Origin of the sequence: Roseovarius dicentrarchi, from assembly GCF_003316635.1 — a bacterium.
Classification (GTDB): domain Bacteria; phylum Pseudomonadota; class Alphaproteobacteria; order Rhodobacterales; family Rhodobacteraceae; genus Roseovarius; species Roseovarius dicentrarchi.
The window spans coordinates 168846-226516 of record NZ_QNQP01000005.1 but is presented as its reverse complement, the minus strand read 5'-3'; the positions used below and the strand labels follow the sequence as shown (position 1 = coordinate 226516).

Genomic DNA, 57671 nt, shown 5'->3' with positions numbered 1-57671 from the left:
GTTCCACATCAGTCCGGCATGCTGAGCGGAGGGTGCGGCCGTGTTGTTTCCGGCGCTTGCGAAAGTCGCTGCCGCACAGAGCACAACCGCCAAGAGTGCCACTGTTCCTCTGTGGATCAGGCCCACGACAGTACCTTTCTTTCCAACATTGCTGTGATCGTCCGGGTAGAGGGCATATGAGACCCTGTTCGTCATACTATCCGCCAAAGCGATGCATTTGAATACCACGTATGTTGACGCAGTCACCAGATCGTCCATCACGCAGGCCGCGCCACGGCATTGCGCAGCAGTCAATCACCCCGGCAGGGCGCGCCATGCTGCGGAACGGCAAGCGCGAGGTCAACCAATAAGCGTATCTTCAAGAGAGAACTTTCACGACAGAACGCGCAACCGGTTCGCGCAATCAAATTGCGAACGCGCTGAAAAAAATCTGCGCCGCCGGAACCTAACGGCGCCGCGCCAGTTGTGTGCCCAGAGACAAGAACAGCAACGGAAACAAGGAGTATCAAGATGAAAACCCTTCTGAGCACAACCGCACTCGTGATTGCAATGACAGGCGCCGTCCACGCCGACAACCACGGCACCGCATTCGGTCAGGTCGAGATGCAGCAGAGCGATTTCTACGCATCCAACCTGATCGGCATGCGCATCTATAACGCGGAAAACGCCGTTGCAGCCGACACCACAATCGCCGATGGCGGCGAGGCGGAGTGGGACGATATCGGCGAGATCAACGATATCATCGTGACCCAGGACGGCAATGTCAGCGCGGTTATTCTGGGCGTTGGCGGCTTCCTCGGAATGGGCGAGCGTGACGTTGCGGTCCCGATGAGCGACATCAGCATTGTCCGCGAAGAGGGCGACAGCAATGACCGTTTCCTCGTCGTCTCCACCACCAAGGAAGCGCTGGAGCAGATGCCCGAATTCGACCGCGGCGACGACATGGCAGAGGCGAACACAGCCGAAACCAATATGGTCGCGGACGACACGGCGCAGATGAACAACAACGCCGCCGACCGCGAATTGCTGCCCCGCCCCACGGTCGAACGTGAAGGCTATGCCGAAGTCGAAATGGCCGCAGTGAGCGAGATGACGTCCGAGCAGCTGGAAGGCTCCTACGTCTATGGCGCCAATGATGAAAGCGTCGGCGAGATCGACAGCCTCGTTCTGGGCGAAGACGGCAAGGTGTCCCACGTGGTCATCAATGTCGGCGGTTTCCTTGGCATCGGCGAAAAGCCGGTTGCGGTGACGTTCGAGGAACTACAGATCCTGCAAGAGCAGGACGGTGACGACGTGCGCATCTACATCGACAGCACGCAGGAGCGTCTGGAAGCTCAGCCCGAATACGACATGTAATTTCGGCAGATCAGACCATCTTTGGCCCATCCCTGACGGGGTGGGCCTTTTCTCGTTTCTGCTTTTCAGCGCATGATGGGGATATGAATATGCTTCGCCTCATTACAGCGGCCCTGCTGCACATGGTGATCTTGGCCGCCATGTTCGTTTATGGTGGCCAGCTGTCCGCGCAAGAGGACAGCGGTGCGTGGTATGCAATCGACGCCTCGGTGATGACCCCATCGGGCGGGGATATAGATGTTCAGCGCCGCACACCGCGCGAGACGGTGCGCAATTTCATCCGGCTGACCGAAGATCAGCAGTTTGCCAAGGCGGCGCAGTATCTGCACTTGGGTGATCTGCCAGAGGATAGCCGCAAGGAGGAAGGCGTGCAGCTGGCCCGCAAGCTGGCGATGGTTATTGAACGGCAGCTTTGGATCGATTGGGCGGGTCTATCGGCCCGGCCTGACGCGATGCTGGAAACCGGCACATCCAAAAATGCGCTGGCGGGCAAGCCGCGGCGCGATATCGGGCTGAAAATGGTCGAGGTCGAGGGCCAAGCCTATGAGATCCGGCTGGGCCGGTACAAGGCAGCCGATGCAGACCCTGTTTGGATGTTCACACCGCAAACTGTCCAGAACATTCCCACCCTTTACGAAAAATTCGGTCCCAGCCGGTTTGAAAGGCATATCCCAAGGGAATTGACCATTCGTGTCGGTGGCCTGCGACTGTGGGAGTGGATTCTGCTGCCGATCATGTTGGGCGGTTTGCTGGGCCTTGGCTGGGTGACCAACCGCAGTGTCGGGTGGGCCAGCAGAACCGTGCCCGGCCCCCTGTTGCGCCCGGCGCTGGAGCGGTCGCGAATTCCGCTGGCCTTTGTGGTTGTGGCGATTGCCGCGCAGTTCATGCTTAGCCTTGGGGTGTCGTTTTCGGGGCCGGTGACGACAATCCTGCGCCCGTTCCTGATGATCGTGATCGTGACCGGGCTGGGCATTACCGGGCTCAAGATCGTGGATGCCGTGCTGGACCGTATCACCGTCCGCGTTATCGGCGAAATCGACGATACCCGCAGTCTGGACCAGCGCGAGCTATATACTTCGATCTACGCGATCCGGCGGATCATCGTGCTGCTGATGGTGGGCATCGCCATTATCGTGCTGTTGTCGCGGCTGAACCTGTTTGATTCGCTGGGCATGTCGCTGCTGGCCTCGGCGGGCGTGTTGACCGTCCTGTTGGGGATCGCCGGTCAGGCCGTGCTGGGCAATATCATGGCGTCCTTGCAGATCGCGCTGGCCAAACCCATCCGCATTGGCGACAGCGTCCAGTTCGAGGATAACTGGGCCTATGTCGAAAGCATCTTTTACACTTTTCTGCGCCTGCGCACATGGGACGAGCGGCGCATTATCGTGCCGGTCAAATATTTCGTCTCGCAACCGTTTGAAAACTGGTCGGTGACAGATGCGCGCATCCTGAAAACGATCACCCTGTTTCTGGATCACCGCGCCGATATCGACGAGCTGCGCGAGGTGTTTTGTGATTTGGCCAAAGACGATGAGGACGTAATCGAACACGAACATCTGTTCGCCGCAGTGACCAAACATTCCGAGGCGGGACAGGAAATGTCGTTCTACGCGATGGGCCCCGACCCATCGGCCGCCTGGGCCGCCGAAATGCGCCTGCGCGAGGCTCTGCTGGCCTATATCCGCGACAAACACCCCGATTGGTGGCCGCAGGAGCGTTTGTTGCTGAAGGATCGCACAGAAGGGGGTCAGCAGATCACGTCAGCGAATGACGCGCAGGCGGGCGAATAGCGCAATACTGCGCCGTTCTCCCGCCTTTTTTGGTGACAAAGGCGGCTTATTGCGGCGCACGCATGCCCAAAGCCCGGCCAAGCGCGATCGGCACCATCACCAGCGTCCAGCCGGACACCATGATCCGGATCCCCGCCAGTACGCCCAGCGCCCAAAGCGCGGCAGACGGCAACTGCCACCACAGCAGGATGCCCAAAACCACCGATGCCGCCCCGTCAAACAGGATCCAGCCCCAGCCGGCAACGGGACGCATCTGGAAGGCCAGCACAGCCTTGACGATGCCTTCGGCAAGGAAAAACGCAGCGGCGATGATGGTCAGGGCAAACACGCCTTCGGCGGGGCGCAGCAGCAGGTAGCCCCCTGCGATCAGTCCGAACGCAGCGAAAATCAGGCCCATCGCAATGCCCGTCCAGCGCGGATACCTGAAGGCGCCGATGCCTTGGGCGATGCCCGAAATCACCAGCATCAGACCGACGCAGACAGTCACACCCAGGCTGCTGAGATAGGGAAATGCGATGGCGGCGGCACCCGCCACAATCATCACGATACCGGTGGCGATCAGCAGGTTGCGGCTGCGCCTGATGGTGGATGTCAGCGGGGGTTCTTGGTCAGAATACAGGGTCATTGTCGTCTCCGTTCAGTGGTTCTGCGACAGGCAGTTGACGCATCTGACCATCAAAAGGCGGCTTTGTCATTATCATGGGTCAACAATGGGCGCCCGGATCGGGCGACGCCGCGTAACAACCAGACCGCGCAGAACCAGAGCCTTCAGAAAATCATTTTCGGAAGCCAGGTTGCGAGAACCGGAAAGATCCAGATCAGTGACACGCCAATAACCTGAAGCCCGATGAACGGTACAACGCCGGCATAGATATGCGCCGTTGTAATCTCCTTCGGGGCGGCGCCGCGCAGGTAGAACAGCGAAAACCCGAACGGCGGCGTCAGAAAGCTGGTTTGCAGGTTGATCGCGATCAGAATGCCCAGCCAGATCGGATCATGCCCCATCACAATCAGGGGCGGCACGACCAGCGGCAGCAGGATCACCGATATTTCGACAAAATCCAGAAAGAACCCTAGCACAAAGATGAACAGCATGCTGAAGACCAGCGCGCCGGTGGCCCCGCCGGGCATACCTGTCAGCAGGCTCGCCACACGCTCCTCGCCGCCGAGGCCGATGAACACCAGCGAGAAGATGCCCGCGGCCAGGATGGTGGCAAAGATCATCGAGGTCATGGTCAGCGTCGCATTCACGGCCTCCTGAATGACGCTTTGGCGCAGGGCAGAGCGTAGCGCCAAGGTGATTGCGACCGCGCCGATGATGGCCAGTAGAATATAAAACCCACCCGCAAGATAGGACGCGATTTCCAGATCGCTGCGCTGCAACCGCACCGGAAATGCCCCGGCAAAGATACCCAGCGCGACCAATGCGCCGGTTCCTAAAAGGATCAGCGGTCGGCTGACGCCCAGACGCAGACCGGCCATCAGCAGCGCGCCGACGGCGCCCACCGATGCGGCCTCGGTCGGGGTGGCCACGCCGCCCAGAATGGCGCCCAACACCGCAAAAATCAGCAGGATGGGCGGAATGATCGCGCCGATCACTTCGGACCTGTCCGGCCTTGGCACATCCAGCGCGGCTGGCGGCATATCGCGCGGGCGCAGTGCGCCGCGGATCAGAATATAGATCAGATAAAGGCAGACCAGCAGCAGCCCCGGCACGATCGCTGCGGCGAAAAACTGCCCCACCGACAGCGCCTCGACCGAGAATTTGCCCTGTTCATATTGCGCCTGTTGAAAGGCGTTCGACATGACGTCAGCCAGAATAATCAGCAGCGTAGAGGGTGGAATGATCTGGCCCAGCGTACCGGCGGTGCAGACAATGCCGCTGGCCACGCGCGGATTATACCCCGCCCGCAGCATGGTGGGCAGGGCGATCATGCCCATCGCCACCACGGTTGCCCCGACGATGCCGGTCGATGCCGCCAGCAGCGCCCCGACCAGCACCACCGAAATGCCCAAGCCCCCGCGCAGCTGGCCAAACAGCCGCCCCATCGTATCCAGCAGATCCTCCGCGATGCGGCTTTTCTCCAGCAGCGCGCCCATCAGCACGAATAATGGAATGGCGATCAGCACCTGATTGCTGATCAGGCCAAACACCCGCTGGCCCATCGCCCCCAGCAGCGATATGTCCATGACCCCCAACGCCCAGCCCAGATAGGCAAAGACGATCCCGACGCCCGCAATGCTGAATGACACCGGAAAGCCGGACAGAATGGCCGCCATCAATGCGGCGAACATGATCAGATCTAGATATTGGGTCATTGGGGCGCTTTCGCGGAAAACAGGCGGATCAAAAGCGCGATCGACTGAAGCATGACAAGGACGCAAAACAGCGGGATCAGCGTTTTCAGCAGAAACACCGCCTCGATCCCGCCGACCGAAATCGGCCCCTCAAGGATCTTCCACGAGTTGCGCACCGACGGCCATGACCAGTAAAGCAGCGCCGCCATGGACGGCAGCAGCAGGAACAGATGGCCGAAAATGTCGATCCGGCGCTGGGTGACGGCGCTGAATTTGGCGAAAAACACATCGACCCGCACGTGTTTGTCCACCAGCAGGGTATAGCCCGCGCCCAGCATGAACAGCGTGGCATGAAGATACAGCACGCTTTCCTGCGCGGCGATGGAATTGACGCCAAAGACGTAGCGCCCCAGCACGACGAAAAACTGTATCAACACCATGAACAGCGCCAGCCAGCGCACGATATGCGCGGTCGCGATGTTGATGCTGTCGATCGCTGCTGCGATGCGGTCCATCTGTGCCCCTGCTGTTGTGGCGAAACGGTGCGCGGATATCACCGCGCACCGAGGCCGGGTCAATAGCCGAACAGACCCGCGCGGGCGTTCATCTGGCCGTTATCGGCATAGGTCATATAGCTGCCGACGCTGTCGCGATAGGCGACAAAGCTTTCGGTGATGCGCTTGACCAGCTCGTCGTCATTCTGGCGCAGCTCGTCGATCACCTCGTCGGCGCCCTTGCCCATGGCGGCGATGACGTCGTCGGGAAACATCTTGACCTGAACGCCCTGCTCTTCGACCATCGACTTCAGCGACAGGGCGTGTTTGGTGGTGTATTCGGTCCAGACGGGGTTATACAGGCTCTCGCAGGCAAAGCTGACCGCCTGTTTCAGATCGTCGGGCAGTTCGGCATAGACATCGCCGTTCACGCCGCATTCTTCGGCCGATGACGGCTCGCCCACGCCGGGCCAGTAGTAGTTCTTGGCGACCTGGTAAAAGCCCAGCGCCGAATCCGTCCACGGGCCGATGAATTCGCCCGCGTCCAGTGCGCCGGTTTGCAGCGCCTGAAACATCGCGGGGCCGCTCATCGCCTCGGCGGCAACGCCCAGCTTGGTCATCATTTCGGAGGCAAGGCCGGTGGTGCGGAATTTCATGCCCTTGAGATCTTCGGCCGAGTTGATCTCATTGCGGAACCAGCCGCCCCATTGCGGGCCGGAGTTGCCGCACAGGAACGGCTTGATGCCGAAACGACCGTACATTTCGTCATAGAGTTCCTGACCGCCGCCATGCGCCAGCCAGCCGAATTGCTCGTCCGCGCGCAGGCCGAATGGCTGCGATCCGAACAGCAGGATGCCCTTGGATTTGGAGCCCCAGTAGGCGGGAACCGCGTGATACAGCTCTGCCGTGCCTTCGCTGACGGCGTCGAATACGCCCGGCCCCGGCACCAGTTCGCCCGATGCGTACAGCTTGACCTCGATCCGGCCGCCCGACAGGGTGGTGATCCGGTCCGCCAGGTTTTGCGCGGCAACGCCCGGCCCAGGCAGGTTTTTCGGCCAGGCGGTGACCATTTTCCACTGGCGTTTATCCTGCGCGATCGCAGGCGCGGCCAGCGCGGTGGCCGCAGCGCCCAGGGCGCCGACCTTGATGAACGTGCGTCTTTCCATTCGGGTTCTCCTTGTTGGTTTTGGTCTTGTTGGCTTGGCCCGATTTTTACGCAAATTTCTCCAGATAATCCAGCGATTTGCTGCGCAGCCGTGGCGCTATGCCAGCAGCCCGCGCGCAATGATTGTGCGCTGAATTTCCGACGATCCCTCATAGATACGGAAAATCCGCAGATCGCGCAAATAGCGCTCCAGCGGGAAATCACGGGTGTAGCCGTATCCGCCGTGAATTTGCAGCGCCCGGTCGGCGATACGCCATGCGGCCTCGGACGCATAGAGCTTGGCAAAGGCCGATTCGGACGAATACCGCTGCCCCGAGCCGCGCTTGACCGCTGCCTGCATCGCCAGCGCGCGGGCGGCGGCCAGCTCGGTCGCGCTATCGGCCAGCATCCATTGCAGGCCCTGAAAATCGGCAATCGGATGCCCGCCGACCATGCGTTCCTTGGCGTAGGAGATTGCAGCGTTCTGCGCGGCGGCGGCAATGCCGGTGGCCTGCGCCGCCACTTCGATGCGGCCATTGTCCAGCACCTTCATCGCGGTCTTGAACCCGGTGCCTTCGGCGCCCAGCCGGTTTTCCGCTGGAACGTGGCAGTCAAGCGTGATGCCAAAGACATGCCCGCCCTTCAGGCCCATCGTGCGCTCGTTCGGGGCTATATCGACGCCGTTCGTCTTCTTCGGCTCGACCACAAAGGCGCTGACGCCGCGCGCGCCTGCATCCCGGTCAGTCTTGGCATAGACCACCATGAAATCAGCCGCGCCCGCGTTCGAGATAAAGCATTTCGACCCCTTGATGCGATACCCGTCCTGATCGGCGGTGGCAAAGCTGGACATATCCGCCGGGTTCGATCCGGCCTGCGGTTCGGTCAGCGCAAAGGCGCCCAGCGATTTGCCCGCTGCGGCATCCGGCAAAAATCGCTCTTTCAGGGCGTCATCGGCGCCCAGCAGCAGGGAATCCGTGGCCAGGAAATGCGCTGTCAGCATGGATGCGGTGGACCCGCAGGCGCCTGCAATTGCCTCTACCGCCGCATAAAGCGCGGGGCCGGACAGGCCGATGCCGCCATATTCTTCGGGCAGGTTCATGCCCATCAGACCCATTTCGGCCATCGCCGGCAGATGCACTGTGGCAAAGAGCGAGTCTTCGTCGATCCTTGCGGCCTGCGGGGCCAGCACCTCGGCGGCGAAGCGTTCGATCTGGTCGATTACGGCGCGCTCATCGTCGGACATGGGGTAGCTCATGCAGTGTCTCCTTTGGAAATCAGGGCCAGAATATCGGCGGCGTCACCATTCAGCGCCGGGGCCGCCATGCGGCCGCCGCGCGGCGCGCCACTGAAATGCACCGGCTGTTCGGGAACGCGCAGCTGGCCCAGCACGGGGTGCTGCACGTCTGAGGCCAGCGCGCGCTGCTCCGCCTGCGGCGAGGACCACGCTTGCGCAACAGACTGGATTTCGGCGGCGGGGATGCCATCGGCTGACAGGCGGTTCACGATGTCGGCAACCGAGTGGGTCGCGGCCCACCGCTCGATATGATCGGCCAGCGCAGGCTCGTTCGTGCGGCGCAGCGTGTCGCTGGCAAAGCGGGCATCGCTGGCCAGATCCGGCTGTTCGATCACGTTGCAGAATGTGGCAAACAGCCGGTCATTCAGAACCGCCACGGCGAAATGCCCGTCCTGCGCGCGATAGGTGCCAAACGGCGCCGATAGCGGGTGGCGGTTGCCGGTGCGCGACGGCGCCTCGCCGTTCATCAGGGTGCGGCAGGCCAGCGTCGGCATCATCGAGGTCAGCGCATCGAACAGCCCCACATCCACATGTCGCCCCTTGCCGGTGCGGCTGCGGTCAAACAGCGCCACCATCGTGCCCCATGCCGCGAACAGCCCGCCGGCCACATCCGCGACAGCCTCGCCCACCATGGTGGGCTGGCCACCGGGTTCGCCCGTGGCATCCATAAGGCCGCTCATCGCCTGAAGGATGATGTCATAGGCGGGCTTTTTCGCGTTGGGGCCGGTCTGGCCGAAGCCGGATACCGACACATAGATCAGTTCGGGAAATTCGGCCATCAGCCCGGCGGCGCCCAGCCCCAGCTTGTCCATCACGCCGGGGCGAAAGTTCTCGACCAGAACATCGGTCTCGCGCAAGAGCGCCTTGGCCGTGGCGACGCCTTCGGCGGTTTTCAGATCCAGCACAATGGACCGCTTGCCGCGATTGACCGCCTGAAACAGCAGGCTTTCGCCGTCCTGAAACGGGCCGACATGGCGGTAATCATCGCCGTGGATGGATTCGACCTTGATCACATCGGCGCCCAGATCGGCCATCATCGCGGTGCAATAGGGGCCTGCCAATACGCGGGTGAAATCAAGGACGCGCACACCGGCCAGCGGCTGGGTCGTGCGATCTGCGGTGTCGGTTTGCATATATCGGCCTCCGTTTGGGTTGCGCGCAGCGTAGCGTGGCGCTTGCTATAGGGCGTAATACAATTTAACCATACGCCTATAAATGAAACCTATTGCTATCACCTTGAGCCAGATCGACTATGTGATCGCCACGGCCGAGGCCGGCAGCACTGCTGCGGCCGCGCGCAACTTGGCGGTATCGCAACCGTCCGTGTCGCTGGCCATTGCCAAGGTCGAGGCGCATCTGGGCCGGCCCCTGTTTGCCCGCGCCGCCGGTCTGGGGGTCGAGCCGACGGCGTTCGGGCATCTGAAGCTGGGCGAATTCAGGAAACTGCAAGCGCAGGCGCAGCAGGTTCTGGACGCCGCCGAGGCGCGGCACGAGGTTCTGGACCTGGGCGTATTCTCAACGCTCGGCCCCCGCTATGCGCCGTCGCTGGTGCGCATGTTTCAGCAGGCGCATCCCGGCGCGCAGGTCCGCCTGCACGAGGGGAACCTGGACGCCCTGACCGCATGGCTGGACAGTGGCCGGATCGACGTGGCGCTGATCTATGATTTCGGGCTGCCGTCGTCGGTGCAGGTCACGCCGCTGGCCAATGTGCGCCCTTACGGGCTGGTGCCGGGGCATCACCGGCTGGCGGGCCGCGCGGCTGTGACCATGGCCGAGCTGCTGGCCGATCCGCTGATCCTGATGAACCTGCCGCATAGTCGCGGCTATTTCCTGACGCTGGCGCAGATGCACGGGGTCACGCCGGAAATCGCGTATGAAACCGGCTCGGTTGAAATGCTGCGGTCGATGGTGGCCAACGGGATGGGCGTCGGCCTGCTGGCGACCGAAATTCCGCATGACACCGCTTATGATGGTGGCGCGCTGGCGGCGATTGCATTGTCGGGGGATCTGGCGCCGCACCGGATCGCGCTGGCGCGGTCGCAGCGGCTGAAGCCGGGCGCGCTGGCCGATGCGTTTTGCCGCCACGCGGCCAGCTACTTTGCCGAATAGGGCATCGCGGCCCCCAGCGCCGGCCCAGATTTAAACTGGACATCAACGCGCATCGCCGCAACACTGCGGTATCGCCGGTTCTGAAATTCCGGCGCGAAATCAAGCCTGCGTGCTGGCAAGGCGATCATCGCCCGGTCACCGCAGCCAATCAGGAAAAGGTAGCAATATGGGTCTTTCACGTCGTATTTTTCTGGCAGGCGTTGCCGCGGCATCAATGCTGCACATGACGGCGCTGCCGGGCTATGCCGCGGATCGCGTCTTCTTTGGCATCGCAACGGGTGGCACCGGCGGCACGTATTATCCGCTGGGCGGGATGCTGGCGCAGCTGATCTCGAACACTGCCGAAATCCCTGACACGAAACTGTCGGCCACGGCGGAAACCGGCAACGCATCGGTGGCCAACTCGCAGCTCTTGGGACGCGGCGAGATTGAGTCCGCCTTTGTTGCGGCTGACATTCTGGATGCGGCCTATAAGGGCATCAACCAGTTCGACGGCGAGCCGAACGAGAATATCCGCGCCATCGGCGCGCTCTATCCCGAAACCGTGCAACTGGTCGTGCGCGCCGATTCCGGGATCGAGACGTTCGAGGATCTGAAGGGCAAGACAATTTCGTCGGGCTCGCCGGGCTCGGGCCAGTGGCAGCTGCTGGGCGATCTGATGATCGCGCATGGCATGACGCGCGAGGACGTGTCCGAGGATTATTCGTCCTTCTCGCAGTCGGTGGACAAGATCAAGGACGGCAACCTTGACGCATCGCTGATCACCGCCGGATCGCCCACATCGTCGCTGACCGATCTGGCCAACGGCCACGATATCCGCATCGTTCCGCTGACCGGCCCCGCGATTGCCAAGTTGCAGGAAACGCAGCCCTATTACGCCAATGCCGTACTGGCGGGCGGCACCTACAAGGGCCAGGACAATGACGTTGAAACGCTGGCCGTGCGCGCGATCTGGGCGACCCATGCGGATGTCTCCGACGAGGTTGTCTATGCCGTGACCAAGGCGCTGTATGAAAATACCGAAACGCTGGGCAACGTGCATCCCAAGGGCAAGGAAATCTCGCTCGACAAGGCGCTGGAGAGCGTTTCTGTGCCGCTGCATCCCGGCGCCGAGAAGTATTACGCGGAAAAAGGCATCAAGTAATGCCGCCGCGCGGCATCATCATCGGTGTCCTTGGGGTGGCCATTCTGGCCATCCCAGCCTTGCCCGCCGCGGCCTCGCCTGCGGATTTTCTGTGCCTTAGCGCCCATCCGGGCGGTGCGCCGCTGGCCAGCTACCCGCTGGAACCCGGCGCGAGTTTCGCGCTGGAATTCATCCATTCCGTATCCCGGACGCCCGTGATGGACAGCTACCGCATCGACGCCGGGCAGATCATTCAGACGTCCGAGGTGTTCCTGGCCCATGGTGCGGGCCTGCCGTCGATGTCGGATGAGCTGGACGCGACCGGCTGGCGCCATGAGGATGGCAAATTCATACTGGACCTTGACCGCCCCATCGGCGAAATGATCGTGCGCGTTCAGCCCGCGTACAACAACACCCTTCACACCCCAGTGCAGTCCATCGCGCTTGCATCCCTGGGACATTCTGCCTTACGGATCGCCGCCTGTAACCCATCGGAGTAGTCATGCAAGACAACACGCACACCGCCGCCCCGGATGACCGCGAACTGACGCCGGACGAAATCGAAGCGATGGTGCGCGAGTACGACTCGGAATCGAATTTTCGGGATCTCAAGGGGCTGGTTGCGCGGCTGGTTACAATCGCCTGCGTGGCGCTGTCGATCTTTCATGTCTACACAGCCGGGTTCGGCCTGCTGAACGAGGTGACGCACCGCACCATTCACCTGACATTCGTCATGGGGCTGGTGTTTCTGGTGTTCCCCCGCCGCCGCGCCGAACCGACGCGCCGCCTGTGGATAGACAGCGCCATTTTCGGGGCATTTTACCTATATATCATCTACGATCTGGTGCTGGCCCTGCCGCCCACCGCGCTGACCTATGTGTTTGCCGCCGCGATGCTGCTGCTGACGGTGCTGACGCTGCCGATCAAGGGGCGCGGCCTGCCGGGCAGCAAGGTGGCGCTGCGCGACTGGGTGTTTGCCATTCTGGGGGCGGGTTTCTCGCTTTATCTGGTGGTGTTCTTCCGCGACGTGTTCATCACCAATGTCGGCTCGCCGCGGCCGCAGGAATACATGATGGGCATGATCGCCATCATCATGACGCTGGAGGCGACGCGCCGCACCATGGGGCCGACGCTGGCATTTATCGGCGTGTTCTGCATCATTTATGCGATGCTGGGGCCGTATATGCCCGGCATCATGGGCCATCGCGGCTATAACATCCTGCGCATCATCAACCATCTGTATGTCGGCACCGAAGGCATCTACGGCGTCGCCGTCGGCGTGGTTGCGACCTATGTGTTCCACTTCGTTCTGTTCGGTATTCTGGCGCAGATGAGCGGTCTGGGACAGCTCTTTATCGACCTTGCCACCATCGTCGCTGGCCGCGCATCGGGCGGCAGCGCCAAGGTTTCGGTGGTCTCCTCGGGCTTTTTCGGCATGATCTCCGGCTCGCCCATCGCCAACACGGTCACCACCGGCGCGTTTACCATTCCGCTGATGAAGAAATCGGGCTTCACCCCCCGTTTCGCCGGCGCGGTCGAGGCGTCGGCATCCTGCGGCGGGCAGGTGACGCCGCCGATCATGGGTGCGTCGGCCTTCGTGATGACCGAAATGCTGGGCGTGCCTTATAACGAGATTATCCTGATCGCGATCATTCCGGCGGCATTCCACTATCTTGCCATCATGCTGATGGTCCATCTGGAGGCCAAGCGTCTGGGCCTGTCGGGCCTGTCCGCTGACAAGATCCCGCAGTTCAAGGCGGTGCTGGCCAAATCATGGCACCTGTTCATTCCGCTGACGGTGATGGTGGTGCTGCTGTTGATGCAATACACGCCGTTTCTGGCCGCGTTCTGGGGCATCATCCTGACAATCGTGTTTTCGTATGTGCCGCTGCTGATGCGGGGCCTTGGCGATACGTCGATGGATCTGGACACTGTGCTGACGCCGCCGCGTCTGGTGCGCGGCTTCGAGGATGGCGCGAAATTCGCGCTGGCCATCGGCGCGGCCTGTGCGTGTGTAGGCTTCCTTCTGGGGATCACCACGCTGACCGGGCTGGGCTTCAAATTTTCGGGCGCGGTGGTCACGCTGGCCTATGACCTGGCCGCCTTCATCACGGCGATAGATTTCACCGGCCTTCTGAATGAGAAAAGCATGGCGCTGTTTTTCGGCCTCGTGTTCGTGGCGCTTGCCTGCATCATTATGGGCGCCGGTATCCCGACGACGCCGACCTATATCATCCTTGCGTCCATCGCCGCGCCCGCCTTGGTGGAATTCGATGTGCCGCTGATCGCCACGCACTTCTTTGTGTTCTACTTTGGCGTTCTGGCAGATGTGACGCCGCCCGTGGCGCTGGCTGCCTATGCCGCCGCCGGCCTTGCGCGGTCCGATCCGATGCGCACCGGCACCGCGGCGTTCCGCCTGTCGATGGGCAAGGCATTGGTGCCGTTCATGTTCATCTACGCGCCCAGCCTGCTGTTTGTCGAATTCACTTGGGTTGAATTCGTGGCCGCGCTGATCAGCGGGATCGTCTGCATCATCGCCCTGTCGGCGGCCTATATCGGCCATTTCCGGGCGCCGATGACCGGCTGGGACAAGGTGGGGCTGACGGTCGGGGGGTTGCTGCTGATCTCGACCTCGTGGATTGCCATGGCGCTTGGCGGTGCGTTGGTGGCGCTGATCCTGCTGCGCAACCGTGCCGCAGGAACGCCCGCCGGGGCCGCCGCGTAACAGCCAGCGATATGGCATATGAAAATGGCCGGTCCCATGCGGGGCCGGCTATTTTTCGTGTCAGCATCAGCGTCGCGGGTTTCAGCCCTGCCGGGCCGGCACCGCCTCCAGAAACGCGTCATTCTCGGCAGGGGTTGCCATGGTGACGCGCGCCCAGTTTTCAAACGGCGCCTCCTGCCAGCCCTTGATCAGGATGCCCTTGCCGCGCAGTGCCTGCGCAAATTCCGCCGCCGGGCCGCCGGTATCGAAGAATACGAAATTGGTCTGTGTCGGTGCGCAGGCATATCCCTTGGCGGTCAGCGCGGCGCTGACGCGCGCCCGCTCGGTCATGGCCAGATCGGTGACACGCGCCAGATGGGCGGTGTCGGCCAAAGCCTCTATCGCGCCGCAGGCGGCCATGGCGTTCACGCCAAACGGGTTGCGGGTTTTCATCAGCGCCCGGATCATCGCCGGATCGCTGGCAATGCCGTATCCGGCGCGCGCCCCGGCCAGCCCATATGCCTTGGAGAATGTGCGCAGCACGATATAGGGCAGGTTGGTCGCGGCCAGCAGGCCAAGCGCGTCGAACCGTTCGGAGGCTTCGATGAATTCGACATACGCCTCGTCAAAGCAGATCAGCGTTTGCCGGTCTGAGTGGTCCAGTATGGTGCGAAATTCAGCTTCGGTGATCGCAGGCCCTGCGGGGTTGCTGGGGGACGAGAATATCAGGATGCGGGGCGCGCTGCGCAGCGCCTCGCACAGCCCGTCCACGGGGAACGACCAATCATCGTTGAACGGCACCTTGGTCACGGTCGCGCCAAAGGTCAGCGCGCCGAATTCGTGCAGGCCAAAGCTGGGGCAGATGGTGACGACATGATCGCCGGCGCGGATGATGGCGCGGAACAGCGCGCCAATCAGATCCTCGGACCCGTTGCCGATGATCACGTTATCCGCGTTCTGCCCCAGCGCGCCGGCGATTGATGCGCGCAGGGCAGTGTTCGCGGCATCGGGGTAGCGCGCGACGCCGGCGGCGGCGTCCTGCATCGCCTTGATCGCCTGCGGCGCGGGGCCAAGCGGGCTTTCGTTGCTGTCCAGTTTGGCGATGCAATCAATGCCATAGGTCGCCTTGAACCGGTCCAGCGCAATGCCGGCGTTGTAATCGGGCAGGTCGCGGACCTCGGGGCGGATCAAATCGTGGGGGAGCGGTGCGGGCATGGTGTATCCTTAAGGCTATAGATCGAAAATCTTGCCGGGGTTCATGATGTTGTTGGGGTCAAGCGCGCGTTTGATGCGGCGCATGACGTCCAGCGCCGCGCCATGCTCGGCGGGCAAATACGCCTTCTTGCCCAGCCCGACGCCGTGTTCGCCGGTGCAGGTGCCGCCCATGGCGATGGCCATTTCGACAAGCGCCTTGTTGATTTTCTGCGCCTCGGCCTTCTCGCCCGCGTCGGCGGGGTCATAGAGCAGCACGAGGTGAAAATTGCCGTCGCCCACATGCCCGACCAAGGGCGCCTGAATCGAGGTTTCGGCGATCACCTCCAGGATGGCGCTGATGCAGGCGGGCAGTTGCGACACCGGCACGCAAACATCGGTGGAGATGCCCTTGATCCCCGGCCGCAGGGCGCGCGAGGCATAGAGCGCATCGTGACGGATGCGCCACAGCCGCGCGGCGGCTTCGGCATCGCTGGCCAGTTCGAACCGGCGCGCGGTATCGGCCAGATCCCTGAGCGCGGCCATGTCGTTGGCCACCGCAGCGTCCGAGCCTGTCAGTTCGATCCAGAGCGTCGGCAGCTCGGGCAGGTCCGATTTGCAATAGCTGTTGATCGCCTGCATTTGCAAGCTGTCGGCCAGTTCGATCCGGTTCAGGCAGAGGCCGCATTGCAGGGCCATGACCACGGTTTGCGTCGCGTCCTCGATCGAATCGAAGCTGCACATCGCGGTTTGCGATGCTTCGGGGATACCGAACAGGCGCAATGTCAGCTCGGTAATGATGCCCAGCGTCCCTTCGGAGCCGACCATCAGCCGGGTCAGGTCATAGCCCGCCGACGATTTGCGCGCGCGCCCGCCTGTTTGGATCACCTCGCCGTCCGGCATCACCACGGTCAGCCCCAGCACCAGATCGCGCATCGACCCATAGCGCACCGTTGTCGTGCCGGACGCCCGCGTTGCCGCCATTCCGCCCAGCGATGCATGGGCGCCCAGATCGACGGGGAAAAACAGCCCCGTTGCGCGCAGATGTTCGTTCAGCGCCTGCCGGGTGACGCCGCATTGCACGGTGCAATCCATATCCTCCGGCTGGACTGACAGGATCGCGTCCATGCCGGACATATCAATGCTGATCCCGCCATGCGGCGCGTGGATCTGCCCCTCCAGCGACGATCCGGCGCCGAAGGGGATGACCGGCACGCCATGCGCGTTGCAGGCGCGCAGAACATCCGACACCTCGGCAGTGGATTGCACCATGACGACGGCATCGGGCCATTGCGGGACAAGGTGGCTTTCGCCGCTGCCGTGATGTTCGCGCGCCGCGTCCGAGGTCATCAGCCGATCTGCAAATTGCGCGCGCAAAACATCAAGAAGGCGGGGCAGGGTGTCTGTCATATCGGATCGTTTCTATACGTTTAACGTGAGTGCAGGCCGCCTGATCGGGCGGCCTGCATGTGTTCATTTTGCCATGGTTCAGGCGTTGAACCACCAGCGTTCGCCGCAGCGGTTGCCGTCCAGATCCCAGTCGCCCGACACCTCGTCGGGGATGCCGATCTTGGATGATTTGGCATCCAGGAAATCGGCCCAGACGGGCGCGATCATGCCGCCCTCGGCTGACAGGATCGCCTGGCATTCGTAATACAGCTCGCGCCGCTTGGCGTCGTCCTTCTCCGAGCGGGCGGCGACCAGCGCGGTGTTGAACGCCTCGTTATCCCAGTTGGTGGCGTTGTAGCCGCCCAGCGATTCGCGGGAATAGGCAAGGCTCAGCATCAGATCCTCGTTCGCGCGGCCCGACCAGCGCGAGGCAAAGAACGGCTTTTTGCCCCAGATATTGGTCCAATAGCCGTCTTCGGGCTCGCGCGCGACATTGATGGTCACGCCCGCCGCCGCGGCGTGTTCGCTGAACAGCTGGGCGGCATCCACCGCACCGGTAAAGGGCGTGTTGGACGCGTGGAGCGTGGTTGTCAGACCCTCGGCGCCTGCCTCTTTCAGCAGGGCGCGCGCCTGATCGGGATCATAGCTGTGCTGCTCCAGATCGGGGTTGTGATAGCGGTAGGCCTGCGAAATCGGCTGGTCATTGGCGATGGAGCCGTAGCCGTTCAGCACCTTGTCCACCATATCCTGACGGTCGATCGCCAGCTTCATCGCCTTGCGCACGCGCACGTCCGAAAACAGCGGGTCAGTGGTGAACATGCTGAAGCAGTAATGCACCTTGCCCTGGGTCTGGACCAGATCAATGCCGGGCATGATCGCCATCAGATTGGCGGTGGTCGGATCGACCGAGTTCATCACGTCGATCTCGCCGGTTTGCAGCGCGGTGGTGCGGGCGTTCACATCGCGGATCGCCAGCATTTCGATGGAATCGAAATGTCCGCGCCCTTCTTTCCAGTAGTTGGGGTTCTTGCGCACGACCGATTTGATGCCCGGCTCGTAGGTTTCCAGAATATAGGCGCCGGTGCCGATACCGGCATCGAAATTCATGTCGCCCGCAGGCACCATGACCATCGTGGTCAGGGCCAGAACGGGAGGGAAGCCTGCGTTCGGCTCGTTCAGGGTAATCTTGACCTCGTCGGGCGCGGTGGCCTCGACATCCTTGATCACCGCGACCAGCGATTTGGTCTGGCTGATCGTATCCTCGCCCCGGTGCAGGTTGATCGAGAACACCACGTCATCGGCATCGAACGGCTTGCCATTGTGGAATTCCACGCCCTGACGCAGCTTGAAGGTCCAGACGGTCAGATCGTCATTGGAGTCCCACGATGTTGCCAGTTCGGGCACCAGAACGCCGCCGGCGCCGATCTCGATCAGGTTGTTGCGGATCTGCCATTGCAGGTTCTGCATGAACTTCGTCTCGTTCACCTGCGGATCCAGCGTTTCGCCGGAATCAAAGCTGCCAATACCCAGGCGCAGCGTGCCGCCCGCGCTGGGCGTGGCCGCGCGCAGCGGCTGGCCGGAAAGGCCCAGAAGGGCCGCGCCGCCAAATGCGCTGGCGCCCAGCAAAAGGCTGCGTCTGCTTGTCGAAAATGCCATGAATAGTCCCCTGTGATCTGCGGTCCGTTTTTCTGTGCCGCGCTTGGAAGTGCTGTGTGCGCTTGCCATTATGTCTATTGTTATTATGATAAGTGACGACCTTAACGCGTGACAAATCAGAATTGCAGTAACACTCTTTAGCGCCTCTAAATCAAGCCATCCTGTAGAGACATTATAGGCAAGCTATGCAACTGACCCTGCCACCCCTGCGCGCGCTACAGGCGTTCGAAAGCTTCGGGCGCCTTGGCTCCGTGACCGCCGCGGCCAAGGAACTGGGCGTGACGCCTGGCGCGATCAGCCAGCAGATCAAGATCCTGGAAAATCAGTTGAAGATGCCGCTTATCATGAAGGACGGGCGCCGTGCGTCCCTGTCCCCGGCGGCGCGATCCTATCACGAGCTGGTATCGGCAGGCTTTGGCAAGCTGCATCAGGCGCAGCATCTTTTGTCGCAGCATGTGGCGGATCTGGATGTGCAGATATCGGGCCTGCCCACGCTGCTGCTGAAATGGCTGAACCCGCGTTTGCACCGGTTCGAGACGGCGCAGGGCGCCGCGTCAATCCGTCTGGAGGCCACGCATGTAGAGCCTGATCCCCAGTTTCTGAACCACATGTTCCGCCTGACCTATGGCGCCGCGTCCGAGGCGTTTCCGCATGTGCGCGCGCTGTTTCACGACGTCTGCTTTCCCGTCTGCTCGCCCGATTTTCTGGCCAGGAACCCGGCGGCGTCGGACCCGGCCACATTGGGCACGGTCCCGTGGATCGACATTGACTGGGGGCCGGGCTTTGCCAGTGTGCCGCGGCTGGGCGACTGGATGACGGCGCAGGATTTGCCGCCGCTCCGCACGAAACCGGTGTCGGTGCATTCGCTGTCCAGCCTGGCGCTGGAGGCGGCGGCGGCGGGGCAGGGCGTTGCGCTGGCGCAGGCGTCCTTTGCATCGATGGACCTCAAGCTGGGGCGGCTGGTCCGGCTGTCCGAGCAATCCGTAAAGATGCCGGAGCCCTACTTTATCTGCTGGGCGCCCCTGCTTCTGGAGAACGAGGTGTCGCGCAATTTCCTGAACTGGATCCTGACCGAAGCGCGCAACCTTTAGGCCAGCGTATCTAAACAGTCGATAAGTAAAACAACGTTTTTTCCTGGGCAAAGTCGCGTATGATGCCCCAAACTCAGCCAACAGAAATGTCAGTTAGGAAGCCGGATGTTCTTGAAAAATGCATGGTACGTCGCCGCATGGAGCGACGAGATCGTAGGCGAATTGCAGCAGGTCAAAGTGCTGGGCGAAAAGATCTGCATGTTCCGCAACTCGGAGGGCGAAGTCATCGCGATGGAGGATGCCTGCCCCCACCGCAAACTGCCCCTCAGCAAGGGCCGGATCAAGGATGACAATGTCGAATGCGGCTATCATGGCCTGACCTTCGATTGCGCCGGGCAATGCGTCTGGGCGCCGGGCGGCGGGCGTATTCCATCGGCCGCGCGCGTGCGCCCCTATCCGGTGCATGAAAAATACGGGCTGGTCTGGATCTGGATGGGCAACGCCGCCATCGCCGACCCCGAGGATATCATCGACATTCCCAATTTCGACAATCCCGAATGGGGTATCAACCGCGGCAAGGCGATGGAGCTGAACTGCAACTATCTGCTGATGTGCGACAACCTGCTGGATCCGACGCATGTGGCATGGGTCCACGAATCGTCCTTTGCCGCCGCGGCGACCAAGGACACGCCGCTGCGCGTGACCAAGACCGATACCGGCGTGATCGTGCATCGCTGGATGATGGACCACGAACCGGCGCCCTTCTACAAAAAGGTCATCGAATTCGAGGGCAACTGCGACCGGCTTCAGCATTACGAGGTGCGCTATCCCAGCCACGCGCTGATCCGGGCGGTGTTCACGCCTGCCGGAACTGGCGGCGTTGACGGGACGCTGGATGAGAAAACGTTCGTCATGGACAGCTATAACTTCATGACGCCGACCACCGAAACCGAAACGCGCTATTACTGGTTCCAGCTGCGCAACATCCGCCCCGACGACGAAGAGCTGTCCAAGATAATGAGCGAAGACGTGCGCAGCGCCTTTGAAGAGGATCGCGCGGTTCTGAACGAGGTTCAGATCGGCATGGACACCAAAACCTCGCCGCATATCGACCTGCATATCGACGCGGGCCAGCTGCGATTCCGTCGCCAGCTGGAGGCGATGATCGCAGAAGAGGCGATGGTTGACGCAAAGATGAGCCAATAGGATGGCGGGCGGCTTTCGCAAGTTTCGCGTTGCCGACAAGGTGCGCGAAAGCGATATCATCACCTCGTTCTATCTGGTGCCCGAGGACGGCGCGCCCGTCTGGGACGCCAAGCCGGGGCAATACCTGACCCTGCGCCTGCCGGGCGGTGGCGCGCCGGTGCTGAAAACCTATTCAGTATCCTGCGACGCGCGCGAGACGCGCCACCACCGCATCACGGTCAAGCGGGAGGCCGGCATTGACGGCAACCCCGATGGCGCCGGATCGTCGTGGCTGCATGACCGGGTCGGGGCGGGCGACGTGATCGACGTCGCCGCGCCGCGCGGCACCTTCGTTCTGGACGAGGACAGCCGCCGCCCCGTGCTGCTGCTGTCGGGCGGTGTCGGGCTGACGCCGCTGGTGTCGATGCTGCATGCGCTCGCCGGCTCGGGGCGGGACGTGTATTTCCTGCACGCCTGCGAAAACGGGCAGGTCCACGCCCTGCGCGACGAAGTGCGCGCCTGCGCGGGCGACCGGGTCAAACCGCTGTTTGTCTATCGCAGCCCCACCGACGCGGATCGCAAGGCCGGCCATTTCGACGCCGAAGGCATGATCGACAAGGCGTTCCTGCAAAAACATCTGCCGATCGACGATTACGAGGCGTATATCTGCGGCCCGACGCCTTTCATGGCGGCGATGTACCGGCTGCTTCAGGATCTGGGCGTGCCCAAGGGCCAGATCGCGTATGAATTCTTTGGCAAGGCATCGTCGCTGGATGCTGCTGTCGCCGAAGCGCCTGCGCCCAAACTGGCAGCATCGCGCGCGGCGCCCACGCTTCAGGCGCTGACGTTCCTGACCGATCCCGATGCGTGGGCCTCGGGCGAAACCGCCGTCGAGGTTGTGCCAGAAGATGCGCCCGCGCCGCTGGCCGCGCAGGATGGCAGTGTGACGTTCCGCAAATCGGGCCGGTCGGCGCAGTGGGACGGATCGGCCGCATCACTGCTGGAATGTGCCGAGGATGCCGGCCTGAATCCCGAATTCAGCTGCCGCGCGGGGATCTGCAACACCTGCAAATGCGGGCTGATTTCGGGCGAGGTCGAGTATTTCGAAGACCCGCTGATCCCGCCGGAGCAGGGCCAGGTTCTGATCTGCTGCGCGCGCCCCAAGGGGCCGGTGGTGCTGGATATCTAAAGGACTTCGCGTTCCACCCGGCGCATTGGACCAAGTAAAACGCGCGCAACAGCTCAAGGTTGCGCGCGTTTTGCGTAGCGCCTCAGGGCTGGCCTGTTTGCTGCAAAAGCGCGTCCAGCCTCGCGTCGGAAATTTCGGGGCAGATGACGCAGAAATGATCGCCGGGCGCGACAATCGCGCCGGCACGCAGGATGGCCAGTATGCCGTCCTTGGCAGCAAACAGCGTGTCCGGCGCAGCGGCCAGATCATGCAGGTTGCGCAGCCGCGCGACAGGCTGGCCCGCCGTGATCGGCGCGCCGATCTGAACCATCGGTTCGATCAGGCCATGGCTTTGCGCGGTGATGGTATCGGCCTCTGCACCCAGATCCAGAAACCGCGTTTTCGGCGGGGTGTCCGCGCCCAGCCGCTGCGCGGCGGCGGCGTTCAAGACGCCGCTATGGGCCAGAATGCGCAGGACGCCATGCCAGCCGGCCTCAAGCGCGCGCAGCGATACCTTGCCCTCGCCGCCCAGCTCGCATGATATCATCGCGCAGCCGGCAGCGTGCGCCGATCCGTCGAAATCGCCGGGCGTGTCGCTGGGCGGCACAACCATGGTGTTCGCCAGCCCCATCACGGTCGCCAGATCGCGGGTCTGGGCGTTGCGCGCCGGGTCATTGGACAGGCACAAATAGGCGCAATCCAGATAATCGCTGCCGCTGCCGCCCGAATGCAGATCGACGGCAACATCCGCCAGCGGCATCAGCTGCGTGGCGACGAAGCCTGCAATCTCGCGCGTCGGCCCGCCATAGGCCTGCCCCGGAAAGGACCGGTTCAGGTTGCCGCCATCCAAGGGCGACGTGCGGCTGATCGCCTGCACGGCGGGCATGTTCAGCGCGGGCGCCAAAATCAGCCGGCCGGCCAGATCGTCTGGCTCCAGCATCTCGAAAAGGCGGCGCACGATGATCTGCCCCTCGTATTCGTCACCGTGGTTGCCCGCGCAGACCAGCGCCGTCGGCCCGTCCCCGCCCCGGATCACGCCCAGGGGCGATTGAATCGTGGAAAACGCAAAGCGGTTGTCCGAATGCGCCAGCCCGAAATTGCCGCCGCGTTTGCCCGTGGTTTCCAGATCAAGGCCCGAGGACACGGTTCCGAAGTTCAAAGCCATGGTCAGTCCTTTGCAGCCAGAATATCGCCACGCTCTTGCAGCAGGTCGGTCAGCCAATCGGGGTCCATTTCCGGGACCGAGGACAGCAGCAATTCGGTGTAGGGCTTGTGCGGCGGGGAGAAGATTTCGTCCTTTGTCCCCTGCTCGACAATCACGCCGTGCTGCATCACCACAACCTTGTCCGCGATGGACCGCACCGTGGCCAGATCGTGGGTGATGAACATGTAGGTCAGGTTCATTTCGCGTTGCAAACGGTCCAGCAGGCGCAGGATACCCTCGGCGACCAGCTGATCAAGGGCCGATGTCACCTCGTCGCAGATGATGAATTCCGGCTCGGCGGCCAAGGCGCGCGCGATGCAGATCCGCTGTTTCTGCCCGCCCGACAGCTCGGACGGAAGGCGGTCGATGAATTCATCGGGGTTCAGCTCGATCAGGGTCAACAGCTCGCGAATGCGGTCCTCCTTGGCCTTGCCCTTCAGGCCCAGAAAGAACTCCAACGGCCGGCCCAGCGTCTCGCGGATGCGGTGCTTGGGGTTCAGGGCGGTGTCGGCCATCTGGTGGATCATCTGCACATGGCGTTGCAGATCGGGCGTGCGCTCCCTGCTCGATTTGGGCAGGGGGGTGCCGTCGAATTTGATCTGGCCCGTGGACGGGGGCAGCAGGCCCATGATCACCCGCGCCAGCGTGGATTTGCCCGAGCCGCTTTCGCCCACGATGGCAACGGTGCTGCCGCGCGGGATGGTCAGGTCAATCTTGTCCAGTACTTTGATCGGGCCGTAGGCCGCTGTGATATCGGTGATCTCAACCAAGGGGCCGGTGCCTTCGGGCTGGGCCTGCGGCGCCTCGCGGCGAAATTCGCGCACCGCCCAGAGGGATTTGGTATAGTCCTCTTGCGGATCGGACAGCATTTGCCGGGCGGGGGCCTCTTCCACCTCGTCGCCGCGCAGCAGCACCTTGATGCGGTCGGCCATTTGGGCAACCACGGCCAGATCGTGCGTGATATAGATCGCCGCCGTGTTGTATTCGCGCACGATGTCGCGGATCGCGGCCAGCACCTCGATCTGGGTGGTGACGTCCAGCGCTGTCGTCGGCTCGTCAAAGATGATCAGGTCGGGGCGGCAGGACATCGCCATTGCCGTCATTGCGCGTTGCAGTTGCCCGCCCGACACCTGATGCGGATAGCGAAAGCCGATCTGATCGGGGTTGGGCAGGCGGATCTTGCGATACAGTTCCACCGCGTCTCGCTGCGCTTCGTCGCGGCCCATGACGCCGTGCTTGACCGGGCCTTCGCAATACTGGTCGATCAGCTTGTAGGCCGGATTGAACGCTGCGGCCGCCGATTGCGCGACATAGGCGATGCGCGCGCCGCGCAGCTTGCGCAGGGTGTTATGGGACGCGCCGACCATTTCCTGACCGTCGAACTTGATCGACCCGCCGCTGATGCGGCAGCCGCCCTTGGTATAGCCCATCGCGGCAAGGCCCAGTGTCGATTTGCCGGCGCCCGATTCGCCGATCAGGCCCAGGATTTCGCCGCGGTTCAGGCGCAGATTCACACCGTTGATGATGGGTTTCCAGCGCCGCTCGGATCGGCCTTCGATCCGGATATCGGTCATGTCCAGCAGAAGATCGGTCATGCGTTACTCCTTGAGGCCCGAGGACATGTGCAGCACCCAATCGACGATCAGGTTCACACCGATGGTCAGCAGCGCGATCGCGCCCGCAGGCAGCAGCGGCGCCAGACCGAATGTGGCGGCCTGCCAAGATGAGAAATTGGCAAACCCGATCAGCTTGGCGCTTTCGCGCACCATTCCGCCCCAGTCGGCGGTGGGCGGCTGGATGCCCAGCCCGAGGAAGGACAGCGCCGAGATGAAGAGGAACACAAAGCAAAAGCGCAGGCCAAATTCGGCGATCATCGGCGCGGCGGCGTTCGGCAGCACCTCCTTGCGGATCAGCCACAGCAGGCCCTCGCCGCGCATGCGCGCCACCTCGATATAATCCATGGTCAGGATGCCCTGCGCCACCGCGCGCGACAGGCGGAACACCCGCGTGCTGTCCAGCACCGCGATCACCAGCACCAGCGACAGAACCGACGTGCCGGTGATGGTCAGGATCAGCAGCGCAAAGATCAGCGGCGGGATCGCCATCAGCACATCCACCACGCGCGCGGCGATCGCATCGAACCAGCCGCCCAGCGTCGCCGCCAGCAGGCCGAAGGTTGCGCCCAGCAAGAAGGCCAGCGCCGTGGTCAGCAGCGCGATGCCGACAGTGTTGCGCGCGCCGTAGATCAGCCGCGACAGCACATCGCGCCCCAGCGCATCGGTGCCCAGGTAATGCGGCGCGCTCCACGGATGGTACTGCACGCCGACCGATGCCCGTTCGGTGAAGGGCGCGAATAGCGGCGCGCCGATGGCCAGCACCGCGTAGATCACGACGATGGCAATGCCGATCCATGCGGAGACGGGCGCGTCGCGCAGGTTGTTCATAAAATTCTGCATGGCACTACCTGGGATGCATGAGGCGGGGGTTGGCGATGATCGACAGGATATCCGCCAGCAAATTCAGAATGATATAGGTCGCCGCAAAGATCAGGCAGGCGGCCTGTACCACGGTCACGTCACGGTTCGACACCGCATCGACCAGAATTTGGCCAAGGCCGGGATAGACAAACACCACCTCGACCAGAACCACCCCGACGATCAGATAGGCAAGGTTCAGCGCGATCACGTTGATGATGGGTGCCAGCGCGTTGGGCAGCGCATGGACCGCGATCACGCGCCACCGCTTCATCCCCTTGAGGTGCGCCATCTCGATGTAGGGCAGCGCCAGCAGGTTCAGAATGGCCGCGCGCGTCATCCGCATCATATAGGCCAGCACGATCAGCGTCAGCGTCATCGCAGGCAGGAACGTGCGATACAGCCGCTCGCCCACCCCGTCGCCGACATCCACATTCGCAAGGCTGGGAAACCAGCCCAGAGCGACCGAAAAGATCAGGATCAGGATGTAGGCGATGAAAAACTCGGGAAATGAAATCGCCGCCAGGGTCGAGCTGGACAGCATCCGGTCAAAGACCGACCCGTTGTAAAGCGCGGCCAGCATGCCCGAGACAACGGCAATCGGCACGGCGATGGCAGCGGCATAACCGGCCAGAAAGAACGTGTTCGCGGCGCGCTGGCCGATCAGCTCGCCAATGGGGCGCTGGTTGGCCAGCGAAATGCCGAAATCGCCGGTCACCGCGCCGCCCAGCCATGACAGATACCGCTCGTGCAGCGGGCGGTTCAGATCATATTTTTCGCGAAAGGCGTTCAGGCTCTCTTCGGTGGCGGCCTGGCCCAGAACCTCGGTTGCGATGTCGCCGGGCAGCAATTCGACCGCGCCGAAGATGATGATCGTCACGATGAACAGGGTCAGGACGCCAACCATCAGTCGTTTCAGGATAATAGAGAGAATTGCGTTCATTTATACCACTATTGTCCACGTTTGGCGTTATATGTCTAGACTTATGGCCAGCACACTCTGATGCGTATAGTTTTGCAAGGGTAGAAAGTCTGGATGATTGTTTAGATATGCTAACGACTGCCGGACAGCGGCAGCCTTGGTTTGGATTTAAATATAGACTACAAGACTTTAAACACAGTCTTAATAACGGTGCGACCATGAAAGCCACCTATAAAGATGTCAAATCTGACATTATGTCCAAGATCACCAAAGGCGATTGGGCGCCCGGCAGTCTGGTCCCGAACGAAATTGAGCTGGCCGCGATCTATGGCTGCGCCCGCGCCACGGTGAACCGCGCCATGCGCGAGCTGGCTGACGACGGCATCATCGAGCGGCGCCGCAAGGCCGGAACGCGCGTGCGGTCCAGCCCCATCAGGCAGGCGCGTTTCGACATTCCGCTGGTCCGCCGCGAGATTGAGGACAAGGGCGCCGAATACCGGTATTCCCTGGCCGGACGGGCGGTGGAGCCTGCCCCCGACTGGCTGCGCGCGCGGCTGAATCTGGGGACGGGCAGCAAGGTTCTGCATCTGATCTGCATGCATTACGCCGATGGCGACCCCTATCAGCACGAGGACCGCTGGATCAATCTGGGGATGCTTCCGCAGGCAGAGGACGCTGATTTTACGCAAACCGGCCCGAATGAATGGCTGGTGGCGACGGTGCCGTTCTCGGACGCTGAAATCAGCTTTTCCGCCGGGCTGGCGGATGCCAAGCTGGCCGATTATCTGGCCAGCAAGGAGGGCGATCCGGTGTTCACCATCGAGCGGTCAACATGGTGGGAGGGGCAGGCGATCACCTATGTCAAGCTCTGCTTTCGCCCCGGCCACCGGATGACGACCCGTTACTAAAGTGTTCAGGGCAGTGCGGCGCCCCTGATCGGGGCGCCGCCTTGTCTTACAGGATGCCGGGCAGGTTCAGCCCGTTTTCACGCGCGCAATCCTTGGCGATGTCATAGCCCGCGTCGGCGTGGCGCATGACGCCGGTGGCCGGATCGTTCCACAACACGCGCGCGATGCGGCGGTCTGCATCCTCGCTGCCGTCACAGCAGATGACCATGCCGGAATGCTGGCTGAAGCCCATGCCAACGCCGCCGCCATGGTGCAGCGACACCCAGGTCGCGCCCGAGGCCGTGTTCAGCAGCGCATTCAACAGCGGCCAGTCCGACACGGCATCCGAGCCGTCCAGCATCGCCTCCGTCTCGCGGTTGGGCGATGCGACCGATCCGGAATCCAGGTGGTCGCGGCCAATCACGATGGGCGCGCTCAGCTCGCCATTGCGCACCATTTCGTTGAAGGCAAGGCCCAGCTTGTGCCGCACGCCCAGACCGACCCAGCAGATGCGCGCGGGCAGGCCCTGAAATTCGATCCGCTCGCGGGCCATGTCCAGCCAGTTGTGCAGATGCGTATCCTCGGACAGGATTTCCTTCACCTTGGCGTCGGTCTTGTAGATATCCTCGGGATCGCCTGACAGGGCCGCCCAGCGGAACGGGCCGATGCCACGGCAGAACAGCGGGCGAATATAGGCGGGCACAAATCCGGGGAAGGCAAAGGCATTCTCCAGCCCTTCCTCCAGCGCGACCTGGCGGATGTTGTTGCCGTAATCCAGCGTCGGCACGCCCGCGTTCCAGAAATCCACCATCGCGGCGACGTGGGTTTTCATCGACGCGCGCGCGGCCTTTTCGACGGCTTTCGGATCGCTCTCGCGCTTTTCGCGCCACTGCGCCATGGTCCAGCCCTGCGGCAGGTAGCCGTTGATCGGATCATGCGCCGATGTCTGGTCCGTGACCATATCGGGGCGAATGCCGCGGCGGACCAGTTCGGGGAAGACATCAGCGGCGTTGCCCAGCAGGCCGACCGATTTCGCCTCGCCCGCCTTGGTCCAGCGGTCGATCATTTCCAGCGCCTCGTCCAGCGTATCGGCGCGCTCGTCCACGTAGCGGGTGCGCAGGCGGAAATCGATGCTGTCGGGATTGCACTCGACCGCCAGGCAGCAGGCGCCGGCCATGACAGCGGCCAGCGGCTGCGCGCCGCCCATGCCGCCCAGACCGCCGGTCAGGATCCATTTGCCGGTCAGGTCGCCATCGTAATGCTGGCGGCCGGCCTCGACGAATGTCTCATAGGTGCCCTGCACGATGCCCTGAGATCCGATGTAGATCCACGATCCGGCCGTCATCTGGCCGTACATCGCCAGACCCTTCTTATCCAGCTCGTTGAAGTGGTCCCATGTGGCCCAATGCGGCACCAGGTTGGAGTTGGCGATCAGCACGCGGGGCGCGTCCTTGTGGGTCTGGAACACGCCGACAGGCTTGCCCGATTGCACCAGAAGGGTCTGGTCCTCTTCCAGATCCTTGAGGCTGGCGACGATGGTGTCGAAATCTTCCCAGGTGCGTGCCGCGCGGCCGATGCCGCCGTAGACGACCAGCTCGTGCGGGTTTTCGGCCACATCGGGATGCAGGTTGTTCATCAGCATCCGCATCGGCGCCTCGGTCATCCAGCTTTTGGCGGTGATGTCGCTGCCGGTTGCGGGATAGATATCGCGTGTATTCTTGCGCGGATCGCTCATTTGGTGCCTCCTGAGGCTGGTTTGAGGGTTTCGGCCAGATCGGCCAGTTTGGTCAGAATGTCGGTCAGATGCGGACGCAGGCGTGCGGCCTTCGCCTCGTCATAGGGCCACGGCGCGGCCTCCTCGGTGAGGTACGTGGACTGGGCCAGCTCCATCTGGATGGCGTGGATGTTATCGGCGGGCTGGCCATAATGGCGCGTGGTCCAGCCACCCTTGAAGCGGCCATTCAGCACGCTGGTATAGCCCTCGGCGGCGGCGCAGATGGCGTGCGTTGCCGCCTCGATCGCCGGATCGCAGGTGGTGCCCAGGTTGGTGCCGGTGTTGAAATCCGGCAACGTGCCGTCAAAGAGGAACGGAATGTTCGAGCGGATCGAGTGGCAGTCGTACAGGATGGCGATGCCGTGAATGCCCTTCACCCGCTCCAGCTCGGCCCTCAGGGCGGCGTGGTAGGGCGCGTGATAGGCGGTGCGCCGCGCCTCGATCGCGGCCTCATCGGGCGCTTTGTCCCAGATGTCATGCCCGTCGAAATCGGTCAGCGGCACCAGCCCGGTGGTGTTCTGCCCCGGATAGAGCGACGCGCCGGACGGATCGCGGTTGGCGTCGATCACGTAGCGGTGGAACGTGGCGCGCACGGTGGTCGCGCCGGGCAGCACGCCCTCATAGAGCGTGTGAATATGCCAGTCTGTATCGTCCAGACCGCGCCCCCGCGCGTTCAGATCGGCCATGATATCGTCCGGCACAAACGTGCCGGTATGGGGCAGGCCCAGAACGATGGGGCTGTCGCCGCGGTGCAGCTCGACCGGGGTCATGTGCGCAGCTCCGGCATGGGGACGCCGGCGGCGTCGGTGATTGTGCCGCGTTCGATCAGCGTCGCGGCCAGTTCCAGATCGGGGGCCATATAGCGGTCATCCTCCAGCGTTTTGACATCCTCGCGCACCCGCGCGACAACCTTTTGCAACGGACCGCTGGTGGCCAGCGGCGCGCGGAAATCAATGCCTTGCGCGGCGCACAGCAGCTCGACCCCCAGAATGCGGTTGAGGTTCTCCAGCATTTGCCCAAGGCGCCGGGCGCCGTGGGCGGCCATGCTGACGTGATCCTCCTGATTGGCGGAGGTGGGCGTGCTGTCGGTGACGCAGGGATTTGCCAGATGCTTGTTCTCGCTCATCAACGCGGCGGTCGTGACCTCGGCGATCATGTAGCCGGAGTTGAGGCCCGGCGCGGGCGTCAGGAACGGCGGCAGATTGAAGCTGAGCACCGGATCGACGATCAGCGCAACGCGGCGCTGGGCAATGGCGCCAATTTCGGCGATGGCCAGCGCGATCATATCGGCGGCAAAGCCGACCGGTTCGGCGTGGAAATTGCCGCCCGACACGATCATATCGGCGCCCACCAGAACCAGCGGGTTGTCCGTCGCGGCATTCGCCTCGATCTCCAGCGTGCGGGCGGCCATGCGCAGCACGTCCATCGCGGCGCCCGTCACCTGCGGCTGGCAGCGGATGCAATAGGGGTCCTGCACGCGCGCATCGCCGTCAACGTGGCTTTCGCGGATTTCCGAGCCGTCCAGCAGCGCGCGCATGGTCTGGCCCGCCTCGATCTGGCCCGCGTGGCCGCGCAATTCGTGAATTTCCGGCTGAAGCGGCGCGGTCGAGCCCATGATCGCATCGGTCGACAGCGCCGATGTAACCAGCGCGGAATGCGCCCCGCGCCACGCGCCGAAAAGGCCCGCCAGCGCAAACGCGGTGGAAAACTGCGTGCCGTTGATCAGCGCCAGCCCCTCTTTCGGGCCCAGCTCGACCGGGGTCAGCCCGGCAGCGGCCAGCGCCTCGGCGCCCGGCATCACCTTGCCGCCAAATTCCGCCTCGCCATGGCCCATCATGGCGGCGGCCATATGCGCCAGCGGCGCCAGATCGCCGGACGCGCCGACCGACCCTTGGGCCGGGATGACGGGCGTGACGCCCTTCTCCAGCATCGCCTCGATCAGATCGACCAGCTCAAGCCGCACGCCAGACGCGCCGCGCCCGAGGCTGAGCAATTTCAACGCCATCAACAGCCGCGCATGGCGACGCGGGATCGCCGGGCCAACGCCGCAGCAATGCGACAGGATCAGATTGCGTTGCAGTGTAGCGGTGTCTTCGGAGGCAATCTTGACACTGGCCAGTTTGCCAAACCCGGTGTTCACGCCATAAACCGCATCGGTTCCGGCCACCGCCTGCGCGATGCGGGCATGGGCGCGTTCAATATCGGGGCGGCACGCGGGATCAAGGCGCACGGACGCCTCATCCCAATAGACTTGCGCAAGGTGGTCCAGCGTCACGGCGCCGGGGGTCAGGGTCAATGTGGTCACGCGGATGTGCCTCCGATAATGCGGCTGTGAAGCGGGTTGAAGCCGATGCGATAGGACAGCTCGGCAGGGTGTTTGATATCCCATACCGCCAGATCCGCGCGCATCCCGGCGGCGATCTGGCCGCAATCGGTCAGGCCAAGGGCGGCGGCGCCGTGGCGCGTGATACCGGCCAGCGCCTCTTCGGGGGTCATGCGGAACAGGGTGCAGGCCATGTTCATCGTCAGCAGCAGCGATGTCATCGGGGATGAGCCGGGGTTGCAATCGCTGGCCAGCGCCATCGGCACGCCATGTTTGCGCAAGGCATCAATGGGCGGCGCCTGCGTTTCGCGCAGCGTGTAGAACGCGCCGGGCAGCACGACGGCGACGGTGCCGGCCTCGGCCATGGCCTTGACGCCGTCCTCATCCAGATATTCGATGTGATCGGCGGACATCGCGCCATAGGACGCGGCCAGTTTGGCGCCGCCAAGGTTGGACAGTTGCTCGGCGTGCAGCTTGATCGGCAGGCCCAGCTCCTGCGCCACGTCGAACACGCGGGCGATCTGATCCGGCAGAAACGCGATCCCTTCGCAGAAGCCATCAACTGCATCAACCAGCCCTTCGGCATGGGCCGCGCGTAGGGCCGGGATGCACACATCGTCAATATAGGCGTCGGCGCGATCCTTGTAGTCGGCAGGCACCGCATGCGCGCCAAGGAAGCTGGTCACGACCCGGACGGGCCGGTGCTGTTCCAGCGCGCGGGCGGCGCGCAGCATGCGCAGCTCGGTTTCGGTATCCAGACCGTAGCCGGATTTGACCTCCAGCACCGTGACGCCTTCGGCCAGCAGCGCATCGACGCGGGGCAGGGCGCTGGCAATCAGCGCGTCCAGATCCGCCTCGCGGGTGGCTGTGACGGTGGAGACGATGCCGCCGCCGGCGCGCGCCACCTCCTCATAGCTGGCGCCGTTCAGGCGCATCTCGAATTCAACGGCGCGGTCGCCGCCATGCACGATATGGGTGTGACAATCGACCAGCCCCGGAGTGACCAGCCGCCCATTCAGGCCGTGGCGCGCCAGATCCGCGTAATCTGCCGGCAGGTCGGCCTTTGGCCCGATCCATGCGATTCGGCCCGCTTCGGTGACAATCGCCGCATCCTGGATCAATCCGTATGGGGTGTCGCCGGGGGTCATCGTCGCGGCAGTCAAATCAACGTAGAGCTTGGTTTCATCTGTCATAATCGGCCCCCGGTGGGTTAGGTTTCACTTTTCTAGAGTGTATGAATGTGCTATATGTCTATACATAAGAATTCGAAAGGGCGTCAAATGATTTTCGCAAAGCAGGCCATGCTGGACACCGGATGGGCGCAGAATGTCCGTCTGAACGTAGAGGCGGGGGAGATTACCCATATCGCGGCGGACCAGTCCCCGCAGGCGGGCGATGCGCGCGTCGACACGTTGCTGCCCGCGCTGGCCAACCTGCACAGCCACAGCTTTCAGCGGGCGATGGCGGGGATGACCGAATACCGCATGGCCGGCAAGGACAGCTTCTGGACGTGGCGCGACCTGATGTACCGCTTTACCGCGCATCTGACGCCCGAGCATATCGAGGCGATTGCCGCCTTCGTATTCCTGGAAATGCAGGAGGCCGGATATGCCAGCGTCGGCGAATTTCACTACATCCACCACCAGCCCGGCGGCGCACCCTATGATGATCTGGGCGAGCTGTCGGCGCGCATCGCCGCCGCCGCCGCGACCACGGGTATCGGCCTGACGCATCTGCCGGTGCTTTATACCTATGGCGGTGCGGGTCAGGCGCCGCTTCAGCAGGGGCAGGCGCGGTTCGGCAATTCGGTGGACCGGTTCAACGATCTGGTGGCGCGGGCGCGCGGCGCCGTGGACAACCTGCCCGCCGATTGCCGGGTGGGCATCGCGCCCCATTCGCTGCGCGCAACCTCGCCCGAGGATCTGGCGCAGGTGTTGGGCGCCCATACAGGCGGCCCCATCCACATTCACATCGCCGAACAGCCCAAGGAGGTCGCCGACATCTCCGACTGGCTGGGTGCGCGGCCGGTCGAATGGTTGCTGAAAAACGCCGATGTCACGCCCGACTGGTGCCTGATCCACGCCACCCACATGACCGAAGCCGAAACGCGCGACATGGCCGCATCCGGCGCGGTTGCCGGGCTGTGCCCGGTGACCGAGGCAAACCTGGGTGACGGCCCGTTCAACGGCCCCACCTATCTGGAGGCCGGCGGCGCATTCGGTGTCGGGTCAGACTCCAACGTGCTGATTTCCCTGACCGAAGAGCTGCGGACGCTGGAATATTCCCAGCGCCTGCGCGATCTGGCCCGCAACGTGATGGTCGTCGGCGAAGGGTCGGTCGGTGCCGCCGTTTATAACGGCGCCGCGCGCGGCGGCGCGCAGGCGCTGGGCCGCAAATCGGGCCGCATCGCCGTGGGCCAGTTGGCCGATCTGGTTGCGGTGGACAGCAGCGACCCGGCGCTGATCGCGCTTCAGCCGCACCAGATACTGGACGGGCTGGTGTTTGCGGCCAAGGACAAGGTCGTCACCGATGTCTGGTCCGCCGGGCGCCATGCGGTTGTCGATGGTCGCCACGTCCAGCGCGACCAGATCGTGAATGGCTACCGCGCCGCGATGCAAAGCCTGATGTCGTCGCTTTGATCCAGATATCGGATGGCGATGTCCAGAACGGCATCGCCATCCGACAGCGTGATTTCGGCAGGGTTCGTCAGAAACACCGTATCGGCTGGCGCCAGAACCTGCGCGCCAATCGACGGCTGGCCTGCCAGCACATGAACGGCGGTGATGCCGCTTGCGGGCGGGGTCACCGGGTGCGCGCCGGGCCGGTCGCGCAAGGTGACGTTGCCATCACATAGCGCGGGGTCAAACATCAGGTTCAGATCGGTCAGCGGGCCGGCCTCCAGACGCGCGAACACTTCCAGCGCACCGTCAAAGCGGACGGGCTGCCACAGCGCGGCATGCAACGTGCCGCCCGAATGCTCCAGCGCCATGTCGCCGCCGGACACGACGGTCAGGATGCGCTCCAGCCCGGCAAAGTTGGAAAACGCGCCATCCTGCCTCACGTCCGCACGGCTGAGGCGCCACGCCGTATGATCGCCGCGCTGTGCGGTTGCGATGTTGCGGGTGATGCCGCCGCCGTTCTTCCAGGGAACATCAACCAGATCCGTGCCGCGCAAAATGTCCATAAGTTCCGCTCCCTTGTCGTTTGATCGCAACGTGCATCGCGGCCGCGTTGTGCTTTGATTGATCCCGCGTGTCGGTGGCCGATTATGCGACAAGCGCCCAAGGTTGCAAGCGGCGATCACCCGTTCATGAGCGGTCCATCCGAGGGCCGTCCCTCATCGGCTTGCCTGCGGCGATCTGCCGCCTGAACCAATCCGCGCTTGCCGCGTTGGGGTAGTCCCGGCGCGGGCTTTGATGTGGCCGCGCCGCGCCGTGCCAAAAGGGGGACCGTCCGGCGGCTGATTGTGGTCCGGGTTTTGGGCACATAACGTACCACCGATGCCAGCGCCGTGCAGGATTTGAATAAAGGATACCGAACATGATTAACAAAGTAGACGTGGCGATTATCGGCGCTGGAACGGCCGGGCTGGCCGCCTTGCGCGACGTGCGCCGTGAAACCGACGATTTTGTCATGATCAACAAACCGCCCTACGGCACGACCTGCGCGCGCGTCGGGTGCATGCCGTCCAAAACGCTGATCGCGGCGGCGAACGCATTTCACGCGCGTACGTTGCTGGATACGTTCGGCATTCGGGGCGCAGATCATCTGAAGGCCGATATACCTGCCATCATGGAACGCGTCCGCGAGCTGCGGGATCATTTTGTCGATGGCGTGCTGGACGCGACCGACGATCTGGACGCGCGTAACATTGCGGGGCATGCACGGCTTGACGGGCCGAACCGCGTGACCGTGGACGGCCATACAATCGAGGCGCGCCAGATCATTCTGGCGCCCGGCTCCAGCCCCATCGTGCCAAAGCCCTGGCAGGCGTTCAGCGATCATATTCTGACCACCGATACGCTGTTTGAAGAGCGTGACCTGCCCGCACGTATCGGCGTGATCGGGCTGGGCGCGATCGGCGTTGAAATGGCGCAGGCGCTGGCGCGGCTGGGTCTGGAGGTTCACGGATTTGACGGGGCCGACCACATGGCCGGTATTTCGGACGAAAAGGTGGCCGAATCGCTGCGCGCGTCCCTTTCGCAGGAATTTGCCGTGCATCTGGGCGTGGAGGTCGACCTTGCCGCGGCCGATGACGGTGTGCAGATCAAATGGGGCGATGACAGCGTCGTGGTGGACAAGGTGCTGGTGGCGGTTGGCCGGCGCCAGAACGTGCAGGATCTGGGGCTTGAGACGCTGGGCGTGCCGCTGGATGACAAGGGCCTGCCGGAGGTTGACCCGCAGACCATGCGGATCGGCCAGACGCCCGTTCTGCTGGCCGGTGACGCCAACGCAATCCGCCCGATTTTGCATGAATCGTCCGATGAGGGGCATATTGCGGGCCTGAACGCGGTGACGGACAAGCCTGTGCGACTTGACCGGCGCACCCCGATGACCGTGACATTCTGCGAACCGCAGGTGGCATCGGTGGGCAAGCGCGCCAGTGAGCTGGATTTTGACGAATGCCTTGTCGGCGAGATTGATTTCAGCACGCAAGGGCGCGCGCGGGTCATGCAGGAAAACTACGGCCTGATGCGCATTTACGCGTCGCGCGATGGTGGTCGTCTGCTGGGCGCCGAAATGGCCGCCCCCGCGGCCGAGCATATGGCGCAGCTGCTGGCGCTGGCGATTCACAAGGATCATACCGTGCATGATCTGCTGGGAATGCCCTTCTACCACCCCACGCTGGAGGAAGGGCTGCGCAGCGCGCTGCGCCAGATTGCCCGCGAATTGCCGCCATGCAGCATATCCGATCTGGCCGGGTGCGGCTCGATGGAGGTTGAAGCGCTGGATTGACGCAGGGCGCGCCGGGCGCCTTTGGCGCTGGGGAGGGCCGGCCTGATCGTGGTCGGGCTGGCCTCTTTGAAAAGGGTGGTCCATAGTCGGGACGTGGCAGACTGGAGCGGCAAAAGAGCGCCGATTATCACAGTGCCCGATATTCCCCATGCGAAGGAGCAGCGTCATGGCGACCCGGTTTCATATCATTGCAGCATCTGCAGGCGCGCTTGCGCTTGTCGCTGGCGGCGCGGTTTTGTGGATGGCGACGCCCCCGGCGCTTGAGGATAAAGCCCCCGGCTTTACCGGGCAGGCCGACATCGCGCTGATCGAGCGGGGCAGCTACATCGCCCGGCTGGGCGATTGCGTGGCTTGCCACACCGAAGAGGGCGGCGCCGAGATGGCCGGTGGTCGCGCGCTGGAAACGCCGTTCGGCATCATGCGCGCAACCAACATCACGCCCGATCCGAAAACCGGGATTGGCGACTGGACCTACGCCGAATTCGACCGCGCCATGCGCAAGGGCATCTCCCGCGAGGGGCGTCATCTGTACCCGGCGATGCCCTACCCGTCATATGCCAAAATGACCGATGACGATATGTCCGCGCTTTGGGCCTATATGAATCAGGGCGTCGAGCCAGTTGAAAAGGCGAACATGTCCAACGACATCGGCTTTCCCTTCAATCAGCGGTGGGGCATCGGGCTGTGGAATACCGTATTTCTGGACGACACGCAGTTCACGCCCGACCCCGAACAAAGCGACGAATGGAACCGGGGCGCCTATCTGGTGCAGGGGCTGGGCCATTGCGGCGCCTGCCACACGCCGCGCGGCGTCGGCTTTCAGGAAGTGACGATGGATGAAAAGGGCAGCAAGGGCGCCCGCTTCCTTGCCGGCTCCAAGGTCGAGGAGTGGAACGCGATCAACATCCGCAACCTGTGGACGCCCGACCACATGGTGCAATTGCTGAAAACCGGGCAGAATAACGTGTCGTCCGCCGTGGGCGCGATGGCGGACGTGATTCAACATTCGACCCAATATTTCACGGATGAGGACCTGCACGCGATGGCGGTCTATATGGACGGGTTGCCCACGGATGACGTGCGCCCCGCCATGCCGCCGCTGGTCCCCAGCACCGAACCCGCCGAGGTGCCCGAGGCGCTGTTCACCACCGCAGGCGGGCTGGGTTACGCGCAGTTCTGCGCCGATTGTCACCGCAATGACGGGCAGGGCGTGCCGGGCGTTTTCCCGCCCCTGTCGGGCAACCATGTGCTGTCGGCGCAGGATCCGGCGACGCTGACGCATATCACGCTGACCGGCTGGCAATCCGTGGTGACCGAGGCGCGCCCGCGCAGCTTCCACATGCCAAGTTTCGCCAAGCTGACCGATGCCGAGCTGGCCGAAATCCTGACCTTCATGCGCGAAAGCTGGGGCGAATCCGCCCCTGCCGTGACCGAAAAGCAGGTTGCGCAGGCCCGCCGCAAGCTGGACCCCGCGATCGACAGCTCCACCTTCGAGACGCCGCGCATCGCGACACTGCTGGACGAGCCGAACGCCGATCAGCTGGTTCTGGGGATGCGGCTGAATGCGCAGACGCGCGATCTGCTGCCCGATCATGTCGGCAACGACATGAATTGCGCGTCCTGCCACCTGAATGCCGGCACCGTCGCCGAAGGGTCGCCTTATACCGGCGTCATCTCGTTCTTTCCGTCCCCGCAGGGTCGCGCGGGCCGCGAGGTCACGATGGAGGATCGCATCAACGGCTGTTTCCGCCGCTCGATGAACGGCGCGCCGCTGGACGACGATTCCAAGGAAATGGCGGCGATGCTGGCCTATTTCGAATGGATGCGGAACGAACATGAGTCCGGCGACGATGTGCCCGGACGCGGCATCGGATCGGTGGACACCAGCCTGACCCCCGACCCGGTGCGCGGCAAGGAAATCTATGCCGAGCAATGCGCCGTCTGCCACGGCGATGACGGGCAGGGCATCCGCGACGGTGCCGGTCAGGTGATCTATCCCGCGCTTTGGGGGGACCGGTCGTTCAACATCGGCGCAGGCATGGCGCGGACCTACAAGGCCGCGACATTCGTCAAGCAGAACATGCCCATCGCGCTGCACAGCACCTTCCCGCTGGGCCAAGGCGGGCTGACGGATCAGGACGCGGTGGACGTGGCAGAGTATTTCACCCACATGCCGCGCCCCGATTTCCCGGACAAGGTCAACGATTGGCCCAACGGCAACAAGCCGAAGGATGCGCGATACTGAACGCCCCTGTTCCGCGCCGCGCGCCCTGCTGCGATGCAGGGCGCGCAGTCACTCTTGCGCCGCAGTCATCCTTGCGCCGCGGTCAGTTTTGGCCGCGCCTTGGCTATCGCCGCGCGCAGGGCGCTGGAAAATTCGCCCTCGTCGAACCGCATCAGCGCCGAATGCGCGGCGCACAGCGCCCGTGTGCCCGACCAGTCGGTTGCAATCCGCTCGGCCCAGTCGCAGAACCGCGCGCCGGCATCGGGCGTGTCGTGCAGCGCATCCTTCAGCGTCGGGTGAAGCGCGATCTGCGGCACGGGCAGGACATCGCGCACGATCTCGGGCAGCGGCAGCACGTTGAACGTATCATCCACATGCAGCGCCCCGCTGGCGGGGTGATAGACCAGCAGCGATCCGGCGTGGATATCCTCGTTATCGCTGATGTAGTCGATGCCGTCCGGCATGGAAAAGGCCAGCTCGGGATAGCGCGCGGCGACGGCGTCGCTTTCTACCCTGTCTGTTGCCCATGCCACCTCTGGCACGACTTCGGCGTGGCGGGATGATCCATAGAAGGTGGCTGACGGGAAATCCTGCGCCATCTGCGCGCAATGCAGCGTGTGGAAGGGATGCACATTCAGCACCGCCTCGACCGCGCGGCCCTGATCGGTCAGCGCCATGACACGCTCGCGAATGTCGCCTGTCAACGTGTAGCTGCCGAGAAAGGCAAACCTCCCGTTGTCCAGCCGGACCAGCGAACATTGGGTGCCGACATTCAGGATGCCCTTAAGCCGCAAATCGCCCCTGATATTCCAGAACGTGTCGCTTATTTCGATGATCTCTTCGGCCATTGGTTCAGATCCTTTGAGGTTGCCGCGCTGTATAGTTGCACACTAACGTTGCCGACGCCGCGCCCGTTCCAGCGACGCTACCCTGCCATCCTGCGCAGGGTTTCGTCGCGTTTGATCAGGTGGTGCCAGCCGATTGCCATGGCGATATGCCCCAGCACCAGCAGCGCCAGGATCCAGCCCATTTCGCCGTGCCATTCGGCGACGGATTTCAGCCACGCAACGTCGGCCTCGCGCGGCGGAAATATCTGAAGGCCCAGATAGCTGAATCCGCGCTTGTCGCCCGAGGCCGCGACCAGCCGGACGGTAGGCACCACCACCATCAAGACATACATCGCCAGATGCCCCGCGGCGGCGGCGCGCCCGATCAGGCCGGAATGCACCGGCCGCCGCCGCCGGATATTGGCCAGCCCCCAGACCCCCCGTATCAGCACCAGCAGGAACAGCGTGGTTCCCAGAGCGTAATGATAGCTCCAGAAGAAATCGCGCACGGGATGATCGCGCGGCAGCGCCCAATGCAGCGCGGCAGACAGGAATTGCGCGGCAAATAGAATTGCCATGCCCCAGTGCAAGATGCGGCTGAGCGTCCCGTACCGGTCCGGGGTGTCTGTTATGGTCATAAGGGATACTCCTTCCGGGTTATGCGTTGGTTGCAAAAGGTCGTGGGGCATGGCGCGGTGTCACGGGTAATGAACCCCGCCCTCGGCGCGCATGACCTCGCGCTGATCCTCGGGGAGGGGGATGAAATCCGCCTCGTCGCCCGGCACGGTTTCGAACTGGCCGCGCGCCCATTCTTCCTTGGCCTGCTCGATGCGCTCGGGGCGCGACGACACGAAGTTCCACCAGATATAGCGCGGCCCCTCCATCGGCGCGCCGCCGAACAGCATGAAACGGGCGTGATCGCCGGTGCCATCGGACAGCGCCTTGACGGTGATTTCGTCCCCCGGTCGCAGCACCAGCAGCTCGCCGGGTTTGAACGTGTCGCCGGCCACGTCGATATTTCCCTTGATGGTGTAAATCGCGCGTTCTTCGGTGTTTGCGGCAATCGGCGCGCGGGCGCCGGGGGCCAGTGTAACATCGGCATAAAGCGTATCGGACGCGGTCCTGAGCGGTGAGGAGGCGCCAAAGGCCGAGCCTGCGATCAGCCGGGCGGTCAGGCCCTCGGCCTCGACAGTGGGCAGATCCGTCTTGCCGTGATGCATGAATTCGGCATCGGATTCCTCCTCATTCTCGGGCAGGGCCATCCAGGTTTGCAGGCCGAACAGGCGCTGGCCGGTTTTCAGCCGTTCCGGCGCGGTGCGTTCGGAATGGACAATGCCCTTGCCCGCCTTCATCCAGTTCACCGCGCCCGGCTCGATCGCCATATCGGTGCCGAGGGAATCGCGGTGATGAATTTGCCCCTCGAAAAGATAGGTCAGCGTGGCAAGGTTGATATGCGGATGGGGCCGCACGTCGATCCCTTCATTCGTCAGGAATTCGGCCGGTCCCATCTGGTCGAAGAAAATGAACGGACCGACCATCTGGCGTTTCTTGGATGGCAGCGCGCGGCGCACTTCCATTTCGCCAAGGTCGACGGCGCGGGGCACGATCAGGGTTTCGATGGCGTCCACGGTGGCGCGGTCACCGGGGATGGGATCGGGGCAGGGGCTCCAGCTCATGGTGTTTGTCCTCTCTGGTTGGTGCGGGACATGCGGATGTCCGCAGGTCCGTTGATTTGGCGGCGCGCGGCGCGCGCCGCCGCTTTTGTCATGCGGCGTTCAGATGCTTGCGCAGCCACGCGGCCTCTTCGGCGATGATACCATGACCGGCGCCGGGAATGACAACCGTGTCAACCGCCGCGCCCATCGCGCCCAGCACCCGGTCGCTTTCGCGCACGCGCGCCAGCGGGATGTGCGGGTCACGCTCGTGGCAGCCCAGCAGCACCGGCACGCCGTCCAGCCGGCCGTCATAGTCGAACCGTTTGGCAGGGCGCCCGTACAGATCATCCTGCGGCGCGCCGCTGGCCTCGGCGGTGCCGACCAGCCCGCCCGACAGGGCGGCGACGGCGCGGAAGGGCCGCGCAAACCGCGCCGCCGCCTCGACGGCCAGGCACGCGCCCTGGCTGAAGCCGGCCAGCACGGTCCGTTCGGGGCCGAAACCTTCGGATGCCAGATCGCCCAACAACGCCTCGACGACGCTCAGCCCGCTGCCCAGCCCCGGCTCGTTCGCGCTGAGCGGGGCGAGGAACGAATCCGGCCACCACGAACGGCCCGCCGCCTGCGGTGCCAGCACCGCGAGGTCCGGCAGGGCCAGATGCTCGGCCAGGCCGATCATGTCCTCGGGCGCGCCGCCGCGCCCGTGCAGCATGATGACAGCCAGCCGCGCGCGGCTGAGCGGGGCGCCGGCGATGGCCAGCCGCTGCCTGGCATGCGGACCATTGCCGCCGGTGCGCGGTGCGATCCCGGCGCTCATGACGGCACCCGGATCTGCGGCAATACCTGCTCGATACGGGTTCGGTGCGCCTCGTATTTCTCGGGCAGTTTCAGCGCCTCGCCCAGATGCGCCGGATCCTCGTCCACCGCAAAGCCCGGTGGATCGGTCGCGATCTCGAACAGGATGCCGCCGGGGGTGTGGAAGTAGATCGCGTCGAAATACTGCCGGTCGATCACTGGCGTCACCTGCATGCCGATGGCGGCCAGCCGCTTGCGCCACTCCAGCTGTTCGCCCGCGTCCCGCGCACGGAATGCGACGTGGTGAATGGTCCCGGCACCGGGCCGCCCGATCGAGGGCGCGTCCGAGGTCATCAGATCCACGGCCGAGCCACGCTCGGGATCGTTGGAGCGATAGCGCAGCCGCGTCTCCGTCCCGCCGGTGCCGCCGGTTGCGGTGTCCTCGCTCGCCTCGCGGGCATATCCCATCGCCTCAAGCACGCTGGCGGTTGGGGCCGGGTCGCTTAGCCACAGCGTGACCGAATGGAACCCCTCGTCGCGCGCGCCGCCCTCGATCAACTCGATGCGCAAGCCATCGGGATCGCGCAGCGCGATGGCGCGCTCGCCGAACCGTTCGAACGGGCCTTCGAAATCGACGGCGGCTTCGGCCAGCGCCATCATGCGCGCGTCCAGATCCGGCACCGCGTAGGCAACGGCCGATGCCATCCCGGCGCCCGCGCGTCCCGGCCCTGCATCGACAAACGGAAAGAACGTCATGATCGAACCGGGCGCCGCATCCGCGTCACCGTAATAGAGGTGATAGGTGCCCGGATCGTCGAAATTCACCGTGCGCTTGACCAGACGCTGGCCCAGCATGCCGACCCAGAAATCGAGGTTGGATTGCGGCGGGCCGGAAATGGCCGTGACGTGATGAAGGCCGGGAATCGCGCCGGAATTGGACGTTGCCATGATGTATTCTCCTACCTGGGCCGGTTTCGGCATTGGATGGGGGCCGCCGCGCCGTAATCGGCGCGGCGGATGTTGCTTGACCTAGCGGGCGGCCAGTGCGTCCTGATAGCTCACCACCGGCGACCAGTCGGGGCTGACAGCGGGCAGCGCCTCGGGCGCGTGATCGGCAAAGCTGTCCGCCGCATAAACGACATTGCCGCCTGTCACGGTCAGCACGGATTCAAGCGACAGGATATCCTCCTCGGGGATGGTGAAATAATCGCCCGACAGGATCGCGAAATCGGCATACATGCCTTCCGCGATCTTGCCCTTCACGTCCTCTTCCTGCGAGAACCACGCGCTGCCCGAGGTGAAGAGGCTCAGCGCCTCCTCGCGGGTCAGCTTGTTGGCATCATCCCAAAGTTGCAGACCGCCAACAGTCTTGCCCGTGACCAGCCAGTAGAGAGATGGCCAGGGGTTGTAGCTGCTGACGCGGGTGCCGTCCGTGCCGGCGCCGACGGGGATGCCCATATCCAGCATTTGGCGCACGGGGGGCGCAGCCTTGGCCGCGTCGGCGCCGTAGCGGTCGACGAAGTATTCCCCGGCAAAGGCCATGCGGTCCTGAATGGCGATGCCGCCGCCCAGCGCCTTGATGCGCTCCAGCTCGGTCTCGCGGACGGTTTCGGCGTGGTCAATGGCCCAGCGGGGGGCGAATTTGCCCTGCTCCTCGGCCACCTGCTCGAACACGTCCATGATCAGCGCGATGCTGTCGCCATAGGTCGCGTGCTGGCGCAGGGGCCAGCCGGCCTCGACCAGCATCGTCGTGACCTCGTGCAGGTCGCCGCGCGGATCCTGACCGTTCGCCTCGCGCTCGGCCAGATCGGGGGCGGGGGCCATGAAGTTTTCCCAATCGCCGACGCTGTGGACCAGAAATTCGCCCGCGCCGTCCAGCTCGTAGCCATGCTCCAGATGCACGTCTTCGTTCACGCCAACCTCGTTATTTGCGATCCATTCGGCGAAATCCTCGGCCTCCTTGCCGCCCTGCTGCGCGAACAGATAGTAGTTCATCCGCAGGGGCAGCCCGTCATTGGTGGCGATGTTTTTCGAGCCGGTGTAATTCTCGGGGAAGACATGCCCGCCGCCCCCGGCATCGACCGACGATGTCAGGCCAAGACGGTTCAACTCGCGGTAATACTGCTTGGTCGAGTTGACCATATCCTCTTCGGACAGCTGCGGCAGCGCGCCGATGGTCTTGTAAAGGATCGAGGGGTTCGGCTCGGCGTGCAGGATCGCGCCGCCGCCGTCCAGAAATTCGATGCGGCTGCCGTCGGCCGTCGCGGTCTCGGGCGTGTACCCCAGCGCCTCGACACCGGCCTGATTGAGGAAGCCTTGGCTATAAAGGAACAGGACAAAAACCGGCGTATCGGGGGCGGCCTCGTTCAGCTCCTCGACGGTGGGCATGCGGTTTTCCTCGAACTGGTAGGGGGACCAGCCGCCGATCACGCGGACCCATTCGCCGTCCGGCACGCGGGCAGCTTCGGTGCGGATCAGGTCCAGCGCGGCGGCCAGCGTCGGGATACCGTCCCAGCGCGTTTCCAGATTGTAGAACCGACCGCCGCGGATCTGGTGGGAATGCGAATCGTTCAGGCCGGGAATGACCGTGCGGCCAGCCGCGTCGATAACTTGGGTATCATCGCCGCGATACGCCTCGATATCGGCGTCGCTGCCGATGTGCGCGAATGTTCCATCGCGCACGGCAAAGGCGGTGACACCCGATTGCGCGGCGCCGCCGGTAAAGACTGTGCCTGCGTTCATCACGATCAGGTCGGCAGCCTGCTGGTCCTGCGCCAGGGCAGGCGCGCTGGCGATCAGGGCGCTCAGGGCCACGCTGCGCAGGGCGGTATTCTTGAAATTCAGCATCGTATCCTCCTGTTCCGGGGGTGTTTGGTGGCCGCGCCGAATGCGCGACCACCTTCGTCATGCAGATAGCTGCCGGGGCTTATTCAGCCGATTTGGCCGCTTCCTGTGCGCGGTTGAAGCTTTCGGTGACGGCGTGGTAGCCGGGCGACACTTCGCCATAGAGCTTGCCCCACTCGGCGGCGTCGGGGCGGTTCCAGGTGCGGTGCGTTTCGCTGAGGATGGTGTTTGTGGTGACCGGCACGATGCCTTGGGCGGCCATGCGGGTCATTGCCGCGTCAGACGCCATTTTGCTCACGTCGCCCGAGGCATCCATCACGACGAATACGTCATAACCTTCGGCATTGGCCTGAAGCGCGGGGAACGCGACGCAAACGCTGGTCCAGACGCCGGCGATGACCAGCGTCTTGCGGCCTGTCGCCTCGACAGCGGCAACAAAATCGGCGTTGTCCCACGAGCTGACCTCGCCTTTGCGCGCGACATATTGCGCGCTGGGCATCGCTGCGGGCAGCTCGTCCATGATCGGCCCGTTGGAGCCGTCAGGCTCGGACGCGGTGTAGATGATCGGGATGTTTGCCTGCTCGGCGATCTTGGCCAGGGCCACGGTGTTGCGGCGCAGCTCTTCGATGCTGATGTCGTTGACGGTCTGGAACAGGCCCGTCTGGTGATCCAGCAGCAGCAGGACCGCATCATTGGGATCGAACAGCGCGTTGTTCGCCGCCTCGGTCGGTGTTCTGGACAGCCCGTCCAGATGCAGGGTCGCGCTGGCCTCTTGCGCGTTGGCCGCTGTTGTGAACGCGGCTGGCTGAAGCAGCATCGCGGCGCCTGCGGTCAGCGCGAGGAAGGTTTTTCTAAGGGTCGTCATGGCAATTCTCCTTGGAGAGGGTGGATGAAATCGCCCCAGGCGGCCCGAAATAAAACCGGGTGCATGAGGCTGGGCTTGCGTGCTGATGAACATAGAACAGGGGTTCATATGCCGGAACAGGCATAATGTTGCATTTACTATTGCGACTGATGCAATAATCGGCGCGTTGGGGTGGATCTGTGACAGCCGGTCGCGGGCTGGCAAAATCAAAGCCGCAGACCATGAAAATGGCCTGCGGCTGAATGGTATCCGGCATGATGTTTCGGCTGACGGTGACCGTCTGGCCGCCCGCGCGCTGCCGGGGGTCAGGCAGACCGGGCGCCGTCGGCGCCGCGGGCAGGTGCATCATCCGCCTCTGCGCGTGGGCAGGTTCACCCGATCGGTTCCATATCCTGACGTTTGAGCGCGGTTTTCACGCCCTCATTCGCCTCCATCATAGCGCGGTGCTGCTTGAGCGCGGGATAGTCGTCAATCGACAGCGGCGTCTGTTCAATCCAACGCGACAGCACATAGAGGAACGTGTCCGCGAAGGACCGTTTGCCCAGATACCAGTCCCCGTCGCTTTGGCCAAGCGTGTCGTCAAGGCGGCGGTAATGTCCGGCCAGCGTCTCGTATGTCTTGCGCTTGACCTGCTCCACCGCGTCATCCGTTTCGGCAAAATTCTGCGGGCCGAAATGGCCGCCATATGTCGCATGCACTTCGGACGTCATGTAAGACAGCGCCTCGGCCTCCTTGCGGCCCAGTTCGGTGTCGCGGCCAAACCCGCCGCTGCCATGCGCGGCGCCCAGCCATTCAAGAATTGCGGCGGCTTCGGTCAGGACGGTGCCATCGTCAAACTGAAGCGACGGCACCTTGCCCTTGGGGTTGATCGCCAGATAGGCGTCTTTTTTGTGGTCGCCGTAGGGTATCGTCTTGACATCAACCGGCGCGCCCAGCCACGCCACGGCAATATTGGGCGAGAGCGAGCAGGTGTCGGGCATCGTATAAAGCGTCGTCATAATCAAAGCTCCTTGTCTGATAATCATTGCGCCGCGGGCCATGAGGCGCGTGCGGCGCCAAATTCCGTGCAAGGGACCAGCCGCTTGCCTCATGTCAACCTTCCTGCAGGCGAAAGGTTCCTGACGCGGGTGCGGGATGCGGCCCGGCGGTGTGGACGCATCGCGGGGGGCTGCCGTGGGGGCGGAATTATGGATCTGTTGACCTTGGGCAATTAGCGCTTGATTGGAATTTTCTTTCGGCGGATCATTTTTCGCGGACATGGTTTGTGCGGGCGCGGGGGTCTGCGTGCGGCAAATCCGGTAGGTAACAGCACTGATTATCATTCCCCATCACGTCCGGCTGGAGCTTAGATGACCGAGAAAACAGCGCGCGTGCTTGTGGTGGAGGACATCACCGAAACGGCCACCCGTCTGGCGCAGGCGATCAGGATGACACCCGGTCTTGAACTGGCCGGCAGCGCGGCAACACTGGCGCAGGGGCTGTCGATGCTGGCCCGCGAGCGGCCCGATTTCCTGCTGACGGATCTGGGGCTTCCCGATGGCAGCGGGGTCGAGTTGATCCGCGCGGCCGCCACGGCGGACTGGATTTGCGAAAGCATGGTTTTCAGCGTTTTCGGCGACGAGGCGCGCGTTGTCGAGGCGATCCGCGCGGGCGCCAAGGGCTACATCCTCAAATCGTCAAATCTGGAATATATCGGCAGTTCGGTCCGCAGCGTGCTTGCCGGCGGCTCGCCCATATCGCCCAAGATCGCGCGCCACCTTCTGGGGCTTGTCGCGCTGGCCGGGCAATCCGAGGATGTCAGCGGCATCCTTGAGCTGACGGACCGCGAAACCGAAGTTCTGCGTCTGCTGGCCAAGGGGTACAAGCGCCAGGAGGTGGGCGAGCGGCTGGGCATTTCCGTCGGCACGGTCGGAACGCATGTGAACCGCATCTATCGCAAATTGCAGGTTGAATCGAACACGCAGGCGATTGCCCGCGCCGGGCGGATCGGCCTGCTTTGACGGCAGCTCTGGCAACATTACGGCAAAGCGCGGCATTGCGGTTTCTGGCAAGCGCGGTTCTGGTATCGCTTCTGGCGGCGCTGATCGGCACGATCGGCCCGTTACCGGATCTGGAGGGCGTCGTGCGGCATGACACCGCCCAGCGGTGCCGGGCGGGCACGAATGACTGCACCACCGTCACGTTGCCGGACCGGCTCAGCCGTGGGGACGGTCCGGTGGAGTACCGGCTGGAGGTGGCGCGCGGCACGCTGGAGGGCGACCTGAAGGCGGTCTTGATCCAGCGCATGTCTGACAGCTATGCGCTGCGGATCGGGAACACGCCGCTGTCGCCGCCGCTTGACCCCGGCAGGCAGGGCTGGTCGCGGCCCGTGCTGGCGCTGGTGCCGGGGCCGGTGCTGACGGATGCTGACATGCAGACGCTTGTCATTACCCTTTCGGCGCTGCCGCCGCGCGAAATCCGGCTGGCGCCCGTGTTGATCGGGGCGCATGATACGCTGCTGTTTCGCAGCAATCTGGTGATGATCCTGCGTATCGGTATGCAGCGGATCGCCTTTGGCCTGTGCATTTTCGGTGTCATCGCCTTTGTCGGGCTGGATATGCGCCCCGAGACGCGCACCGGCACCTACCGGTATCTGGCGGCGGCATGTGCCGCGGCGGCCATTGTGCTGCTGGGCGGCGTGTTTATCGTGCCATTCCTTCCGCTGATGACATGGATCGCCGTGTGGACCACGGCGGCGCATCTTGCGATTTTCGCGTTCTGCCGGTTTCTGGCGTTGCATGTCGGGCGCCGGCCGTCGGGGCTTGAGGCGGCATGGCTTGCCGCGATCATACTGGGCGCGGGCCTGCTGTTTGTCCTGCCCGCCGAAATCTGGCGGCTGTGCCAGCTTGCCATTTCGATGGTGGATCTGGTGTTTCTGACCCTTGCCACGGCCGGGCTGATGGCGCCCCCGCGCCGCGACCGCAACAGCGAGGATTACGTGATGCTGCTGCCCATGGCGACCGGGTCGGCGCTGCTGGCGCTGTACTGGCTGGAGCTGGTCGGCGTGACCCCGGTCAGAACGATCGAGACGATTCAGTTTGCCCCCATCGCGTTCATGTGCGTCGCCTTTACGCATGTGGTGGGTCAGGCGGTGATCGGCCAACGGCTGAGCGACCGCTTTGCCGCCCGGCTGAGCAGCGAGGTCACCCTGCGCTCCGGCGAGCTGATCCGCACCCACGAAACCATCCGCAAGATGGAGCGCGAGCGCGCCATCGAGGCCGAAAGGCAGCGCATCATTCTGGATCTGCATGACGGGCTGGGCGGGCAGTTGATAAACATGCAGGCCTATCTGGAAAACAGCGACATACAGGACGAAACGCTGGAAAATGCGATTGCCAGCGCCATGGCCGACCTTGCCATCATCATGGACAGCATCGATGCAGAGGACGATGTCACCACGCTGCTCGGCTCTTTGCGCAACCGGATCGAGCCGATGCTGACGCGCAACAACCTCAGGTTTGACTGGCGCATCGAAGAGCCGCCGGCGGGGCTGACGGCCAGCCCGGCGCACAGCGTCATGCTGCTGCGTATCGTGCAGGAAGCGTTGACCAATATCGTCAAGCACGCGCAGGCCGATACGATCATCATGGAATGCACCCGCGATCATATCGCCATCACCGATAACGGCAACGGCATGGCGGATGGTCAGCGCGCCGGGGGGCGCGGCCTGTCCAACATCCGCAGCCGCGCGGCCACGATAAACGCCGCCCTGGACATCACCACCGGGCCGGCCGGCACACGGATCAGCCTGCGCTGGGATCCGCCGCAGCCGGGCAGCGGCATTGCGGATATACAGCCTGATGCGTGAATAAAATGGTTGTAATCACGCCAATCGGGCAACAAAGTTGCTCAAGGCTATTTGAAAGACAGGTTTATGACACTCGAAGACGCGGCGGCCCATTCACCCCCCTCCTGGTTTGTCGCGCCGGGTGAGATGGACACGCTTGCGTGGATCTCTTTGGGGTTCCTTGCCCTGGCATTATACGGGATCATCACGCTTTACGCCGCGTTCGACCGCTGGGCCGAACATCGGTCAAGGGGAACGCCGCTGGCCAAGACCATCCCGACGTTGCTGACCATCGCGCTGCTTTACGAGGTGTTTCCGATTGCGCATTTCAGCCTTCTGTTGCCGCTCAGCGCGATTTTGCTGGCGTTGATGGCCGATTGGTCGCGGTTTCATTCGCTGGGCGCGGTGCCGGTTGACCAGACTGCGGGCGATCAGGACGTGCCGGCCGATCAGGACCACACGGCGCCAGTAAAGGATAGCCCGAATGTTTGAGCTTCTTTTCACGTCCTTTCCGGTCATCATCCGCTACTTTCAGCTGAAACGCCGGGGCGAGGCGATGAGCGTCTGGAACATGCGCACTGCCGTTTTTCTATGGGCCGGCATGGCGTTTTTCCTGTTTACGCTGATTTTTTACTTCCACCCGAAATCCTATTCCGGCCTGCTGCCGTTCCGCACCGTTTCGGTCGTGGCCCAGACCAACGGGCCGGTGACGGAACTGGCCGTTCAGAACGGGCAGCGGGTCGCCCCCGGTGATCTGCTGTTCCGGATCGAGGATGACAGCCAGACTGCCGCATTGAAACAGGCCGAAGCCCAATATGCCCGCATCGCCGCCGCCGAGGCGAAATCGGCCGATATGCTCAAGGTGGCCGAGGCCAACCTGCGCGAGGCGGTCGCATCACTCGATCTGCTCAAGGTGGATCTGGAGAATGCGCAGACACTGGCGGGCCGCAATGTCGGCACCCAGGATGCCGTGCGCAAGCTGGAAGCGTCGGTCAGCGTGGCCGAGGCCGGGCTGGCCGCCGCGCAGGCGCAGGTGGATCAGGCGCAAACGGACATCGAGCAGACGCTGCCCGCCGAACGCAAAACCGCCGAGGCCGCCGTGCAAAGCGCGCAGGTCGCGCTGGACAGGACCGAGGTACGCTCGTTCACCGGCGGGGTCGTCACACAACTGGCGATGAGCGTCGGCAGCCCCGCGTCACAGCTGATCCTCAGCCCGGCGATGGTCATCATCCCCGACCGCCCGGCGGATATACCGCTGAGGATCACGGCGGGTTTTTCCCAGGTGGCGCGGGCCACCATCTACGAAGGGATGCCTGCGGAAATTGCCTGTGACAGCAATATCGGAATGTCGTTCCATAACGCGATCCTGCCTGCCAAAGTCGCCTTTGTTCAGCCCGCCATCGCCATCGGCCAGATCGTTCCGGGGGGCCGCCTGCTGGAGCCTAACCAGGGTTTGGCGCGGGGGTCGATGGTGGTTTTCTTTGAGTTGAACCACCCCGAACATCAGCAAATCATGCTGGACGGAAGCGGGTGCATCATCCAGACCTATACCGACAACCTGGAGGGTATTTCGGGCCACATCATCGCGGCAACCGGCGTGGTAAAGGCGGTGGGCCTGCGCCTGAAAGTCTGGGGCGCCTTGATATCGGGGATCGGTCTGGCCGGTGGCGGCAGTCACTGAACCGCCGGAAAATAATCCGGCGGAGAGATTTGAACCGCGTCTGCGATGTCATCCTCGGGCGTCAAAAGCACGACTTCGGGCACAACATTCCGCTGCGATGTCAGGGGGCCGGATGCAATTTGCCGGATCGCCATGCGCGCTTGCAAAACCGGATCGTCAAATGACGCGGCGGTGACGCTGCCATTGATCAGGGCGCGTATGACCGTGTGGCTGACATAGGTTGCAACCAGTTTGGGCCGGGGCGCGGCAGGGCGCGTTGCCAGGAGGCCAATCGCGGCCTCGATCGCGGGGGCGCTGCCGATCAGGTAATCCGCCTGCGGATAGCGCGCCAGCGCGGTTTCCACCTGCTCAAGCTGCGGTTTGATCCCTGTATCGGCCACAAACACCTGGGCAATGCTGACCGAACTTTCGGCCAGTGCGCCGCGCAGCCCCGCCTCCAGCGGGCCGGTCCATCCGGCCTCATCAGGGCCGGTGATGAAAATGGCGGTTCTGGCGGCGGATCCGGCGGGGTGCAGCCGGCTGAGGTGATCGCCGATAACGCGGCCCATATCGCGCCAGTCAACGCCGGTGCGACCGCTCAGCGCATTGCTGTGCAGGGCATTCACCAGCCCGAACACCGGCACCTTTGGCGCCACTTGCGCAATGGCGCCAATCAATTCGGAATGGTCCGAGGTGACGGCGCCGATCAGGATCGCATCGGCGCCTTCGGACAGGCAGGCGTTCAGCTGCGCCACCTGCGCTGCGCGCGCCTCGTAACCGCCGGCCTCGAAAAACAACAGCCGGGCGCCCTGAAGCTGCGCCTCCTGCTCCAGCCCGTAGCCGACGCTTAGCCAGTAGTCATCCTTGAAATGCGGCACCAATACGCAATAGAGCGGCGTTGCCGCCCCCGCCGCGAGCGGCAGAAAACCCGCCAGAAATATACCTGTAGCCGCGATTGTGCCGGCGCAGGCGGCCACGTATTGTCTGAAAATGCGGCGCGCAAGATTTGACAAAAGGCTGATCCAGATACTCTCTGCCATGGCGGCGTTGGCCATCATGGTGGGCGTGGCCGCTATCGGGGTCAACCGCTATCTGGTGCGCGCCCAGGATGATCTGGTGGGCAACAACCTCCCGGCGATCGAGCTGGCCAGCCGCATCGGCGTGGCGGTCGAAGTGGTCGACACGCTGGAGGAAGCGTTCGCGCAGGCCGACACGCTGGCGGCGCTGGATCAGGTCGCCGCCGCGCTGTTGCGGACCGTGAGCAGCATCGAAGAGGGCACGCTGGCGCTGGAGCGGATGGACCCGTCGCTTGCGCCCGGCGCAGAGCCCACGCAGGCCGGCAGCATCGTCGCGCGCATGGGTGCCAATGCCAGACAGGAATTGGCGCTGGCCGCGCGCATCGCCGCGCAGGCGCGCGATCTGGCCGATGCCGGCGCGCGTCTGGATGGTCTGGTCGAGGCGCAGACAGATCTGGCCCGGCTGCGCATTACGGCCAGCATTGCGGGCCTGTACCTGGATCCCGGTGCGGATCCCCGGCCGGCGCTGGATGCGCTGGCGGACCGGCATTTTTTCGCGTTCGAGCGGCTGACCGAACTGGCCCGCATGGTGGACGCCGTGCGCGTCCGGTTTCGGCAGGTGCCGGATCTGGCGGCGCTGGACGCGCTGCAATCCGCCCGGACAGAGCTATCATCGCGCCTGACGCAGGTCCAGCGGCGCGTCGCCTTCATGCCGTCGCCGCAGGCGCAGCGCGCGGCAGGCGCGCAGATGCAGCGCCAACAGCAGGCGCTGGCCGCTGGCGGCCTGTTGGCCTTGCAAGAGGACCGCATCGCCCTGAACGGCGCCATAGCCGAGGACCGCGCGCATCTGCGCGCAAGCATCGCCGCACTGTCGGCGCGGGGCCGCCACGCGCGCGAGGCGGTTCAGGCCGCCGGGCTGGCCCGGATTGCCGCTGTCAGGCAACGCTCCGAATTGATGATTTTCGCGCTGTTCAGCGTTGTGACGGTGGCCGTCATTGCCGGGGCAATGCTGTGGTTTTATGCGCGCGCGCAGCTTGTCCGGCGGCTGGGCAACGTGTCGCGCCGCATCGTTGCCGTGGCGCGCGGCGAGTATGGCGCGCCGATTGCGATCAGCGGCCATGACGAAATCGGGCGCATGGAAAAGGCGCTGAACATTCTGCGCCGCCGCGCCAAGGATGCCGCCCGGATGCGCGACAGTCTGGAACAGGCGGTGATTGCCCGCACCGGCGATGTGGTGGCGGAAATGCAGGCCTCGGATGCGGCACGCGCGCAGGCCGAAGCCGCCGACCAGAGCAAGACCGAATTCCTGGCCCGCATGAGCCACGAGATACGCACACCGCTGAACGGCATCATCGGCATGCTGGACCTGCTGGCCGCAGAGGAGCAAAGCCCCGGCAGCGAAAGCCGTATCCGCACCGCGCTGGCCTCGGCGCGGGAATTGCTGACCATCACGAACGACATTCTGGACTATGCCGGCAGCGAAGATCGCGCAAATCGCGGCAATCCGGTGCATTTCTGGCTGCGCGAGCTGGTCGGCCAGATGGGGCACCAACTGCAATCGCTGGCCGCGCAAAAGGGGCTGGAGGCGGTGGTTGATCTGGCCGAATCTGCGCCGCCGGCCTTGTACGGCGATGTGGTGAAAATCCGCCAGATCGTCGGCAATCTGATTTCGAACGCAGTAAAATACACAAGGCGGGGCCGCGTCATGCTGGGGGTGGACCACGCGATTGACCCGCAAACCGGCCAGCCTGTTGTCAGCTTTACGGTGACCGATACCGGCATCGGCATGACCAGCGATGCGATTGCGCACGCCTTTGATGCCTATACGCGGGCGGCGTCGGTCAAGCGTGCGGGGATCGAGGGGCTGGGGCTGGGGCTGGCCATTTCGCGCAACCTGACCGATGCGCTGGGCGGCGCGCTGACCGTCGAAAGCAAGGCGGGCGTGGGCAGCCGGTTTACCCTGACGGTGCCGCTGATGGTGGGCGATCCGGCGATTGCCGCGCCGGAGGATGCGCATGTGCCAGAGGCGGCGCCGGGCCGCAAGGTTCTGGTGATTGACGATCACGCTGTGAACCTGATGGTCGCGCGCGGTTATCTGGAGCGGCTGGGCTGCGACGTTACCGAAGCGGCAACAGGCGCCGCCGGGCTGGACGCATGCGACAGCGCGCAATTCGATCTGGTGCTGATCGACCTTGATCTGCCGGACATGCGCGGCGCGGATGTGGCAGCGCAGCTGGGCCGCCGGGCAGACGCGCCTCTGCTGGTGGCGCTGACGGCCCATTCGATAGACGACACGCCGGAAAATCAGGCGCGGCTGGGCGTGGCGCGGGTGCTGTCGAAACCGGTATCGCCGCGTGCATTGGCGCAGGTGCTTGGCAGCAGCGGCGCGCAGTCGCGCCCGCCCGATTATCCGCAGGTTCTGGACAGTCTGAGCGAGGATATGCGCGATCTGGGTCCGCAGACCACGGCGCTGATCGTGCAGGCGTTTCTGGATGATCTGGCCGAAACGCTTGACCTTGTTCTAACGGGCGCGCCCGCCGCGCAGCGCAAGGCGGCGCACAAGCTGAAGGGGGCCGCGTCCAATTTCAGGCTGGACGCATTATGCGCCGCGTTGGCCCGTGTGGAGCAGGCAGGGGAGGACGCCGATCCGTCGGCGCTGCGCGCTGTGCAGGACGCGGCAAGAGAGGCGGAAAGACTGCTGCACGCCGCCGCGTCCGAGGCCGGACTTCAGACCGATTCAGGGTCCACGAAATGATAGCCCTGGCCATGTTCGGTCAAAATCCACTCTGGATTTGCCGCATCCTTTTCCAGCTTCTTGCGCAGGCGCCCCACAACCACGTCAATCATCCGGTCGCTTGAGCGCAGCGGCTCGCGGCCCATCAACTGGGCCAGCCGGGCGCGGCTGAGCGTCTGGCCGGGGTGATCGGCGAGGGCCGACATGACGTCAAATTCCTGCGTTGTCAGCGCCTCTGTCCGCGCGGCCGAAATCAGCCTGCGGCGGATCCTGTCAAAGCACCACGGCCCGAAATTGACGACCGGCGCCGCGCCCTGCGGCGCCTGCCCGATATCGGCAATGCGGGCCAGCAGGTTTTTCACCCGCGCCGCCAGTTCGCGTTTGTCAAAGGGTTTGGTCACGTAATCATCCGCGCCCATTTCCAGCCCGACAATCTTGTCGATCAGGTCATCGCGGGCAGTCAACAGGATGATACCGACGCGCGATACGGCGCGCTGCTCGCGCGTGATGGTCAGCCCGTCCTTGCCGTCAAGATTGATGTCGATCAGCAACAGCTCCGGCGGGTCCTGACTGATGATCGTGTCCATCTCGCCGGCATCTGCCGCCTCGCTGACCCGGTGGCCCTGTTCGCGCAGATAGGTCGCAAGGCGCACGCGCGTCGTGCGGTCGTCTTCGACAATCAGGATATGCTGGGCCATGAGGGCAGGTTACATTTCTTTACATCTTCGAACAAGCCAAATTGTCCGAGATCAAAGTAAGGTGAGGTCAGAGCCGGTAAACGATGATCAAAGATACACCCAAGGAGGTTTTCCATGTCATTCCAAAAGCCATCCCGCCGCGCATTTTTGCAAGGCACCGCTGCCGCAATCGGCGCAACCGGGGCCATGAGCAAAACCGCTCAGGCGTTTATCGACCCCAACTCGTACCGGGAACGTATTTTCCACGCGTCTCACTTCGGCTCGTTCCATGCGATCGTGCGGGACGGCGAAATGATCGAAGTGGATACCGCCGAAGCGGTGGACAAGCGTCCGACATCCATGATGCAGCTGGGCATCATGGACCGGACCTACGACAAGTCCCGCATCAACTATCCCATGGTGCGCAAATCCTATCTGGAAGGCTGGGAGACAGGCGACATCAAGCCCGAGCTGCGCGGCAAGGAAGAATACGTCAAGGTCGACTGGGACACCGTCTGGAGCCTGGCGGCCAAGGCGCTGCTGGACACTGCCGTCAACCACGGCAACGAGGCGATCTTCAGCTCCTCCTATGGTGGCTGGTCGAACGCGGGCAGCTTCCGCCCCAACGTTCTTCAGGGCCGTTTGATCAACCTGATCGGCGGCTGCACCAACACCGCCGGGGACTGGTCTGCCGGCGCCAGCCAGGTCTCGCTGCCCCATATCATCGGTGATATGGAAGTCTATTCACCCCAGTCCGCGTGGGAGACGATCCGCGACGAATGCGAAGTGTTCGTTCTGGTCGGCTGCGATCCGGTCAAGAACAACCGGATTGAATTCACCGTGGCAGACCACGACATGTCGTCGCGCTGGGAAATGATCCGCGACGCGGGCGTGAAATTCATCTCGATCAACCCGCAGAAAACCGCCTCGGACGCGGTTCTGGGCGCCGAGTGGGTGCGCATTGTTCCCAACACCGACGTTGCGCTGTTCTGCGCCATGGCCAACCACGTGCTGGCCGAAGGCTTGGAAGACCGCGCTTACATGGACAAATACACTGTCGGCGCCGACAAGTGGATCGCCTACGTCAAGGGCGAGGATGACGGCACCCCGAAGACACCCGAATGGGCGTCCGAGATCACCGGCATCGACGCGGCCAAGATCCGCGAAATGGCCGAATTGTTCGCCAAATCGAACACCAACATTGCCGGCGCATGGTCGCTGCAACGCGCCCAGCACGGCGAGATGACCCACTGGGCCATCATCAACTTTGCCGCGCTGACAGGCAAGATCGGCAAGCCGGGCAGCGGCGTCGGCTTCTCCTGGCACTATGGTGGCGGCGGTATGCCGCAATCGGGCAAGGCAACGCCGGTGGGCATGTCGCAGGGCCGTAACTTTGTCAAAACCGTGTGCCCCGCCAGCCGCATCACCGACATGCTGGAAAACCCCGGCAAGCAGGTGTTCTACAACGGCAACACGCACACCTATCCCGACGTCAAGGTTGTCTTCAACTCCGGCAACAACTTCATGTCGCACCAGCAGGACACAAACCGCCTGATCCGTGCGCTGGAGAAGGTCGAAACCATCATCAGCGTCGATGTGTGGTGGACAGCCGCAACGCGCTGGGCCGATATCGTGATGCCCGCGGCCTCGACGCTGGAGCAGGACGACATCAGTGTCGGCGGCACCTATTCCAACGACAAGATCTACGCGATGAAGAAGGTGATCGAGCCGCTCGGCGACAGCCTGCCCGATTACGAGATCTTCGAAGGTCTTGCCGACAAGCTGGATCTGTGGATGCCGTTCACCGAAGGCGAGGAAAAGATGTACCACATCCGCCTTGCCTATGAGGCGACAGATGCGGCCAAGCATACCTCGTTCGAGGATTTCTGGGAAAAGGGCTATGCCCGCCAGGAGGTGCCGGAGGCCGCGCACAAGTGGACGCGCCACAGCGAATTCTACAACGACCCCGAAGGCTCCCCGTTGCACACCACTTCCGGCAAGATCGAGATGTTCTGCGAAGACTTCGCCAAGCTCGACATCGAAGACATGCCCGGCATGCCGATGTGGATGGAAAAGCAC

Annotated in this window: 48 protein-coding genes (2 of these 48 cut by a window edge); 19 read left to right on the top strand and 29 right to left on the bottom strand. The window is 63.6% G+C overall.

Annotation, left to right across the window (positions count from 1 at the left end):
* On the bottom strand, nt 1–258 hold the 5' portion of the coding sequence (locus DQ230_RS05745; RefSeq protein WP_113911535.1) for a hypothetical protein. 549 nt of this gene lie to the left of the window's left edge; 258 of the gene's 807 nt are visible here — the first part of the coding sequence; it begins with the start codon at nt 256–258; its stop codon lies off the left edge, out of view.
* A gap of 252 nt (nt 259–510) precedes the next feature.
* On the opposite strand from DQ230_RS05745, the gene DQ230_RS05740 reads away from it, so the two are divergent.
* Both DQ230_RS05740 and DQ230_RS05735 read left to right on the top strand, forming a co-directional pair.
* A complete protein-coding gene (locus DQ230_RS05740) occupies nt 511–1356 on the top strand; it encodes a PRC-barrel domain-containing protein (RefSeq protein ID WP_113911534.1) in 846 nt (281 codons plus the stop codon).
* Between the two features lie 83 nt (nt 1357–1439).
* Nucleotides 1440–3146, top strand: a complete 1707-nt coding sequence (locus DQ230_RS05735) for a mechanosensitive ion channel family protein (RefSeq protein WP_113911533.1) — start codon at nt 1440–1442, stop codon at nt 3144–3146.
* A 46-nt stretch (nt 3147–3192) separates the two neighbouring features.
* Here DQ230_RS05735 and DQ230_RS05730 read toward each other — a convergent pair whose 3' ends face one another.
* The 6 genes from DQ230_RS05730 to DQ230_RS05705 all read right to left on the bottom strand — a co-directional run bounded on the left by DQ230_RS05730 (nt 3193) and on the right by DQ230_RS05705 (nt 9509).
* On the bottom strand, nt 3193–3771 hold the full coding sequence (locus DQ230_RS05730; protein ID WP_113911531.1) for an HdeD family acid-resistance protein: 579 nt from the start codon (nt 3769–3771) through the stop codon (nt 3193–3195).
* A gap of 143 nt (nt 3772–3914) precedes the next feature.
* Nucleotides 3915–5465: a TRAP transporter large permease gene (locus tag DQ230_RS05725; RefSeq protein WP_113911529.1), complete on the bottom strand. Its 1551-nt coding sequence runs from the start codon at nt 5463–5465 to the stop codon at nt 3915–3917.
* The gene (locus DQ230_RS05720) at nt 5462–5959 is read right to left on the bottom strand and encodes a TRAP transporter small permease subunit (RefSeq protein ID WP_113911528.1); all 498 of its coding nucleotides are present in this window, start codon (nt 5957–5959) and stop codon (nt 5462–5464) included. Before DQ230_RS05720 ends, DQ230_RS05725 begins: the two co-directional genes overlap by 4 nt.
* A 59-nt stretch (nt 5960–6018) precedes the next feature.
* A complete protein-coding gene (locus tag DQ230_RS05715; protein ID WP_113911527.1) occupies nt 6019–7104 on the bottom strand; it encodes a TRAP transporter substrate-binding protein in 1086 nt (361 codons plus the stop codon).
* Nucleotides 7105–7200: 96 nt separating this feature from the next.
* Nucleotides 7201–8337, bottom strand: a complete 1137-nt coding sequence (locus tag DQ230_RS05710) for an acyl-CoA dehydrogenase family protein (RefSeq protein ID WP_113911526.1) — start codon at nt 8335–8337, stop codon at nt 7201–7203.
* Complete coding sequence (locus DQ230_RS05705) at nt 8334–9509, bottom strand: CaiB/BaiF CoA transferase family protein (RefSeq protein WP_113911525.1); 1176 nt, start codon at nt 9507–9509, stop codon at nt 8334–8336. Before DQ230_RS05705 ends, DQ230_RS05710 begins: the two co-directional genes overlap by 4 nt.
* Nucleotides 9510–9591: 82 nt before the next feature.
* Between DQ230_RS05705 and DQ230_RS05700 the strand changes: the two genes are divergently transcribed.
* From DQ230_RS05700 to DQ230_RS05685, 4 genes are all read left to right on the top strand, one after another.
* Nucleotides 9592–10485 carry a LysR substrate-binding domain-containing protein gene (locus DQ230_RS05700; protein WP_113911524.1) on the top strand — a complete coding sequence of 298 codons (894 nt, stop codon included), beginning with the start codon at nt 9592–9594 and terminating at the stop codon, nt 10483–10485.
* Nucleotides 10486–10651: 166 nt separating this feature from the next.
* Nucleotides 10652–11629, top strand: a complete 978-nt coding sequence (locus tag DQ230_RS05695) for a TAXI family TRAP transporter solute-binding subunit (RefSeq protein ID WP_113911523.1) — start codon at nt 10652–10654, stop codon at nt 11627–11629.
* Nucleotides 11629–12108, top strand: coding sequence for a DUF1850 domain-containing protein (locus tag DQ230_RS05690; RefSeq protein ID WP_113911522.1), 480 nt, complete (start codon nt 11629–11631; stop codon nt 12106–12108). The genes DQ230_RS05695 and DQ230_RS05690 overlap by 1 nt, the downstream gene beginning before the upstream one ends.
* A gap of 2 nt (nt 12109–12110) precedes the next feature.
* Nucleotides 12111–14333 (top strand): TRAP transporter permease, encoded by a 2223-nt coding sequence (locus DQ230_RS05685; RefSeq protein ID WP_113911521.1) that lies wholly within the window; start codon nt 12111–12113, stop codon nt 14331–14333.
* An 81-nt stretch (nt 14334–14414) separates the two neighbouring features.
* On the opposite strand, the gene DQ230_RS05680 is transcribed toward DQ230_RS05685, so the two are convergent.
* The 3 genes from DQ230_RS05680 to DQ230_RS05670 all read right to left on the bottom strand — a co-directional run bounded on the left by DQ230_RS05680 (nt 14415) and on the right by DQ230_RS05670 (nt 18548).
* A complete protein-coding gene (locus DQ230_RS05680) occupies nt 14415–15527 on the bottom strand; it encodes an aminotransferase class I/II-fold pyridoxal phosphate-dependent enzyme (RefSeq protein ID WP_113911520.1) in 1113 nt (370 codons plus the stop codon).
* 15 nt (nt 15528–15542) lie between these two features.
* Nucleotides 15543–16913, bottom strand: coding sequence for an FAD-binding oxidoreductase (locus DQ230_RS05675; RefSeq protein ID WP_113911519.1), 1371 nt, complete (start codon nt 16911–16913; stop codon nt 15543–15545).
* Nucleotides 16914–16991: 78 nt separating this feature from the next.
* The gene (locus tag DQ230_RS05670; RefSeq protein WP_162497375.1) at nt 16992–18548 is read right to left on the bottom strand and encodes an ABC transporter substrate-binding protein; all 1557 of its coding nucleotides are present in this window, start codon (nt 18546–18548) and stop codon (nt 16992–16994) included.
* A 185-nt stretch (nt 18549–18733) separates the two neighbouring features.
* On the opposite strand from DQ230_RS05670, the gene DQ230_RS05665 reads away from it, so the two are divergent.
* The 3 genes from DQ230_RS05665 (at nt 18734) to DQ230_RS05655 (ending at nt 21953) form a co-directional block, all read left to right on the top strand.
* A complete protein-coding gene (locus DQ230_RS05665) occupies nt 18734–19639 on the top strand; it encodes a LysR family transcriptional regulator (RefSeq protein ID WP_113911517.1) in 906 nt (301 codons plus the stop codon).
* Between the two features lie 105 nt (nt 19640–19744).
* On the top strand, nt 19745–20785 hold the full coding sequence (locus DQ230_RS05660) for an aromatic ring-hydroxylating dioxygenase subunit alpha (protein WP_113911516.1): 1041 nt from the start codon (nt 19745–19747) through the stop codon (nt 20783–20785).
* A gap of 1 nt (nt 20786) precedes the next feature.
* A complete protein-coding gene (locus tag DQ230_RS05655; RefSeq protein ID WP_113911515.1) occupies nt 20787–21953 on the top strand; it encodes a 2Fe-2S iron-sulfur cluster-binding protein in 1167 nt (388 codons plus the stop codon).
* An 82-nt stretch (nt 21954–22035) separates the two neighbouring features.
* On the opposite strand, the gene DQ230_RS05650 is transcribed toward DQ230_RS05655, so the two are convergent.
* Genes DQ230_RS05650 through DQ230_RS05635 form a run of 4 tightly spaced genes read right to left on the bottom strand, consistent with a single transcriptional unit; the run spans nt 22036 to nt 26553 of the window.
* The gene (locus DQ230_RS05650; RefSeq protein WP_113911514.1) at nt 22036–23097 is read right to left on the bottom strand and encodes a succinylglutamate desuccinylase/aspartoacylase family protein; all 1062 of its coding nucleotides are present in this window, start codon (nt 23095–23097) and stop codon (nt 22036–22038) included.
* Between the two features lie 2 nt (nt 23098–23099).
* A complete protein-coding gene (locus DQ230_RS05645) occupies nt 23100–24731 on the bottom strand; it encodes an ABC transporter ATP-binding protein (protein WP_113911513.1) in 1632 nt (543 codons plus the stop codon).
* A 3-nt stretch (nt 24732–24734) separates the two neighbouring features.
* Nucleotides 24735–25592 carry an ABC transporter permease gene (locus tag DQ230_RS05640; RefSeq protein ID WP_113911512.1) on the bottom strand — a complete coding sequence of 286 codons (858 nt, stop codon included), beginning with the start codon at nt 25590–25592 and terminating at the stop codon, nt 24735–24737.
* A gap of 4 nt (nt 25593–25596) precedes the next feature.
* Nucleotides 25597–26553 carry an ABC transporter permease gene (locus DQ230_RS05635; RefSeq protein WP_113911511.1) on the bottom strand — a complete coding sequence of 319 codons (957 nt, stop codon included), beginning with the start codon at nt 26551–26553 and terminating at the stop codon, nt 25597–25599.
* A gap of 197 nt (nt 26554–26750) precedes the next feature.
* Between DQ230_RS05635 and DQ230_RS05630 the strand changes: the two genes are divergently transcribed.
* Entirely contained in the window at nt 26751–27440 is a 690-nt protein-coding gene (locus DQ230_RS05630) for a UTRA domain-containing protein (RefSeq protein ID WP_113911510.1), read from the top strand.
* Between the two features lie 46 nt (nt 27441–27486).
* Here the strand turns inward: DQ230_RS05630 and hutU are convergent, their stop codons facing one another.
* From hutU to hutI, 4 genes are read right to left on the bottom strand one after another with little or no spacing between them, the layout of a single operon-like run.
* Nucleotides 27487–29154 (bottom strand): urocanate hydratase, encoded by a 1668-nt coding sequence (hutU, locus tag DQ230_RS05625; RefSeq protein ID WP_113911509.1) that lies wholly within the window; start codon nt 29152–29154, stop codon nt 27487–27489.
* On the bottom strand, nt 29151–29963 hold the full coding sequence (hutG, locus tag DQ230_RS05620; protein WP_113911508.1) for an N-formylglutamate deformylase: 813 nt from the start codon (nt 29961–29963) through the stop codon (nt 29151–29153). Before hutG ends, hutU begins: the two co-directional genes overlap by 4 nt.
* Nucleotides 29960–31498 (bottom strand): histidine ammonia-lyase, encoded by a 1539-nt coding sequence (gene hutH, locus DQ230_RS05615; RefSeq protein ID WP_162497374.1) that lies wholly within the window; start codon nt 31496–31498, stop codon nt 29960–29962. Before hutH ends, hutG begins: the two co-directional genes overlap by 4 nt.
* On the bottom strand, nt 31495–32709 hold the full coding sequence (gene hutI / locus DQ230_RS05610; RefSeq protein WP_113911506.1) for an imidazolonepropionase: 1215 nt from the start codon (nt 32707–32709) through the stop codon (nt 31495–31497). Before hutI ends, hutH begins: the two co-directional genes overlap by 4 nt.
* A gap of 87 nt (nt 32710–32796) precedes the next feature.
* Here hutI and DQ230_RS05605 point away from each other — a divergent pair, with 87 nt between their 5' ends.
* Nucleotides 32797–34155, top strand: a complete 1359-nt coding sequence (locus DQ230_RS05605) for a formimidoylglutamate deiminase (RefSeq protein ID WP_203228005.1) — start codon at nt 32797–32799, stop codon at nt 34153–34155.
* Here DQ230_RS05605 and DQ230_RS05600 read toward each other — a convergent pair.
* Nucleotides 34116–34700: a HutD/Ves family protein gene (locus DQ230_RS05600; RefSeq protein ID WP_113911504.1), complete on the bottom strand. Its 585-nt coding sequence runs from the start codon at nt 34698–34700 to the stop codon at nt 34116–34118. The two genes, DQ230_RS05605 and DQ230_RS05600, sit on opposite strands and share 40 nt — an antisense overlap.
* A gap of 356 nt (nt 34701–35056) precedes the next feature.
* Here DQ230_RS05600 and DQ230_RS05595 point away from each other — a divergent pair, with 356 nt between their 5' ends.
* Together DQ230_RS05595 and DQ230_RS05590 are read left to right on the top strand one after the other, a co-directional pair.
* Nucleotides 35057–36472 carry a dihydrolipoyl dehydrogenase gene (locus DQ230_RS05595; RefSeq protein WP_113911503.1) on the top strand — a complete coding sequence of 472 codons (1416 nt, stop codon included), beginning with the start codon at nt 35057–35059 and terminating at the stop codon, nt 36470–36472.
* A 166-nt stretch (nt 36473–36638) separates the two neighbouring features.
* On the top strand, nt 36639–38717 hold the full coding sequence (locus DQ230_RS05590; protein ID WP_113911502.1) for a c-type cytochrome: 2079 nt from the start codon (nt 36639–36641) through the stop codon (nt 38715–38717).
* Nucleotides 38718–38782: 65 nt separating this feature from the next.
* On the opposite strand, the gene DQ230_RS05585 is transcribed toward DQ230_RS05590, so the two are convergent.
* From DQ230_RS05585 to DQ230_RS05545, 8 genes are all read right to left on the bottom strand, one after another.
* Nucleotides 38783–39544: a hypothetical protein gene (locus DQ230_RS05585; RefSeq protein ID WP_113911501.1), complete on the bottom strand. Its 762-nt coding sequence runs from the start codon at nt 39542–39544 to the stop codon at nt 38783–38785.
* Between the two features lie 77 nt (nt 39545–39621).
* Nucleotides 39622–40161: a cytochrome b gene (locus tag DQ230_RS05580; RefSeq protein ID WP_113911500.1), complete on the bottom strand. Its 540-nt coding sequence runs from the start codon at nt 40159–40161 to the stop codon at nt 39622–39624.
* A gap of 60 nt (nt 40162–40221) precedes the next feature.
* On the bottom strand, nt 40222–41199 hold the full coding sequence (locus tag DQ230_RS05575) for a pirin family protein (protein ID WP_113911499.1): 978 nt from the start codon (nt 41197–41199) through the stop codon (nt 40222–40224).
* Nucleotides 41200–41287: 88 nt separating this feature from the next.
* Nucleotides 41288–41992, bottom strand: coding sequence for an alpha/beta hydrolase (locus DQ230_RS05570; protein WP_113911498.1), 705 nt, complete (start codon nt 41990–41992; stop codon nt 41288–41290).
* Nucleotides 41989–42918: a ring-cleaving dioxygenase gene (locus DQ230_RS05565; RefSeq protein WP_113911497.1), complete on the bottom strand. Its 930-nt coding sequence runs from the start codon at nt 42916–42918 to the stop codon at nt 41989–41991. The genes DQ230_RS05570 and DQ230_RS05565 overlap by 4 nt, the downstream gene beginning before the upstream one ends.
* Before the next feature lie 81 nt (nt 42919–42999).
* The gene (locus tag DQ230_RS05560; protein WP_113911496.1) at nt 43000–44817 is read right to left on the bottom strand and encodes an amidohydrolase; all 1818 of its coding nucleotides are present in this window, start codon (nt 44815–44817) and stop codon (nt 43000–43002) included.
* Between the two features lie 79 nt (nt 44818–44896).
* Complete coding sequence (locus tag DQ230_RS05555) at nt 44897–45679, bottom strand: isochorismatase family protein (RefSeq protein ID WP_203228004.1); 783 nt, start codon at nt 45677–45679, stop codon at nt 44897–44899.
* Nucleotides 45680–46050: 371 nt separating this feature from the next.
* On the bottom strand, nt 46051–46677 hold the full coding sequence (locus tag DQ230_RS05545; RefSeq protein ID WP_113911494.1) for a glutathione S-transferase family protein: 627 nt from the start codon (nt 46675–46677) through the stop codon (nt 46051–46053).
* Nucleotides 46678–47028: 351 nt separating this feature from the next.
* On the opposite strand from DQ230_RS05545, the gene DQ230_RS05540 reads away from it, so the two are divergent.
* From DQ230_RS05540 to DQ230_RS05525, 4 genes are all read left to right on the top strand, one after another.
* Nucleotides 47029–47679, top strand: a complete 651-nt coding sequence (locus DQ230_RS05540; RefSeq protein WP_113911493.1) for a LuxR C-terminal-related transcriptional regulator — start codon at nt 47029–47031, stop codon at nt 47677–47679.
* A gap of 35 nt (nt 47680–47714) precedes the next feature.
* Nucleotides 47715–49526: a sensor histidine kinase gene (locus DQ230_RS05535; RefSeq protein WP_113911492.1), complete on the top strand. Its 1812-nt coding sequence runs from the start codon at nt 47715–47717 to the stop codon at nt 49524–49526.
* A gap of 66 nt (nt 49527–49592) precedes the next feature.
* Nucleotides 49593–49997 (top strand): hypothetical protein, encoded by a 405-nt coding sequence (locus DQ230_RS05530; protein ID WP_162497373.1) that lies wholly within the window; start codon nt 49593–49595, stop codon nt 49995–49997.
* Nucleotides 49990–51186 carry an HlyD family secretion protein gene (locus DQ230_RS05525; protein ID WP_113911491.1) on the top strand — a complete coding sequence of 399 codons (1197 nt, stop codon included), beginning with the start codon at nt 49990–49992 and terminating at the stop codon, nt 51184–51186. Before DQ230_RS05530 ends, DQ230_RS05525 begins: the two co-directional genes overlap by 8 nt.
* Here the strand turns inward: DQ230_RS05525 and torT are convergent.
* Nucleotides 51180–52205: a TMAO reductase system periplasmic protein TorT gene (torT, locus tag DQ230_RS05520; RefSeq protein ID WP_113911587.1), complete on the bottom strand. Its 1026-nt coding sequence runs from the start codon at nt 52203–52205 to the stop codon at nt 51180–51182. The genes DQ230_RS05525 and torT overlap by 7 nt on opposite strands.
* Between torT and DQ230_RS05515 the strand changes: the two genes are divergently transcribed.
* Nucleotides 52204–54936, top strand: coding sequence for an ATP-binding protein (locus DQ230_RS05515; RefSeq protein ID WP_238987434.1), 2733 nt, complete (start codon nt 52204–52206; stop codon nt 54934–54936). The genes torT and DQ230_RS05515 overlap by 2 nt on opposite strands.
* Here the strand turns inward: DQ230_RS05515 and DQ230_RS05510 are convergent.
* Entirely contained in the window at nt 54909–55613 is a 705-nt protein-coding gene (locus DQ230_RS05510; RefSeq protein ID WP_113911489.1) for a response regulator, read from the bottom strand. The two genes, DQ230_RS05515 and DQ230_RS05510, sit on opposite strands and share 28 nt — an antisense overlap.
* 114 nt (nt 55614–55727) lie before the next feature.
* On the opposite strand from DQ230_RS05510, the gene DQ230_RS05505 reads away from it, so the two are divergent.
* A protein-coding gene (locus DQ230_RS05505; protein WP_113911488.1) for a molybdopterin-dependent oxidoreductase crosses the window boundary here: on the top strand, nt 55728–57671 show its 5' portion. It continues 726 nt past the right edge of the window; only the first 1944 of its 2670 coding nucleotides appear in the window; its start codon is at nt 55728–55730; its stop codon lies beyond the right edge, outside the window.

Bases quoted from the DNA above. Each gene is read 5' to 3' on its own strand.
- DQ230_RS05730 (WP_113911531.1), bottom strand. From the start codon at position 3,771: ATGACCCTGTATTCTGACCAAGAACCCCCGCTGACATCCACCATCAGG.
- DQ230_RS05700 (WP_113911524.1), top strand. From the start codon at position 9,592: ATGAAACCTATTGCTATCACCTTGAGCCAGATCGACTATGTGATCGCC.
- DQ230_RS05555 (WP_203228004.1), bottom strand. From the start codon at position 45,679: ATGACGACCCTTAGAAAAACCTTCCTCGCGCTGACCGCAGGCGCCGCG.
- DQ230_RS05510 (WP_113911489.1), bottom strand. From the start codon at position 55,613: ATGGCCCAGCATATCCTGATTGTCGAAGACGACCGCACGACGCGCGTG.
- DQ230_RS05605 (WP_203228005.1), top strand. From the start codon at position 32,797: ATGATTTTCGCAAAGCAGGCCATGCTGGACACCGGATGGGCGCAGAAT.
- DQ230_RS05665 (WP_113911517.1), top strand. From the start codon at position 18,734: ATGCAACTGACCCTGCCACCCCTGCGCGCGCTACAGGCGTTCGAAAGC.
- DQ230_RS05540 (WP_113911493.1), top strand. From the start codon at position 47,029: ATGACCGAGAAAACAGCGCGCGTGCTTGTGGTGGAGGACATCACCGAA.
- DQ230_RS05695 (WP_113911523.1), top strand. From the start codon at position 10,652: ATGGGTCTTTCACGTCGTATTTTTCTGGCAGGCGTTGCCGCGGCATCA.
- DQ230_RS05725 (WP_113911529.1), bottom strand. From the start codon at position 5,465: ATGACCCAATATCTAGATCTGATCATGTTCGCCGCATTGATGGCGGCC.
- DQ230_RS05680 (WP_113911520.1), bottom strand. From the start codon at position 15,527: ATGCCCGCACCGCTCCCCCACGATTTGATCCGCCCCGAGGTCCGCGAC.
- DQ230_RS05600 (WP_113911504.1), bottom strand. From the start codon at position 34,700: ATGGACATTTTGCGCGGCACGGATCTGGTTGATGTTCCCTGGAAGAAC.
- DQ230_RS05735 (WP_113911533.1), top strand. From the start codon at position 1,440: ATGAATATGCTTCGCCTCATTACAGCGGCCCTGCTGCACATGGTGATC.
- DQ230_RS05690 (WP_113911522.1), top strand. From the start codon at position 11,629: ATGCCGCCGCGCGGCATCATCATCGGTGTCCTTGGGGTGGCCATTCTG.
- DQ230_RS05650 (WP_113911514.1), bottom strand. From the start codon at position 23,097: ATGGCTTTGAACTTCGGAACCGTGTCCTCGGGCCTTGATCTGGAAACC.
- DQ230_RS05645 (WP_113911513.1), bottom strand. From the start codon at position 24,731: ATGACCGATCTTCTGCTGGACATGACCGATATCCGGATCGAAGGCCGA.
- DQ230_RS05740 (WP_113911534.1), top strand. From the start codon at position 511: ATGAAAACCCTTCTGAGCACAACCGCACTCGTGATTGCAATGACAGGC.
- DQ230_RS05575 (WP_113911499.1), bottom strand. From the start codon at position 41,199: ATGAGCTGGAGCCCCTGCCCCGATCCCATCCCCGGTGACCGCGCCACC.
- DQ230_RS05545 (WP_113911494.1), bottom strand. From the start codon at position 46,677: ATGACGACGCTTTATACGATGCCCGACACCTGCTCGCTCTCGCCCAAT.
- DQ230_RS05685 (WP_113911521.1), top strand. From the start codon at position 12,111: ATGCAAGACAACACGCACACCGCCGCCCCGGATGACCGCGAACTGACG.
- DQ230_RS05530 (WP_162497373.1), top strand. From the start codon at position 49,593: ATGACACTCGAAGACGCGGCGGCCCATTCACCCCCCTCCTGGTTTGTC.
- DQ230_RS05580 (WP_113911500.1), bottom strand. From the start codon at position 40,161: ATGACCATAACAGACACCCCGGACCGGTACGGGACGCTCAGCCGCATC.
- DQ230_RS05710 (WP_113911526.1), bottom strand. From the start codon at position 8,337: ATGAGCTACCCCATGTCCGACGATGAGCGCGCCGTAATCGACCAGATC.
- hutI (WP_113911506.1), bottom strand. From the start codon at position 32,709: ATGACAGATGAAACCAAGCTCTACGTTGATTTGACTGCCGCGACGATG.
- DQ230_RS05655 (WP_113911515.1), top strand. From the start codon at position 20,787: ATGGCGGGCGGCTTTCGCAAGTTTCGCGTTGCCGACAAGGTGCGCGAA.
- DQ230_RS05570 (WP_113911498.1), bottom strand. From the start codon at position 41,992: ATGAGCGCCGGGATCGCACCGCGCACCGGCGGCAATGGTCCGCATGCC.
- DQ230_RS05515 (WP_238987434.1), top strand. From the start codon at position 52,204: ATGGCGGCGTTGGCCATCATGGTGGGCGTGGCCGCTATCGGGGTCAAC.
- DQ230_RS05595 (WP_113911503.1), top strand. From the start codon at position 35,057: ATGATTAACAAAGTAGACGTGGCGATTATCGGCGCTGGAACGGCCGGG.
- DQ230_RS05675 (WP_113911519.1), bottom strand. From the start codon at position 16,913: ATGACAGACACCCTGCCCCGCCTTCTTGATGTTTTGCGCGCGCAATTT.
- DQ230_RS05715 (WP_113911527.1), bottom strand. From the start codon at position 7,104: ATGGAAAGACGCACGTTCATCAAGGTCGGCGCCCTGGGCGCTGCGGCC.
- DQ230_RS05640 (WP_113911512.1), bottom strand. From the start codon at position 25,592: ATGCAGAATTTTATGAACAACCTGCGCGACGCGCCCGTCTCCGCATGG.
- DQ230_RS05585 (WP_113911501.1), bottom strand. From the start codon at position 39,544: ATGGCCGAAGAGATCATCGAAATAAGCGACACGTTCTGGAATATCAGG.
- DQ230_RS05630 (WP_113911510.1), top strand. From the start codon at position 26,751: ATGAAAGCCACCTATAAAGATGTCAAATCTGACATTATGTCCAAGATC.
- DQ230_RS05660 (WP_113911516.1), top strand. From the start codon at position 19,745: ATGTTCTTGAAAAATGCATGGTACGTCGCCGCATGGAGCGACGAGATC.
- torT (WP_113911587.1), bottom strand. From the start codon at position 52,205: ATGGCAGAGAGTATCTGGATCAGCCTTTTGTCAAATCTTGCGCGCCGC.
- DQ230_RS05590 (WP_113911502.1), top strand. From the start codon at position 36,639: ATGGCGACCCGGTTTCATATCATTGCAGCATCTGCAGGCGCGCTTGCG.
- DQ230_RS05525 (WP_113911491.1), top strand. From the start codon at position 49,990: ATGTTTGAGCTTCTTTTCACGTCCTTTCCGGTCATCATCCGCTACTTT.
- DQ230_RS05705 (WP_113911525.1), bottom strand. From the start codon at position 9,509: ATGCAAACCGACACCGCAGATCGCACGACCCAGCCGCTGGCCGGTGTG.
- DQ230_RS05560 (WP_113911496.1), bottom strand. From the start codon at position 44,817: ATGCTGAATTTCAAGAATACCGCCCTGCGCAGCGTGGCCCTGAGCGCC.
- DQ230_RS05720 (WP_113911528.1), bottom strand. From the start codon at position 5,959: ATGGACCGCATCGCAGCAGCGATCGACAGCATCAACATCGCGACCGCG.
- DQ230_RS05565 (WP_113911497.1), bottom strand. From the start codon at position 42,918: ATGGCAACGTCCAATTCCGGCGCGATTCCCGGCCTTCATCACGTCACG.
- hutU (WP_113911509.1), bottom strand. From the start codon at position 29,154: ATGAGCGATCCGCGCAAGAATACACGCGATATCTATCCCGCAACCGGC.
- DQ230_RS05670 (WP_162497375.1), bottom strand. From the start codon at position 18,548: ATGGCATTTTCGACAAGCAGACGCAGCCTTTTGCTGGGCGCCAGCGCA.
- hutG (WP_113911508.1), bottom strand. From the start codon at position 29,963: ATGACCCCGGTCGAGCTGCACCGCGGCGACAGCCCCATCGTTCTGGGC.
- DQ230_RS05635 (WP_113911511.1), bottom strand. From the start codon at position 26,553: ATGAACGCAATTCTCTCTATTATCCTGAAACGACTGATGGTTGGCGTC.